Source organism: Actinomycetospora lemnae (assembly GCF_028737315.1).
Classification (GTDB): Bacteria; Actinomycetota; Actinomycetes; order Mycobacteriales; family Pseudonocardiaceae; genus Actinomycetospora; species Actinomycetospora lemnae.
Map to the genome: position 1 here is coordinate 1 of NZ_JAQZAO010000011.1, position 56,217 is coordinate 56,217.

Below are 56,217 nucleotides of genomic sequence, written 5' to 3' on the forward strand. Positions count from 1 at the left end.
GGTGGGGCGTCCCGGTGGGGCGAGGTGGGGCGGGTGGAGCGAACGCGCCGTTCGCTGCTTCTACGCGCGCAAGAGTCCCGTTCGTCCCCGCGGTGGGGCGAGGTGGGGCGTCCCGGTTGGGCGAGGTGGGGCGGCCCGGTGGGGCGAGGTGGGGCGGGTGGAGCGAACGCGCCGTTCGCTGCTTCTACGCGCGCAAGAGTCCCGTTCGTCCCCGCGGTGGGGCGAGGTGGGGCGGCCCGGTGGGGCGAGGTAGGGCGGCCCGGTGGGGCGAGGTGGGGGCGACGTGGGGCGCGCCGGAGATCAAGAGCGCGCTGTGCACCTCGCGAGGCCGGTGGAGGTGCACCGCGTGCTCGTGATCACCACAGCCGGGCGCGCGCGGACGCCTCCGGCGCGAACGACGACGCGCCGCCGACCCGGAGGTCGGCGGCGCGTCGGGCACGTCGGTGGGACGGGAGCTACTCCTGCTCGAAGCGGCGGCGGAAGCGCTCCTCCATGCGGGAGGTGAAGCGGCTGCGATCCTTCTCCGAGGCGCCGGCGGCGGGGGCCTCGCCCTCGGCGGCGGCCTCCTTCTTGCGGGCGCCGAACGAGGTGATCGCGAGGACGGCGCCGCCGAACATCGCGAGGAAGCCGACCACGCTGACGGCGATGCCGATCGTGGACGAGCTGAAGACGACCCCGAGCACCAGCATCACGACGCCGATCACGAAGAGCGCGACGCCCTGGATGCGCCGGCGACGCGACGGGCGTCGGAGCTTGCCTCCCCGAACCGTGGACGCGAACTTCGGGTCCTCGTCGTAGAGAGCGCGCTCGATCTGCTCGAGCAGACGCTGCTCGTGCTCGGAGAGCGGCATGATTCTCCTCCGGCACTGAAGATAACTTGCCCGACCCGTAGGGGTCCGGCGGGCATCGTCCTGATGACCTGTGCACCATCGTACGAGTCCGCCGTCGTCCCCACTACCCGGACCGGCGTGTTGCCGTCTCGATCATCCGTTCGGCTCCCGCGCCGATCCCGCTCGGCACGCGTCCGAATGCTGTCGGTGACGACGACGAGCGGGGTCCCCGGCCTCGGACGGTGATCGAGCTCGCTGCGGGTCGGGGTCGCCCAGCAGGCTCGCCGGCCGGACCGCCGCGACGCCGAAGCGGGAACGCGCCTGGTCAGCGGCGCGCTCCGCGTCCGACCACCCGTGCTCGGGCTCGCCGAGGACGATCTGCTCGGGCGCGCGGTCGGCGTCCACCAGCCCTTCGCCGCGCACGCCGAGCAGCCGGACCGGCGGGACGTCCCCCAGCGCGTCGTGGAGCTCGACGGCGACGGCGTGGAGATCGCGGGCGAGATCGGTCGGCGCCGGGAGGGTCCGCGCGCGTGTGATCGTCGTGAAGTCGTCGAAGCGGACCTTGAGCGCGACCGTCCGCGCGCGCACCCCGCGGCGGCGCAACATCCGCGCCGTGCGGTCGGCGAGGCGCAACAGTTCGCGCCGGCGCAGGGCCGGGTCGACGAGGTCGCGGTCGAACGTCTCCTCGGCGCCGGCGGACTTCTCGCGGCCGTGCGGGTCGACGCGGCGCTCGTCGACGCCGTGCGCGAGCGCGAGCAGGTGCGCGGCGTGCGCCTCCCCCACCGCGCGCCGCAGTGTCGACGGGCCGGCCGCCGCGACGTCGGCGACGGTGCTGATGCCGTGGCGGCCCAGCACCTCCTCGGTCTTCGCGCCGACGCCCCACAGCGCCCCGACGGGCAGCGGGTCGAGGAAGGCGCGGACGCCGTCGGCCGGGACGAGGTGCACGCCGTCGGGCTTCGCGACCCGCGACGCGAGCTTGGCGACGAACATCGTCGAGGCGACGCCGACCGAGCACGTGATGCCCTGCGACGCCGCCACCTCCTCGCGGATCGACGCCGCGACCCCGAGCGGGGTGGTGCCGAGCCGGCGCAGCGCGCCGGAGACGTCGAGGAACGCCTCGTCGAGGCTCAGCGGCTGGACCAGCGGCGTCACCGACCGGAACACGGCCATGACCGCGCGGGAGACCTCGGCGTAGGTGGTGAAGTCCGGGCGCAGGAAAACCGCCTGCGGGCACAGGCGGTGCGCGCGGGCCGACGGCATGGCCGAGCGCACGCCGAACGCCCGCGCCTCGTAGCTGGCCGAGAGCACCACGCCGCGCTCCGGCCCGCCCCCGACGATCACCGGGCGTCCGCGCAGCTCGGGGCGCGAGCGGATCTCCACCGCCGCGTAGAAGGCGTCCATGTCGACGTGCAGGACGCCGCAGCCGGCGTCCGACCCCGCGGGTCGAGGCGTCGTGCGGGAGGCGCTCAGCCCGGCCGCCGGGCGAGGACGTGCAGGCGCGAGGCCATGTCGCGCAGCGGCGGGGTGCCGGCGGCGATGTCCTCGAGCTCGGCGAGCGGGTCGGACGACGCGCCGCCGGGCTCCAGGACGCCGTCGGGCACGAGGTCGGCGAGCACCCGGTGGCCCTGCACCCGCTCGACCGTGAGCTGCCCCCCGGCCTCGACCAGCGTGCGGATCTCCTCGACGTCCATGCGCCGGCGCAGCGGGTCGCCCTCGCCCCAGCGCCCGTGCGGGTCGACGAGCACCTGGCGCGCCTCGGTCAGCCGGCCGGCGACGACGCGCGAGAGCACCGCGGCGAACCGGCCCGCGACCAGCAGCGACACCGCCCCACCCGGAGCCGCCGCGCCCGCCATCGCCCGGCAGGCCTCGGCGGGGTCGTCCACGTACTCGAGCAGGCCGTGGCCGAGCACGAGGTCGGCCTCGGTGTCGACGGCGTCGGCGAGCGCGTCGACGTCACCCTGGATCGCCCGCACCCCGGCGTCCACGCCAGCCTCGCGCGCGCGACTGTGCAGCACGGCCAGGGCGTTGGCGCTCGAGTCGACGACGGTGACCTCGCAGCCCTCGGCGGCCAGGGGCACCGCCCAGGTGCCGCTCCCCCCGCCGACGTCGAGCACGCGGGGCGCCGCGCCGCCTCGGCGGGAGCGGGCGGCGGCCAGCTCGACCCGCAGCGTGCGCGCGACGACGTCGACCGGGGCGAACGACGCGGCTCGGGTCACCGCGACACCGTAGAACGTGTGACGGGCGCGCGGGCCCACCAGTGTCGACCGTCCGGCTCCGGCAGGCTCTTCGTCCGGCCGGTAGGTTCCCCCCGTGCACGTCACGGCGGTGCTGAGCCTCAAGGGCGGTGTCGGCAAGACGACGGTCGTCCTCGGGCTGGCCGGGTCGGCCCTGCGCGCCGGTCTGCGGACGCTCGTCGTCGACCTCGACCCCCAGGGCAACGCGACCACCGCGCTCGAGCCCGAGGCGACCGAGACGACGATCGCGCAGGCGATGGAGCGCCCGTCGGCGGCGCTGCTGGCCTCGTCGATCGCCCCGAGCGCCTGGGGTGAGGACGTCGACGTCCTCGTCGGTTCCGAGGACATCGAGCGCCACAACCACCCCGACCCCGGCTCGCAGCGCCTCGGGCGCCTCGCCCACCTGCTCGCCGGCCTGCCGCGCGACGGCCACGACGACACCGACCTCGGCCTCGCGGCGTACGACCTCGTGCTCATCGACTGCCCGCCCTCGCTGGGCCAGCTGACCCGCTCGGCGCTCGTCGCGGTCGACCGCGCGGTGCTCGTCACCGAGCCGACGATCTTCGCGGTGTCCGGCGTCCAGCGGGCCTTCGAGGCCGTCCAGGCCGAGCGGGAGCACAACCCGGACCTCCAGCCGCTGGGCGTGCTGGTGAACAAGTACCGCTCGCGCTCCTCGGAGCACGAGTTCCGGGTCGCCGAGCTGCGTGAGCTCTTCGGCCCGCTCGTGCTCTCCGGCGTGCTGCCCGACCGCAGCGCGATCCAGCAGGCCCAGGGCGCCGGGGTGCCGATCCAGCGCTGGGACACCCCGGGCGCCCGGGAGATCGCGAGCCAGTTCGACTCCCTCCTCGGCCGCATCGTCCGGTCGCGCTCCGGCCGCTCGCACCGCGCCCGGGCGCGCCAGGCCCCCGACACCTGAGGGCACGCCGCCGTCAGCGGTTCCGGCCCGCCACCGTGCGGGTGACGAGGGCGAGGAACAGGTCCGCCTGGCGCACCATGTCGTCGGCGTCGCGCTGGGACACGCGTCCTCGGACACCCGCCTCGATCGCGGAGCGCGTGGCCGAGTGGGCCGCGAAGAACGCCGCCCACTCGCCGTACTCCGGCGCGACGGACGCGAGCAGCGTCCAGGCGTCGGTGGGCCGGGAGGACCGCTTCGCCCGGGCCCGGAGCGCGAGCACCGCCGCGGCCGCCCGCAGTGCGCCGAGGTGCGCGGAGCGGAACCGCTCGGCCGGGTCGTCCTCGGCCTGCGCGGCCCGCAGCTCGTCCCGGGCGGCCCCGAGCAGCTGCACCACGGTGCGCGAGGGCGGCGGCGACGGTGGCGCGGCCGGGTTCGCCGACCGGGTCGTCGTGCCGCGCACGGTGGAGCGCGCCGGAACCTCGCGCGCGCCCTGGCATGGCACGGGCGGGTCGGTGTCGGCGGGCGTGGTGTCGAACAGTCCGGGCATGGCGAGGGCGCTGGTCACGGTGGTCCTCCTCCGAGCAGGAGCGAGCAGGAGCGGGCGGGAGCGGGCAGGGGTCAGGCGCCGGCCCAGCGCAGGTCCCACACGCCGGGGCCGGAGCGCATGCGCAGGACGAACTCGCCGGGCGGCAGGTGCGGCTCGTCCGACCGGCGGGCGAGCACCCGCCAGCACCGGCACCGGTCGCCCCCGACGGGCATGGCCGACAGGAACGGCCACCGGGACTCCTCGATCCAGCGCTCCTGCACCTCGGTGACCAGGTAGTGGCTGTCGCGCCGGTTGGGCCGGCGATGGAACTCGACGGGGTCGCCGTCCGCGCAGCGGACCTGGACCGGCGAGGGACTGCGAACCACGATGCGTCCTCCACGGCGGCTCGTGCTCGTCGACCCGTGGCTCGGGCCGAGCGGGATGCCTGCCACCGTGGGGAGCCGGCGGCACTCCCGGACGGCGGGGCGCTTCCCCCGCCCCGCCGCCCGAGCGATCGAACATGTGTTCGATGCGGACCAGTGAACCCGTTCGCCCCGACGCCGTCAAGTCGGCCCGACGGGCGCGCGTCACCCCGCGGCGGCGCCCTCCAGGACCTCGGCGGAGACCCCGTCACACCCCCTCCCCACGGCGGAGGGGTGGCCCCGGGGTGCGGTCGTGGTGAGATGACCAGGTGCCCCACCGCGCCTCCGCAGGCCCGGGGGCCGGGCGGTGACCGCCGCACCCGCCCGCGCCTCCGTCGTCGACCTGACCCCCGACGACCTGGCGGCCCGGCTCGACGAGGCGTTGACCGTCTACGTGCGCGCCATGGCCTACCCGCCCGGCACCGTGCGCCAGCGCCGGCCCATGTGGGTGGAGCACTCCCGGCGTCCCGGCTGGCACGCGGTCGGCGCGATCGGCCCCGACCGCTCGCTGTGGGGCATCGCGTACGGCTACCCCGGGGCGCGCGGCCAGTGGTGGTTCGAGGAGGTCCGTCGGGGCCTGCTCGCCGCCGGTCCGCAGGGCCGTGAGCTGGCCGACGCGGTCCTCGACGACTACTTCGAGCTCACCGAGCTGCACGTGCGCCCCGACGTCCAGGGCGGCGGCATCGGCGAGGCGCTGGCCCGCCGCCTGCTCTCCCACCCCGTCGACGGCAACGTCCTGCTCTCCACCCCGGAGGCCGACGACCCCACCCGCGCCTGGTCGCTCTACCGGCGCCTCGGGTTCCGCGACGTGCTGCGCCACCACCGCTTCACCAGCGATCCGCGCCCGTTCGCGGTGCTCGGGCGCACCCTGCCCCTGGACCCGCCCGGCACGCCTCCCTCGGGAGCGGCCGACCCCACGCCCGGTCCGGGCCGCACCTGACCGACGCCGTCGGGACCGCCTGGCACCATGCGCGGGTGCCCGACGCCGCCCCCGCCCCGACCGCGAGCCCCACCCCGAGCACGCGACCGAGCACGCGACCGGGCACCACGCCCGGCACCCGCCGCCGCGGCCTGGTCCTGCTCGCCGTGCTGCTGGCCCTGGTCGGGGTGCTGGGCACCGGCTGCGTCCGGGTCCGCGCCGGGCTGGCGGTCTCCCCCGACGACCGGGTCTCGGGCGTGGTGGACGTCGCGACGCCGGACGGGTCGCCCGCCGGGCAGGGGCCGCCGCTGCAGGTGCCCGACGACCTCAGCGGCGACGTGTCGGTCGAGCGCTACGAGCAGGACGGCTACGTCGGCTCGCGGCTGCGCTTCGACGACCTGACGTTCGACGAGGTCACGCGCGTCCTGCCGGCGATCAGCCCGTCGACCGGCTCGGCGGTCCGGGTGCAGATGCGCCGCGCGGGCGACCGGGTGGTCGTCAACGGGCAGGTCGACCTCACCCGGGTGTCGCCGGAGAGCTCCGACGTGCAGCTCAAGATGGCGTTCCCCGGCACCATCCGCCAGACCGACGGCACCGCCGCCCAGGGCGTGATCAGCTGGACCTTCCAGCCGGGCACCGTCACCGACGTCAACGCGGTGGTCGAGTACCCGGACCCCGACGCGCCGTCGTGGATCCTGTGGGCGCTGCTGCTCTTCGTCGTCGTCGGGGTGGCCGTCGCGATCGTGGTGCTGCTGGCCATGTCCAGCCGCACCCACCTGCGCACGCGCGCCCGCCGCTGACGGTCACGAGGAGGACCGGCGGCGGGCCGCGCCGCGTCAGGCGCCGCCGGGCCGGGCCGCGATCCCGAGGCGCTGCACCACGTCCACGACGGCGGGCGAACGGTTCATGCTGATGTAGTGGATGTTGGTGACGCCCTCGTCGAACATCTTCTGCGAGAGCTCGACGCACAGGTCGATGCCCGCGTCCCGGTACCCGGTCTTGTCCTCGGCCAGCGGCTCGAGGCGCTCGAGCATGGCCGCCGGCAGCGGCGCGCCGGAGAAGTCCGCGCCGCGCTCCGCCGACTTCGGCGTCGTCACCGGCATGAGGCCCGGCATGATCGGGATCTCGCAGCCCGCCGCGGCGATGCGGTCACGCATCCGCAGGAACTGGTCGGCGTCGTAGAACATCTGGGTGATCGCGAACTCGGCGCCCGCCTTCACCTTCTGGATGAAGAAGCGGGTGTCGGAGTCCTCGTCGACCGACCGCGGGTGCAGGTACGGGAACGCGGCGACGCCGACGCAGAAGTCGCCGAGGCGGCGCACCATGTGCACCAGCTCCTCGGTGTAGCTCAGGCCCGCGGGGTGGGGCACCCAGTCGGCGTCCTTGTCCCCGGGCGGGTCGCCACGGATCGCGAGCACGTTGCTGATCCCGGCGGCCGCGTACGACCCGATCACCTGGCGCAGGTCCTCGAGGGACGCGTCGACGGCCGTGAGGTGGGCCATCGCGGTGAGCGTGGTGTCGGTGGCGATCCGTCCGGTGGTGCGGACGGTGCGGTCGCGGCTGGAGCCACCGGCGCCGTAGGTGACCGACACGAAGGCCGGGTCGAGGGGCTCGAGGTCACGGATGGTGCGCCAGAGGGTCGCCTCACCCTCGTCGTCCTTGGGCGGGAAGAACTCCGCCGAGAACGTGGGCACCCCGCGCTGGATGCGCTCCGTCACAGTAGCCATCCGGCGACCCTACGGTGGCGGGGCGTCCGCACGGAGGTGCCTTGTGACCGGGAACGCCCGATCAGCCGGTTCCGCCGTCCGCCCCTACGCTCGGTGCCGGAGGAGGCAACCGTCGGAAGGGAAGAGGGCGCATGACGGCTAGCGGGGCCTCGACGACGGTCGGCACCGGGCCCGCGGAACCGATCGGGACGGCTCCGCTCGACGGCTCCCGCGACGGGGCGCGCGACGGTGTCGCCGCAGGTCGCGGCGACCTCGCGGCCATCGAGGCCGACCTGCCCGCTGCCGTCACCGCGGAGCTCGCCGACTACCTCGCGGGCCGGCGCAAGGGCACCCTCGACGTCGCCGAGGAGTTCGCCGAGGCCACCGACGACCTCGCCCGCTTCGTCCTCGAGGGCGGCAAGCGCCTGCGACCCACGTTCGGGTGGTGGGGCTGGCGCGCCGCGGGCGGGGTCGAGCACCCCGGCCCGGTGCTGCGCGCGCTGAGCGCCCTGGAGCTCATCCAGGGCTGCGCCCTGGTGCACGACGACCTCATCGACGACTCGGCGACCCGCCGCGGGCAACCGACGGTGCACGCGCGCTGGGCCTCGCGCCACATCGAGGCCGCCTGGGCCGGCGACCCGACGCGCTTCGGGGCCGCCGTGGCGATCCTGCTCGGCGACGTGGCCCTGGCCTGGGCCGACGACATGCTCCACGAGTCCGGCCTCGACCCCGCCGTCCTCGCCCGCGGCCGCCCGGTGTGGCAGGCCATGCGCACCGAGGTGCTCGGCGGGCAGTTCCTCGACGTCCGCGGCCACGCCTCGTCGGACTCCTCGCCCGAGGCCGCGCTGCGCATCAGCCGCTACAAGACGGCCGCCTACACGGTGGAGCGCCCGCTGCACCTCGGCGCCGCGCTCGCCGGTGCCGACGAGGCGACGGTGCGGGCGCTGCGCCACTACGGCCGCGACCTCGGCATCGCCTTCCAGCTGCGCGACGACGTGCTGGGCGTCTTCGGCGACCCGGCCGTCACCGGCAAGCCCGCCGGCGACGACCTGCGCGAGGGCAAGCTGACCCTGCTCGTCGCGCTCGCCCGCGCCCACCCCGACCGCGAGACCGCCGCGGTGGTCGAGCGCGCCGTCGGCGACCCCGACCTCGACACCGACGCCGTGGCCGCTGCCCGCGAGGCGCTGGTCGCGCTCGGCGTCGTCGACGATGTCGAGCGGCGCATCACCGAGCTCACCGCGTCGGCCCTCGACGCGGTGCGGGGCAGCGACGGCACGGACGCCCCGGCCCTCGCCCCGCCCGCCCCCGAGCGACTCGCCGACCTCGCCGTCGCGGCCACCCGCCGCGTGCGCTGAGCGCGACCCCAGGAGCCCCGCCCCATGACGAACACCGCATGACCCGCACCGTCCGGTCCCCCACGGACCACGTCGTCGTCGTCGGCGCCGGCCTCGCCGGCCTCGCCACGGCCCTGCACCTGCTCGGCGCGGGCCGGCGGGTGACGGTCGTCGAGCGCGACCCCACCCCCGGCGGTCGCGCCGGACGGCTCGACCTCGCCCACGGGGAGGGCAGCTTCCGCCTCGACACCGGCCCGACCGTCATCACGATGCCCGAGCTGATCGAGGAGGCCCTGGCCGCGGTCGGGGAGAAGATCGGCGACCGCCTCGAGATGGTCGACCTCCACCCGGCCTACCACGCGCGGTTCGCCGACGGCTCCGCGATCGACGTGCACACCGACCCGGGCGCGATGGAGCAGGAGATCCGCGAGAAGGTCTCGGCCGCCGACGCCGAGGGCTACCGGCGGCTGCGCGCCTGGCTCACCGAGCTCTACCGCGTGCAGATGGCGACGTTCATCGACGCCAACTTCGACTCCCCGCTCGACGTCCTGTCCCCCGACCTCGCCCGCCTCGGCGCGCTCGGCGGCTTCGGGCGGCTGGGCCCGCGGATCGGGAAGTACCTGCACGACGAGCGGCTGCGGCGCATCTTCTCCTTCCAGGCGCTCTACGCCGGGGTCCCGCCGGCCCGCGCGCTCGCCGCGTACGCCGTGATCGCCTACATGGACACGATCGCCGGCGTCTCCTTCCCGATGGGCGGGGTGCGGGCGCTGCCCCAGGCGCTCGCGGATGCGGCGGCCGATGCGGGCGCCGAGTTCCGCTACGGCACCACCGTCACGGGCCTCGAGCGCGCGGGCGGGCGGGTGCGGGGCCTGCGGACCGTCGCGACCGACGACCCGACCGCCGACGGCGACCGCCTCGACGCCGACGCGGTCGTCCTGAGCTGCGACCTGCCCGCCGCCTACGCCCTCATCGGGCGCACCCCGCGGCGGGCGGTGCCGACGCGCTGGTCGCCCTCGGCGTACGTCTGGCACGCGGGCGTCCCGGCGGGCACCGGGCTCGGGCACCACACGATCTCGTTCGGCGACGCCTGGGCGAGCACGTTCGACGAGATCATCACCGAGGGCCGGCTGATGAGCGACCCGTCGCTGCTGGTCACGCACCCGACCGCGACCGACCCCTCCCTCGCCCCGGCGGGTCACGAGCTGGTCAGCGTGCTCGCGCCGAGCCCGAACACCGAGGTCGCGCCGATGGACTGGGCGCGCATCGGCCCCCGCTACCGCGACGAGCTGCGGGCGGTGCTCGCCGGGCGCGGCATCGAGCTCGGGGAGCCGGTGGCCGAGCACGTCATCACCCCGGACGACTGGTCCGCGCTCGGGCTCGCGGCGGGCACCCCGTTCTCGGCGGCGCACACGTTCTCCCAGACCGGCCCGTTCCGCGCCGGCAACCTGGTCCGCGGCGAGGGCAACGTCGTGCTCGCCGGGTGCGGCACGACGCCGGGCGTCGGCGTGCCGACGGTGCTGGTGTCGGGGAAGCTCGCGGCCGCGCGGATCACCGGGTGAGCACCGGGTGAGCACCACCGAGCTCGACGCCGCCGGGATCACCGACCCGGCGCTGCGCGAGGCGTACACGCAGTGCCGGGAGCTCAACGCCGCGCACGGCCGGACGTACTTCCTGGCCACGCGGCTGCTCGCCCCCGCCCAGCGCCCCGCGATCCACGCCCTCTACGGCTTCGCGCGGATGGCCGACGACGTCGTCGACGACCCGGACGCCGACGCCTCCCCCGCCGCCGTCGCAGCACGGCTGGAGGAGGTCCGCGTCCGCATGCGCCGCGGGCTCGACGGCACCGACCCGCGCACGCTGGTCGCCGAGGGCGAGCCGGTGGTCGCGGCGCTCGCGGACACGGTGGCGCGCTACGACATCGAGCACCGCCACCTCGAGGACTTCATGGACTCGATGGCCATGGACCTCACGATCACCGACTACGCGACGTTCGACGACCTCGCCCGCTACGTGCACGGCTCGGCCGCGGTGATCGGGCTGCAGGTGCTGCCGGTGCTCGGCACCGTCGGGCCCCGCGAGGAGGCCGCGCCGTACGCCGCCGACCTCGGCGTGGCGTTCCAGGTGACCAACTTCCTGCGCGACGTCGGCGAGGATCTCGACCGCGGGCGCGTCTACCTCCCCCGCGACGAGCTCGCGGCCTTCGGCGTCGACCGCGAGCTGCTCGACCACTGCCGCACCACCGGGCGCACCGAGCCCCGCGTGCGCCGGGCGCTGGCCCACCTCGTCGCCCGCACCCGCGCGGTCTACCGGCGCGCCGAGCGCGGTATCCCGCTGCTCCACCCCGTCTCGCGGCCCTGCGTGCGCACGGCGTACGTGCTCTACGGCGGCATCCTCGACGAGATCGTGGCCGCGGACTACGCCGTCCTCGACCGCCGCGTCGCCGTCGGGAACGCCCGCCGCGCCGCCGTCGCCCTGCCCCACCTCGCCCGCGCCGTCGGCACGCGCCTGGTACGCAGAGCGGCGTGACCGAGCTCGTCCTCGCCTTCGACGCCGCCTGCGCGCGGTGCCGGGCGGTCGCGGCGGCCGTCGCGGGCACGGGCCTCGAGGTGCTGCCGCTGGGCGACTACCGGGTGCGGGCGTGGTGCGCCGAGGCCGGCGTCGCCGGGGACGCGCCGACGCTGGTCGAGATCACGCCGACCGACGACGACGACCGGGTGCGCGCCTGGACCGGGCCGGCGCTCGCCGCCGTACTGCTGCGCCGGCTCGGGCCCCGGCGCACGGCGCAGCTCCTGGGCGCGCTGCGCAGGCAGGGGGTGCTGGGCGACGCGGTACGGGCCGGCCTCAGAACGCCATCGCCTGGGCGCGGCGCTTCACCTCGCGCCCGCGGTCGGAGCGCAGCGCGTCGATCGGCATCCCGGGCAGGGACTCGTCGTCGGTGAACAGCCACCGCAGGATCTCGCCGTCGGCGTAGCCGCCGTCGCGCAGCACCTGGATGGTGCCGGGCAGGCCCTTGACCACGCCGTCCGCGGAGAGGAAGGCGGTGGGCACGAGCCAGCGGTCGTCCTCGCGGACCCCGAGCAGCTGACCCTGCTTGATCATCTGGCTGACCCGCGTGCGCGGCACGCCGAGGCGCTCGGCGACCTCGGCGAGCGTGACGACCTCGATGTCGTGGCCCACGATGGCGGTGACGGCGGACTCGGACACGCGCGTCACTGTGCCAGAGGAGCGCCCCGCCGCGGAGCCCGAAACGCAGGAGACGCAGCGCAGCCGGAGCCCGACCATCGCGACAGCTCAGACGAGCGCCGCGACCAGCCCGTCCGGGTTCGCGAGCGCGAGCAGGTGGCCCCCGGGGACGACCACGGGCTCGACCCCGGCGCGCTCGCGGGCCAGGCGGACCTGGAAGTCGAGCGGGAAGAAGCGGTCGTCGGCGCCGACGATCACCGTCACCGGCACGTCCGGCCACGCCGGCAGCGCCCAGCCGTCGACGAACGGGCCGTCGGTCTGCTCGCGCTGGTGCTCGGCGCCCGCTGCCGCGACGTCGGCCGGCACGTCGTGGAGGAACTCCCAGTGCTCGTCGAAGCCCGCGTCCTCGCGGCCCGCGGCGCGCACGGCGGCCTCCTTGGCCTCCTGGTGCCCTGACGCCGTCCACCAGTCGCCGGGCGACTCGCCCACCGCCGGGATCATGGCGTTGACGAACACGAGCCGCCGCACGGGAACGCGCCGGGCGATCTCGGCCGCGCTCGGCCCGCCCAGCGACTGGCCGACGACCACGACGTCCGACCGGTCCCCCAGCGCCGCGAGCGCGACCTCGACGTAGCGCGGGATGCCCGCCGTCGGGTCGTCGGCCGGCAGGTCCGGCGCGACGACGTCGTCGCCCCGCGCCCGCAGCCGCTCCGCCACCAGGTGCCAGTACCAGCCCGCGCCGCCCGCGCCGGGCAGCAGCAGCCACGTCGTCACCCCGCCGACCCTAGGGCCGTCGTCACTCGTCAGGGGCCGCGCGTCGCGTCCGAGGATCCCCGCAGGTCACCGACGTCCTCGTAGCATCGGCGCATGGCCGCACCCACCGCCCACCCCGAGGGGACGGTGCTCGAGGGGCGGTACCGGGTGGACGGGGTGCTCGCGCGCGGGGGCATGTCGGTGGTCCACCGGGGCGTCGACCTGCGGCTGGAGCGCCCGGTGGCGATCAAGGTCCTGGACGGCGCGCTCGCCGGCGACCCGGCCTTCATCCGGCGCTTCGAGCGCGAGGCCCGGGCCGCCGCACGCCTCGCGCACCCCGGGATCGTCGCGGTCCACGACCAGGGGCGCGACCCCGACGGCACCGTCTTCCTCGTCCTCGAGCTCGTCGAGGGCGGGACGCTGCGCGACGTGCTGCGCGAGCAGGGGCGCCTGCACCCGGCGGCGGCGCTGACGGTCGCCGAGCAGGTGGTCACGGCGCTGCAGGTCGCGCACGACCGCGGCCTCGTGCACCGCGACGTCAAGCCGGAGAACGTGCTGGTCGGGCGGGACGGGGCGGTCAAGGTCGCCGACTTCGGGCTGGTCGCCGCGGCGTGGGAGGCCGGCACCGACGACCCGGACGACCCCGAGGGGTCCGGCGAGGTGGTGCTGGGCACGGTCGCGTACCTCGCGCCGGAGCAGGTCACCGACGGCCGCGCGGACGCCCGCAGCGACCTCTACGCCACCGGCGTGGTGCTCTTCGAGCTGCTCACCGGGGTCCCGCCCCACGGTGGCGACGGGGGCGAGGACGCCGTGGCCGTCGCGCGCCGGCACGTGACCGAGGACGTGCCGCCGCCCTCGACCGTGGTCGGCGGCATCCCGCGCGCCCTCGACCGGCTCGTCCTCGCCGCGACCAGCCGCGACCCCGAGACCCGCATCGCCGACGCCGACGCCTTCCTCGCCGCCGCGCGCGGCGTGCGGATCGACGCGGACCTGCCCTTCCACCCCGTGCCCCCGCCGCGCCGCCGCACGGCCGCCGGCTCCCGCCCGCTGCGCGGCACGCGGCTGCTCGACCTGGACGCCGACCGGCCCGCCCCGCCGCCGGCCGAGGAGGTCGACGACGACGAGGACGCCTGGGACGCGTGGGACGAGACCGAGGACGACGAGCCGGACGACGAGCCCGCCGACGACCCCGGCCCCGCGCGGCGCCGCGGCCCCGACGACCCGGTCGACGACATCGACGTCGCCATCGAGCGGATCGAGCGCCGCCGCGCCCGGGCCCGCTCCCGTCGGCTGCTCGCCGCCTGGCTCGTGCTCGAGGCGATCGCGGTCGTCGCCGCGGGCGCGGCGGGCTGGGGGCTCGGCCTGCCCGGCTGACGCTGCCGGGCCGACTACCCCCGCAGCATCTCCGCCACGAGGAACGCCAGCTCGAGCGACTGCTGGGTGTTCAGCCGCGGGTCACAGGCGGTCTCGTAGCGGCCGGCGAGGTCGGTGTCCGAGATGTCCTGGGCGCCGCCGAGGCACTCGGTGACGTCCTCGCCGGTGAGCTCGACGTGGATGCCGCCGGGGTGGGTGCCGAGGCGCTGGTGGACCTCGAAGAAGCCCTGGACCTCGTCGACGACCTGGTCGAAGTGCCGGGTCTTGTAGCCGGTGGTCGCCTCGACGGTGTTCCCGTGCATCGGGTCGCACTGCCAGATGACCTGGTGCCCCGACGCCGTGACCTTCTCGATGATCCCGGGCAGGACGTCGCGGACCTTGCCCGCACCCATCCGCGAGATCAGCGTCAGGCGGCCCGGCTGGTGGTGCGGGTCGAGGCGCTCGACGTACTCGACGGCCTGCTCCGGCGTCGTCGACGGCCCGATCTTGACCCCGATCGGGTTCGCGAGCAGCTCGGCGAAGGCGATGTGCGCGCCGTCGAGGCTGCGGGTGCGCTCGCCGATCCAGAGGAAGTGCGCACCGAGGGAGAACAGGCGCGCGTCCTCGCGGCTCGTCGCCTCGACGCGGGAGTCGAGCCGCAGCAGGGCCCGCTCGTAGTCGAGGACCAGCGCCTCGTGGCTGGCGAAGATCTCGGTGCCGCGCAGCGAGTGGTCGGTGACCCCGGCCGCGTTCATGAAGCGCAGCGCGCGGTCGATCTCCGCCGCGACGGCCTCGTAGCGCTCACCGGCCGCGGACGTGCGCACGAACTCACGGTTCCACTCGTGGACCTCGTGCAGGTCCGCCATGCCGCCGGAGGTCAGCGCGCGGACCAGGTTCATCGCGGCGCCGGCGTTGGCGTAGGCGCGGATCATGCGGCCGGGGTCGGGCACGCGACGCTCGGCGTGCGCCGCCAGCGAGTTGACCATGTCGCCGCGGTAGCTCGGCAGGCCGAGGGCGTCGGTGGCCGACGAGCGCGGCTTGGCGTACTGCCCCGCGATCCGGCCGATCTTGACGACGGGCATGGACGCGCCGTAGGTGAGCACCACGGCCATCTGCAGCAGCGTGCGGATGTTGCCGCGCAGGTGGGGCTCGGTGTTGTCGGCGAACGTCTCCGCGCAGTCGCCGCCCTGGAGCAGGAACGCCTCACCCCGGGCGACGGCGGCGAGCTGCGACTGCAGCCGGTCGACCTCCGCGGGCACCGTGATCGGCGGCACGTGCTCGAGCACGGTCCGCACGTCGGTCACGGCCTGCGGGTCGGGCCAGTCCGGCTGCTGCGCCGCGGGGCGCGCGAGCGCGTCGTCGAGCCGCTCTCGGAGGTGCGAGGGCAGCGGGGGCAGGCCGGGCAGGGCCTCCACGGGAAGGTCGACGGACCACACGACTCATCAGCCTACTGGTGTGGTCGTCCGCCCCTGACGTGTTCCCCGTGACGTCGCCCGTCAGCCCGGATCGGCCGGCCCGTGGCCGTGGAGACGGCGCCAGTGCTCGTCGATGACGCGCCAGCGGGCGAGGTTGTGCCGGGCGTCGGCGAGGGCGTCGTGGGCGTCGGCCGGCGCCGCGGGCAGCTCGGGGCGCCCGACGTCGTCCCAGCGCTGGCGCAGGTCGCGGGTGAAGCGCGGCAGGGCCCGCGGCAGGTCGGGCATGGCGCCCCACAGCTGGGCGATCGCCACGTGGTCGTAGGCCGCGTACCAGGCCCAGAGCTCGACCGGGCCCTCGCCGGCGGTCACGAACTCGTAGAACTCCTCGCGGATCCGCAGCCGGCTGCGCCACGCCGGGTCGGACATCGACGGCAGCTTGTCGAGGACGTTCCGCCGGACCCACGGCCCGGCGCGCATCGGGTCGAACTGCGTCGAGATCGCGTAGAACTCGCGGCCGTGCTCGTCGACCGCGCCCACCGAGACCAGCTCGATCGTGGTCCCGTCCTCGATGAACTCGCAGTCGTAGAAGTACCGGGCCACCCGTCCATCCTGTCGCGGACGACCCTCAGGCGGCCTGCGGGGTGGCCCGGTCCTTGACCGTGCTCGCGTAGACGTCGACGTACTCCTGCCCCGACAGCACGCGCAGCGCGTCCATGATCTCGTCGGTCATCGCCCGCTCGACCTGCCGGTCGTCGGTGATGCCGTGGTAGCGGGAGAAGTCCAGCGGCTCGCCGATCCGGATGCCGATGCGGCACGGGCGCCAGAACCGGGAGCCGACGGGGTTCGCCCGATCGGTGTCGATCATCGCCACCGGGACGACGGGCACGCGCGCCTCGAGCGCCATCCGGGCGACGCCGGTGCGGCCCTTGTACAGGCGGCCGTCGGGCGAGCGGGTGCCCTCGGGGTAGATGCCGAACAGCCGGCCCTCGCGCAGGATCGCGATGCCGGTGTCGAGCGCCGCCCGCGCGGCCCGCCCGCTGCCCCGCTCGATGGGCACCTGGCCCATGCCGGTGAAGAACCAGCGCTTGAGCGTGCCGACCACCCCGGGCTGGGTGAAGTACTCGGACTTCGCGGGGAACACCATCCGGCGCGGCACCATCAGCGGCAGCACGAACGAGTCGAGCACCGCGAGGTGGTTCGACGCCACGAGCGCCCCGCCGCGGCGCGGCAGGTGGTGCGCCCCCTCGACGCGCGGCCGGAACGCCACGCGCATCAAGGGCCCGAGCAGGACGTACTTCATGATCCAGTACAACACCCGGGGCCTCCCGTCCCTCGTCGCTCGACGCGCGGAGCCTAGGGCCCGGTCCGCGTCGGCGGCACCGTCGCGCGGCCGTGTCACACCCGCTCGGACGCGCGGCCGGGACCGTCCGGCGCGACACGACCCCCACCGCGTGACCCGACCGTGTGGGACGTGCCACGATGGGGTTCCCGAGTCCGCTCTCCCCCGCCTCGTCGAGGCGGGCCTGACGCGGCGCCACCCGCGCCCCGGAGGACCCCGTGCCCGTGCTGCCCGGCGCCGAGCCCTTCGCCTCGGATCCCGAGGAGGGCTCGCGGGAGATCGGCGTCGTGCTCAGCCACGGCCTGACCGGCACGCCCCAGAGCATGCGCGCCTGGGGCGAGCACCTGGCCGCGCAGGGCATCGGCGTCCGCGGGCCCCGACTGCCCGGGCACGGCACGCGCTGGCAGGACCTCAACCGCACCCGCTGGCCCGACTGGTACGGCGAGGTCGAGCGCGCGGTCGACGACCTGCGCCGCGACTACCGCTCGGTGTTCGTCTTCGGTCAGTCGATGGGCGGGACCCTCACGCTGCGCCTCGCCGAGGAGCGCGGCGAGGACCTCGCGGGGATCGCGCTGGTCAACCCGTCGGTGACGACGCTGCGCAAGGACGCCCTGGTCGCGCCGTACATCCAGTGGGTCGTGCCCTGGGTGCCCGGGGTCGCGAACGACATCAAGAAGCCCGGGTCCGTCGAGCTCGCCTACGACCGCCTGCCCACCCGCGCCGCGGTGTCGCTCACGGCGCTGTGGCGGCTCGTGCGCGCCGACCTCGGGCGGGTCCGCTGCCCCGTCCTGCTGTTCCGCTCCCCCACCGACCACGTCGTGGAGCCCGTCAGCAGCGAGATCGTCCTCGACGGCGTCGCGTCCGACGACGTCACCGACGTGGTGCTCCACGAGAGCCACCACGTCGCCACCCTCGACAACGACGCTCCCCGGATCTTCGCCGACAGCACGGCGTTCGTCCGCCGCGTGCACGCCGCGCGCGCCGACCGTCCCGGCGCCGCCCGCTCGACCCCAGGGACCCCCGCATGAGCGCGCCCGACCCGGACTCCGTCGACCCGGCCCGCCCCGACCCCGCGCGGCCCGACACGGCGGGCCCCGCCGGTCCCGCAGGTCGGGGACCCGATGCGTCCCGCCGTCCCGACCTGCCCGACGACGTCGACGCCGCCTTCGCCTCGATCGTCGCTGACTGGGCCGCGACCGGCGCCCCGCGCTGGCCCGACGAGATCTCGGAGGCCCCGGAGGCCCCGGAGGCCCCGGGGACCTCGGAGGCCCCCGAGGCGCGCACGGACGGGCCGTCCTCCGGGCTCGGCACGGCCACCCCGCCGCACGGCGCCCGCCCGCCCGCGCCCGAGCCCCCGAGCCCGGGCGCGCGCCGGCGCCCCGAGCCCCCCGCCGGGCCCGCGCCCGGGCAGCGCCCGACGCCGCCGCGCCCGCCCGAGGACGAGCACTTCGTGCCGCCGGAGCCGCCGCCCCTGCCGCGCCTGGGCCTGAGCAGCCTGCTCGGCCTGGCGCTGCTCGTGGTCGGGGTCGTGCTGCTCGCGGTGCCCGGCCTGCTCGGTGGGCCCGTGGGGCTCGGCATCATCCCGGGTCTGCTGGCGATGACCGCGGGCCTCGGCTGGCTGGTGTTCGGTCTGCGCCGGGGACGCGAGCCCGAGGGTCCGGACGACGGGGCGGTGCTCTAGGGCGTCCTGGCGACGAGGCGTTCCCCGGGAGACCCCTCCCCTAGACGCCGGCCCGCTCCCGCGCGTCGAGTGCGGCGCCGACCATGCCGGCGTGCCCACCGAGCACCGCCGGGCGGATCTCGGCGAGGCGGCGGTGGCCGCCGCCGGTGACCTCCTCGGCGTACCGGCGCCGCGCGCCGTCGAGGTAGAGCGACGCCGAGGCCGAGACCTCCCCGCCGATGACCACCACGTCCGGGTCGAAGACGTCGGCGACCAGCGCGAGCCCCTGGCCCAGCCACTCGGCGAACTCCTCGACGACCCGCCGGGCCAGCCCGTCGCCGGCCTCGGCGGCGTGGGCGACGTCGCGGCCGGTCACCGGCTCCGCCCGCTCCCACGTGGCCCGGAGCAGCGAGAACTCCTCCGACGTCGCGATCAGCTCCTCCGCCGCGCGCCCGAGCGCCGTCCCGCTGCAGTAGCGCTCGAGGCATCCGCGCTTGCCGCAGGGGCAGGGACGCCCGCCCCGGACGACGGTGAGGTGGCCGAGCTCGGGGGCGACGCCGTACGCACCGCGGAACACCGCGCCGTCGACGAGCAGCGCCGCACCGATCCCGGTGCCCAGCGCGACGAGCACCGCCACCGACGCGCCCGCCGCCGCCCCGACGCGGTGCTCGGCGAGTCCCGCGGCGTTGGCGTCGTGCTCGAGGACGACGGGCAGCCCGAGGCGCTCGGTGAGGCGGTCGACGACGTGGTCGTCGCGCCAGGGCACGTGGGCGCCGAAGGCGACGGTGCGCCGGTCGGGGTCGACGAAGCCGGCCACCGCCAGCCCGACGGCCTGCACGGGGTGCCGGGCGGCGAGGCCGTCGACGAGCTCCGCGACGACGTCGTCGAGCGCGGCCGCGCGATCCGGCGTCGGGGCGGCCCGCACCTCCGCCATGATCGAGCCGTCGGGGTCGACGACCGCGGCGCGCACCGAGGTGCCTCCGATGTCGACCCCGATGGTCAGCACGTGGCGTCGCCGCCGGGGGCGCCCGCCTCGGGGCCGCGGGTCCCGCGGGCGGGGCGGCGGATGGCGATGCGCTGGACCGACGGCCGCGCCGCGCCGCCCGTCGTCGCCGCGGGCGTGTCGGTGCCGGGAGGGGCCGTGCTGGGCGGGGCCGTGGTGGGCGGGGCCGTGGTGGGCGGGGCCGTCGCCTCGGGCGCGGGGCGCGGAGTGCTCGCGGACGTGGTCGGCGAGGCGGGGCGGCGCGGGGAGGGCTCGTCATCGGCGCGGGGCGCGGTGGCGGAGCGCGCATGCGCCGACGTCGGTCCCGGACGTCCGGCAGGTGCGGCCGGCCCGGTCGGTCCGGTCGGTGTCGCGGCACCGGGAGCGCCGCCCGTCGCCTCACGGAAGGTCGCCGAGCGCGGTGAGGCGCGGCGGATCGGCACCCGCCGACCTCCGGGTGGGCCGCCGGCGGCGGGTCGGCGGGGTCGGGTCCCGCGGGCACCCGCCGGAGGGCCGGGCTCAGGGGCGGTCGCCGCCGCGCCGCCGGCGGCAGCCGCCGCGGGCTCGTCGGCGGCGGCCGCCGCCACGTCGTCGGCCCCGGCTGCTCCGGCCCGCCCGGCACGGGGCGCGTCGGCCCTCCCGGCACGGGGCGCGTCGGCGCGGGAGGGCTCGGGCCCGTCCGGCGGGAGCCCGCCCCAGCCGTCCCACGGGCCCCACTCCGGGGGCCAGCCGGGAGGCGCCTGGTCGGCCCCCGGCGGCGGAGCCGAGGGATCCGCATGCGTGTGGTGGGCGTGCCCGGGCTCCTGGTGCGCCTGCACCATCAGCCGCAGCAGCATCATCAGCCCCGACGCCTGCTCGGCCAGGCGGGCGGTGAGCTCGGGCTGCTCGCCGCGCAGCGCGGCCACGAGCGCGCAGACCGGGCACCACGAGCACGGTCCGGGGCTCTGCGGCGGGCGCATCCCGAGCCGTGAGCGTCGTGAGCCGCCCACGGACGTCCCCGGGGACGTCGCCCGCGGCGGCGCCTCGACGCGGGTCCCCAGCCAGTCGATCAGCGCCGACGCCGTCGCGCGCGCCTCCTGGGTGAGCCGCTCCTGCGCGGCCCGCCCGGCGTCCCCCGACCCTCCCCCCGGCGTGCTCACCGCATCCACACCGCGGCGTCGGGCCGGAAGACGACGGAGAGCAGGTCGTCGTCGAGGTCGGCGCCGGTCACCTCGCACCGGCGCAGCACGGGCGGCAGGGCGACCGCGCGGCGGCGCCCGTCGACGGTGACGGCGAGCTCGTCGCCGATGCGCGCGAGGTCGACGTCGGCGTCCCCGATGCCCGCGATGTGCAGGTCGAGCACGAACTCGCTGTCGATCGCGGTGCCGACGCCCGCGGTGCGCCGGACCGCCACGAGGGCGCGGCCGACCGGTCCGTCCAGCGGGTCGTCGTCGCCGTAGAGGGTGTCGGCGAGGTCGGCGAGTCCTTCGACGCCCACCGGCTCTCCCGCGCGGTGGGGCACGCGCCGCACCGGTACGTCGCCGCCGGCGCCGGAGAGGTCGTCGAGCACCGCCTCCTGCTCGGCGCGACGGGCCCGCACCCAGGTCGCGGCCTCGCCACGCCCCTTGCCGGCGTCGGGGACGAGCCGGTTGGCGACCATCCCGTCGACGTGCAGCCCGTGCAGTGCCAGCGCGGTGAGGGTCCGCCGGGTCTCGGCCGCGACCATCCGCTCGGGGGTGAGCACGAGGCGGATGGTGGTCGTGCGGTGGTCGGCGAGGAGATCGCGCAGGCCCGCGAGCTGCTCGGCGAGTCGCGACAGCGACGCGGCCGCCGCGTCCCACTTGGCCACGGTGGCGCTGCTGCCCGCGAGGCCCGCGAGCACGCCGCGGACCGCACGGCGGTGGGTGGGGAAGAGCCGCTCGAGGTAGGAGCCGAGGGCCTCGGGCAGGGCGAGCAGGCGCAGGGTCTCGGCGGTCGGCCCGCAGTCGACGACGACGACCTCCCACGGCCCGTCGACGGTGGCGCGGCGCACGTCCTCCAGGGCGAGCAGCTCCTCGACGCCGGGCAGGACGGTCAGCTCGTCGGCGACCATCTCGTCGACGCCGGCGCCCGCGAGCAGCGTGCGGAGCTGGGTGCGCAACGGCTCCCAGGCGTCGTCGACCAGCGCGCGGGTGTCGATGTGCGCGGCGAACAGCCCCGGGTAGGACTCGGGCGCGACCTCGCGCGGGGTGCCGTCGAGGCGGGTGGCGAACGCGTCACCCAGCGAGTGCGCGGGGTCGGCGGACAGGACGAGCACCTTGCGCCCGCCCCGCGCCAGCGCGACGGCGGTCGCTGCCGCCGTCGTCGTCTTCCCGACCCCGCCCTTGCCGGTGAACAGCAGGACCCGCACTCAGCCCTCCACGCGACGCTTCAGCCCGGTCAGCGCCTGGTCCATGATGCGCTTCTCGGCGCGCCGCTTGAGGAGCCCGGGCAGCGGCACGGCGAGATCCACCGAGAGGGTGTAGGTCACTTCGGTGCCGTCGCCGGCCTCGGCCAGGCGGTAGCGGCCCCGCTGCTGACGCTGCATCTGCCCGGACACGAGGTCCCAGGTGACGCCGTCGTCCACCCAGTCGTAGGCCAGCACGTAGTTGTCCTTGATGGGTCCGGCGTCGAGGTTGAACCGGACCTGCTCGGGGCGTCCCTCGTCGTCGTGGGTCAGCACCGTGGCCGCGGTGATCGAGTCCGCCCACTCGGGGTAGGAGTCGAAGTCCGCGATGACCCCCAGGACGTCCGAGGCCGGCGCCGCGATCGTGATGGACTGGGTCGACTCGTCGGCCATGGCGCGGAAGGCTACCGCCGTCCCCGGGGTGGACGGCACGCCCGGTGCGCACCGCAACGACCCGCGGTGACCGGGCCCTCACCGATCGGCACCGACGTGACCGGGCCCTCAGGTCCGGGAGGTCCCCGACCACTGCGCCGGCGGCACCCCGGGCGGCCGGCCCGCCTCGAGCCGGTCCTTGAGCGCGAACGCGACGGCCTTCGCGGCCCGCTGCCGGCGGACGGCCTCCCGGGTCGCCGCCCGGGGCGAGAGGGAGGCATCGACGGGGTCGACCCGCAGGAAGTAGTGCAGCACCGTGCCGTCGCCGACGGCCTCGAGCCAGACCTCCATGCTGCCTCGCCAGGCGTCGCCGACGACGTTCCAGCGCACGCCCTGCACCCCGCGGTCGGTGAACACCCGCAGCGCGAGGTCGGGCCAGAGGCGACGCCACGCCGCCGGGTCGGCGAACTCGGCCGCGAGCCGCTCCGGCGGCACCGCGAGGAAGGTCTCGTCCACCACGTCGACGGTCGCCACGCACCCAGCGTGGCAGGGCGTGCCCCTCACCCCCTCCCGGCCCGCCCGATGGGCGGATTGTCCGGCTACCGGGAGGTAGTCGCCGCGACTATGGTCACAGCCGACGCAGCGAGGCGCGGGCAGGAGTGTGGAACCAGATGCAGCAGTACACGGAGCCGGCGACCGCCAAGGTGGCCGACGACGACAACCTCACCACCGCGCCGTGGGGGAACGCCGAGGCGCACGGCAGCGACGTCGCCTACCGCCGGCTGGTGGGCGACGCGTGGCAGGACGTCACCTTCGCCGGCTTCCGCGACGAGGTCGCCGCGGTCGCCAAGGGCTTCCTCGCCGCGGGGCTCCAGCCGGGTGACCGGGTCGGGCTCATCTCGCAGACCCGCTACGAGTGGACGCTGATCGACTACGCGCTCTGGGCGGCCGGCGCGGTCACGCTGCCGATCTACGAGACGTCCTCGGCCGACCAGGTCGAGTGGTGCCTCTCGGACTCCGGGGCGCGCGGCGTCGTCGTCGAGTCCGACGAGCACCGCGCGATCGTCGAGGGCCTGCGCGAGAAGCTCCCCGACCTCGGCCACGTCTGGCAGATCGACGGGTCGGGCGGGGCGGTCGGTGCCGTCGATGCGCTGCGGGAGGCCGGGGCCGGTGTCGACGACGCGACGCTCGAGCAGCGGCGCACCTCGGTGCACGCCGACGACCTCGCGACGCTGATCTACACGTCGGGCACCACGGGCCGCCCCAAGGGCTGCGAGATCACCCACCGCAACCTCCTGTTCGAGGTGCGCGCGGTGGCGGACACGTTCAGCGACCTCATGCAGCCGGGCAACTCCACGCTGCTATTCCTGCCGCTCGCGCACATCTTCGCCCGCGTCATCCAGTGCGCCGCGATGGAGTACCGCTACGTCATCGGGCACTTCGCGGACACGAAGAAGCTGACCACCGAGCTGCCGCGCTTCCAGCCGGACTTCCTGCTCTCGGTGCCGCGGGTGTTCGAGAAGGTCTACAACGGCGCGAAGGCCAAGGCGCACAACGAGGGCAAGGGCCGCATCTTCGACATCGCCGAGGCGACGGCCGTCGCCTACAGCCGGTCGCTGGACGACGGCGGCCCGGGGATCGCCCTGCGCCTCCGGCACGCCCTGTTCGACAAGCTCGTCTACAGCAAGCTCCGCGCGGCGCTCGGCGGGCGCTGCACGGGCGCGGTGTCGGGCGGGTCGGCGCTCGGGGCCCGGATCGGCCACTTCTTCCGCGGCGTCGGCGTCCCGATCCACGAGGGCTACGGGCTCACCGAGACCAGCGCGGCGATCACCGCCAACCCCAACCGGGCGATCAAGGTCGGCACCGTCGGCAAGCCGATCCCCGGCGTGACGATCGCGGTCGCCGACGACGGCGAGGTGCTCGCCAAGGGCGACGTCGTCTTCCGCGGCTACTGGAACAACCCGGAGGCGACGGCCTCGACGATCGTCGACGGCTGGTTCCACACCGGCGACCTCGGCAGCCTCGACGACGACGGCTACCTCTCGATCACCGGGCGGAAGAAGGAGCTCATCGTCACCGCCGGCGGCAAGAACGTCGCCCCCGCGGTGCTCGAGGACCGGGTGCGCGCCCACCGCCTCGTCAGCCAGGCCCTCGTCGTCGGCGACAACCGCCCCTACGTCGGCGCGCTGATCACCCTCGACCCCGAGGCCCTGCCCGGCTGGAGCTCCGAGCACGGCAAGGACGCCTCCGACCCGGCCTCCCTCGCCGACGACCCGGACATCCAGGCCGAGATCTCCGGGGCCATCGAGGAGGCGAACAAGGCGGTCTCGCGCGCCGAGGCCATCCGTCAGTGGCGGATCCTGTCGAGCGACTTCACCGAGGAGAGCGGCGAGCTCACCCCGACGATGAAGCTCAAGCGCAACGTCATCGCGGAGAAGCGCGCCGACGACATCGAGGCGGTCTACCAGGGCTGAGGTGTGGCGGGTGGATGCAGCGAACGCGCTGTTCGCTGCTTCTACGCGCGCGAACTCCCCGTTGATCACCGCGGCCTCGCGCGCCCTCAGCCGGCGGCGAGGGCGCGCAGGCGGGCGGCGCGGGCGTCCCAGGTCCAGTCCGCGCGCATCCACCGGCGCCCGGCCTCGCCCATGGCGGCGGCGGTGTCGGGGTCGGCGAGGAGGTCCGCGAGGGTGTCGGCGACGTCGGCGGGGTCGCGGCCGTCGACGAGGCGCCCGGTCTCCCCCGGCCGCACGGTCTCGGGCGCGCCGCCGGAGCGCCCGGCGACCACGGGCACGCCGCACGCCTGCGCCTCGAGCAGGACGATGCCCAGGCCCTCGACGTCCAGTCCGCCGCCGAGCGTGCGGCAGGGCAGCGCGGACACGTCGGCGGCGGCGTGGTGGGCCGCCACCTCGTCGGGGGTCATGGGGCCGGTGAAGACGACGTGGTCGGCGACGTCGTGGGTGCGCGCCAGACGCCGGAGGCGGTCGCGGTCGGGGCCGTCACCGGCGACGAGCAGCGCCGCGCCGGGGACCGCCCGGCGCAGCCGCGCCAGGCCCGCGACCAGCACGTCCTGCCCCTTGCGGCGCACCAGCCGGGACACGCAGCCGACGACCGGCCGCTCGCCCAGCCCGTAGCGCCGCCGGACGGCCTCCCGCCCGGCCGGGTCCGGGCGGAAGCGCGCCGTGTCGATGCCCGACGGCAGCGGCTCGAGGGCGACGTCCGGACCGAGCGCCGCGGCGATCCGGCCCCGCGTGTAGCGGCTGACGGTGGTGACGACGTCGCTGTCGCGCCCGATGCGCTGCAGCGCCTGGCGGCTGCCCGGCAGCATCGACCAGCCCACCTCGTGCCCGTGGGTGCTCGCCAGCACCCGGGCCGCGCCCGCGCGCCGCAGCGCCGGCGCCATGAGGCCCAGCGGCGCGGCCGCCCCGAACCAGACCGTGTGCGCGTCGTGCGCGCGCACCAGCTCCGCGGCCCGCCGGGTCGCCCCGGGCGTCGGCAGCATCATCGTGGTCGGCAGGCGGTGGACCTCGAACGGCTGCTCCGCGTCGAAGCGCCGGCACGCCGCGCGCGCCTCCTCGGTGTCCCGCCACGTCGACGCGAGGACGACGAGCTCGCCGGCCGGCAGGTGGGTGGCGAGCGCGTGGAGGTAGGACTGGATGCCCCCGGGCCGGGGCGGGAAGTCGTTGGTGACCAGCAGCGTGCGCGCCACCGCGGGAGCCTCGCACGGGCGGCGCCGGGCACACGCGACCGGCCCGAGGGCGGCCCGCTACCCCCAGCGCCGGACGAACTCCGCGGTCGCGGCGTCGACGACCTCCGGGTGCGAGGCGCTGAGGAAGTGCTGCCCGCCGTCGACGACCTGCAGCTCCGCGTGCGGCGAGCTCGTGAACCGCCCGATCTCGTCCTGCGCGTTGGCCACGGAGTACACGCGGTCCTCGGTGCCGTGCAGCCACAGCACCGGGCAGCGGACCTCGTCGAGGCGACCGTGCAGCCCGTCGCGGTCGCGCAGGTTGATCGAGCTCGTCCGCAGCCGGCGGCGCCCGTCGTCGCCCGTGTAGTTCCGCTGGTGGGTCGCGTGCCAGAACGCGCGGGTCTCCTCGTCCACCTCGTCGCCGAAGCCCTCTGCGAGGACCGCGTCGACGAGGTCGGTCGGGATCACCCAGTCCTCGCCGACCGGCGTGGCGAGCGCGTCGATCGCCGGGGTGCAGAACGTCACGCCGTCCCAGCAGCCCAGCTCGCGGCTGCGCGGGCTCTCGAAGTCCATCGACGTGCCGAGCGGGATGACGCCCTGCACGACGTCCGGCGCCAGGAGGGCCATCCGGACCGCGATCCACCCGCCCTGCGAGGTCCCCAGCACGAACGCCCGCCGGATCCCGAGGGCGTCGAGGACCTGCAGGGCGGCGACCGCGGTGTCCCAGTAGGTGAAGTCCGCCCACCCGGCGCGCGTGCTGCCGTGCCCGTAGGGCTCGATCGCGAGGAGGTCGGCGGCCCGCGCGAGCTCCTCGTCGGCGAACTGCGGCCGGTAGAGCTCGACCGACGTGGTGAACGAGTTGACCATGACGAGCGTCGGGCGGGAGGCGTCGAACGACCCGCTCGTCGCGTAGCCGATGGTCGAGGAACCGAGGTGGGGCACCGTGATCGTCTGCGGGGAGCTCATGCCCGGATCGTGTGACCCGGGCCACGCGGCTGTCAACGGCCGCGCACGCGCCCTCAGAGGACGATCCGGCGGACCCCGCTGATGTTGCTGCGGACCTCCGACACCTTGACGACGTCGCCGGACTGCGGCGCCTCGAGGAACTTGCCGTCGCCGACGTAGAAGCCGACGTGGCTGACCGGGTCGTTGAAGAACAGCAGGTCGCCGGGCCGGGCGTCCGGGAACGCCACCGGGACGCCGACGAGCGCCTGCTGCCGGGAGACCCGCGGCATGCCGACCCCGACCTGTCGGTAGGCCCACTGCACCAGCCCCGAGCAGTCGTAGGTGGACGGGCCGGTGGCGCCCCACAGGTAGGGCTTGCCCTGCTGGGTGAGCGCCACCCGCAGCGCCTCGATCGCGATCCCGGTGCCCGGGATGTTCGTCGGGAAGTCGGTGGTGCCGCCACGGCGCAGCGCGGCCAGCGTCGCCGGCGAGGCGTCGGCGAGAGCCTCCTCGGCCGCGGTGACCTCGCGGTCCGCGTCCGCCTGGCGGCGGGCGGCGTCGTCGGCGGTGCGCTGCGCGTCCGACGCCGCGCGGTCGGCGTCGCGGACGCGGGCGTCGGCGTCGCGCTCGGCGGTCTCGGCGACCGCGGTGGCGTCGAGGAAGCGCTGGACGAACCGCTGGTTCTCGGTGGAGATCGTGTCCAGCAACGAGGTGCGGTCGAGGTAGGCCTGCGGGGACTCGCTGCCCAGCAGCGCGGCCAGCGCGTCGAGCTGTCCGCCCTGGTAGGCCGCGCGGGAGACCTGGTCGACGTCGGCGAACGCCCGGTCGCGCTCGGCGCGTGCCTCGTCGGCGGCCTCGCGGGCGCCCTCGGCCTCGCGTCGGGTGCGGTCGGCCTCGGCGCGCCGGACCCCGAGCTGCTCCTCGGCGTCCAGCGACGCCTCCGTGGCGTCGGCCGCGCGGGCGTTGGCCGCGGCGAGCTCGGCGACGGCGTCGGGGGCTCCGGGCGGGACGATGGGGTCGGCCCGGGCGGACCCGGCGGTCGCGCCCCCGAGGGCCGCGACGCCGGCGAGCAGGGCACCCACCAGCACCGTGACGAGGCTCCTGACGAGCCACGCCGTCCGCCGGGGACCGGGACGCCGATCAGCGACTCGGGGCGACACCACGTCCTCGTCGGGTCCTCTCTGCGCAGCCCGGCCCAGCCGCGCCCCCGGACCCGCGGGCGGGCCTCGGGCGCCGCCCCCGCGCCGGACGCGTCGGCCCCCGACGGCCTCCATCCGGTGCCCGCGACGGTCTCGTCGTCGGGGCGAGCGAACCCTACTGCGCCGTAACGCACGGCCCCGACCGACCCGGTCCACCTGGTCGGCGCCCGGGCGGAGCAGGGCCCGGCGCGCGGCGAGGGGCGCGGCCTCACCCGACGTCCCGGGCCCGGCGCGGCCGCCCGGTCCGCCCGGCCCGCTCCCGGGGCGGCGCCTCGGGCGCGGTGGGCGGCACGAGCCGCAGCCGCGGGATGAGCCCGTGGTCCGCCAGCACCTCGAGCGCCCGCTGCTCGACCGGCCCGAACTCCAGCGGCAGCGGGCCGCCGGGCGCGGCGTCCGAGGGGCGCACCCCGGCACCGGAGCCGGCCGGGACGGAAGGCGTGCCGAGGAGCACCCCGACGACGCAGTCGTGGCAGGCGACGTCGCGGACGGCGCAGGTGTCGCAGTCGATGAGCACGGGGGCCTCCGGGGCCTCGCTCCCCGGCCGGTCCGGGGTCGTGGAACGCACGCTAGGAGCGACCCCCGACAACGCCGGTCGACGACGACGACCGTGCAGGTCAGATGCGGGACAACCGCGTCAGCAGGACGCTCGACGGGACGGGGTGCGCCCCCGCGCGGCGCACCGACTCCACGACCGCGCGGTCCGAGGTCACCACCACCAGCGGCCGGCCCTCCGGCTCGGCGCCCACCAGCGAGCGGATGAGGTCGTCGGCGAGCACCCCGGGGTCGCTGAACAGCACCCGCACCCCGCGCAGCGAGTGCGTCGGCACCCCCGTGACCCCGGCGCCGTCGAACACGAGCGTCGTCTCGGCCCCCGTCCGCGCGGTCAGGGGCGCGAGGGCCGCGACGAGGCGTTCGCGCTGGGTGGCGAGCGGGAGCTCCGGCCAGCCGGTCTTCGTGACGTTGTAGCCGTCGACGACCAGGTGCACCTCGGGCAGCGCGAGCAGCCGGTCGAGGGCGGCGGGGTCGGTGACCCTGGCCTTCGGCGACGCCGCGGACCCGGCGCCGACCAGCTCGGCGGGGCGGACGCCGGCGTCGACCCGGCGCAGCCCGAGCTCCTGGCGTAGGCCCTCGGCGGCGCCCGCGACGGTGTCGACGAGCAGCGCGAGCCGGGCGTCGTCGGCGCGCCGGGCCTCCACCGACGCCCGACGGGCGCTCGCGAGGTCGTCGGCGGCGCGCCGGGCCCGGTCGTCGGCGGCCGCGGCGAGCTCGCGCTGGCGGTCGCGGTCGCGCCGCAGCTCCTCGAGCTCGGCGCGCAGCCCGCCGTCGCCGGCCTCCGCGGCGGCGCGCAGCGCGGCGGCCTCGTCCTCGGCCCGGCGGACCCGCACGCCCTGGTCGCGCAGGCGCGCCCGCAGCTTGGCGACCTCCTCGCGACCCTCCTCGGCCGCCGCGTCGACGGCGGCACGCGCCGCGTCCCGCTCGGCGGTGAGCCGGTCGACCTCGGCCTCGAGCCGCTCGGCACGCGCGACCGCCGCGTCCCGCTCCGCCCGGGCCCGACCGGCGTCGGCGCGCTCGCCCACGTCGCGGACCAGCCCCGATCCCTCCTCCCGGCCCTCGAGCACGGCGACGGCGGCCGCGTGCACCGGGTCGGGCACCGGCGGCTGCCAATCCCCCGGACGCTCCTCGGCCCACCACCCGACGACCTGGGCGGCGAACCCCCCGGACGTGCCCAGCGCCCCGAGCAGCGGCCCGGCGCCCACGCGGGCGCGCTTGGCCGGCGCGAAGCGGGCGACCGGCCGCACCGGCGGCGGCAGCTCGGTGACCGGCAGGTTCCCGACGGCCACCGCCACCAGCTCGGCCACCCTCGCCCGCACGGCCTCGGGCGCGGCCTCGAGCAGCCGGACCCGCACCGCGGCCCGGACGGCGTCGTCGCCGGGGTCCGGCTCGGGGTCCGTCCCGCCCGGAGTCCCGCCCGAAGTCCCGCCCGAAGTCTCGCCCGAAGGCTCCCCCGACCCGTCCAGGGCAGCGGGCGGCACGACCTCCCCGTCGCCGCCGCCCTCGCTCATGACCGGTGAGGCTAGACCCGCGGCGCCCGGCGGACCGGGTCGCGAGCGCGCGCGGACGGGGGCTGTCGGGGGTGGGTCCTAGCGTCCGCCGGCGATGGACGTCCCCGCCCGTCCGGTCACCGGCCCGGACCCCCAGCTCTCGTTCGGCGAGCTCGGCACGCCGCTGTCGGCGGTGACGTTCGTGGTGCTCGACCTCGAGACCACGGGCGGCCCGCCGGACTCGGACGCGATCACCGAGATCGGGGCGGTCAAGGTGCGCGGCGGGGAGGTGGTCGGCGAGTTCGCGACGCTCGTCGATCCGGGCGTGGCGGTGCCCCCGCAGATCGTCCAGCTGACCGGCATCACCACGGCGATGGTGCGCGACGCCCCCCGCCTGCCCGCCGTGCTCGGCGCGTTCCTGGAGTTCTGCGCGGGCGCGGTGCTCGTCGCCCACAACGCCCCGTTCGACATCGGCCACCTGCGCGCCGCCTGCCGGCGCCACGGCCCGCCGTGGGCGCGCCCCGCGGTCGTCTGCACCGCGCGGCTGGGCCGGCGGGTGCTCACCCGCGAGGAGGCCCCGTCGTGCCGCCTCTCCGCGCTCGCGACCCTCTTCCGCGCGCGGACCCGCCCGATCCACCGCGCCCTCGACGACGCGAAGGCCACCGTCGACGTCCTGCACGGGCTGCTCGAACGCGTCGGTGGGCGCGGGGTCTCGACGCTCGAGGACCTCCTGGCGCTCCAGGTCGAGGTCAGCCCGGCGCAGCGCGCCAAGCGCCACCTCGCCGACGCCGTGCCCGAGGAGCCCGGGGTGTACCTCTTCCGCGGCCCCGGCGACGAGGTGCTCTACGTCGGCACCAGCGGCGACCTGCGCCGACGGGTGCGGTCCTACTTCACCGGCGGCGACAAGCGGGCGCGCATGAAGGAGATGATCGGCCTCGTCGAGCGCGTCGACTGGGTCGTCTGCTCGAACGCGCTGGAGGCCGAGGTCCGCGAGCTGCGCCTGCTCGCCGGGCACGCGCCGCGCTACAACCGCCGCTCGCGCTTCCCCCACCGCGGCTGGTGGGTCGCGCTCACCGACGAGCCGTTCCCGCGCCTGTCGGTGGTGCGCACACCCCGCGCCGACGCCGTGGGACCGTTCGGGCGTCGGCCGGACGCCGTCCGCGCGGTCGAGGCACTGCAGGACGCGCTGCCGCTGCGCCCGTGCACCCAGCGAATCCCGGCGCGGGGGGCGGCGGGCACGCCGTGCGCGCTGCACGAGATGGGCCGCTGCGCCGCGCCGTGCGCCGGCCACCTCGACGTCGAGGCCTACCGGCCGGTGGTCGCGGACGCCCGGGCGCTGGTCCGGGGCGCCGACGACGCCGGGCTGCGCCGCCTGTCGACGACGGTCGGCGAGCTCGCGGCGGCCGAGCGCTTCGAGGACGCCGCCGCGCACCGCGACCGCCTCGCCGACCTGGCCGCCGCGCTCGGCCGGGTCCAGCGGCTGTCCGCGGTCGCCGCGGCGCCGGAGATGATCGCGGCGCGGCCGGACGGGGCGCGCGGGTGGGATCTCGCCGTCGTGCGTCACGGCCGCCTCGCCAACGCCGGGCGCGCGCGGCGGGGGACGCCGCCGATGCCCGTGGTCGAGGCGCTGGTCGCCTCGGCCGAGACCGTGCTGCCCGGCGAGGGGCCGCTGCGGGGTGCGCCGCCCGAGGAGGTCGCCGTCGTCACCCGGTGGCTCGAGCGTCCGGGCACGCGCATGGTCCGTACGACGACGCCGTGGGCGATGCCCGCCGCCGGTGCCGGGGCGTGGGCCGACTGGGTCGGGCGCGCCCGGGAGGCGCGCCGCGGCGCGGGCGAGGCGGTGAGCGCGCCGGGCGAGCCGCCCTAGACTCCCCCGCACCCGGGGACCGCCGGTCCCGTCGAACGACCCACCGACGCGACGAGGAGCACCCGTGATCACGGCCTTCGTGCTGGTCCACGCCGACGCCGACCGCATCCCCGAGACCGCCCAGGCCATCGCCGACCTCCCCGGCGTCGCCGAGGTCTACTCCTGTGCGGGCGACGTCGACCTCGTGGCGGTGGTCCGGGTGCCCGAGCACGAGCAGCTCGCCGACGCCATCGCCGGCGGGCTGTCGAAGGTGGACGGCGTGCAGAGCACCACCACCCACATCGCGTTCCGCAGCTACTCGTCGCAGGACGAGGCCTCGGCCTTCTCCGTGGGCCTCGACTAGGGCGAGCTCAGCCCCGCACCCGGCGGGCGACCTCGGACCAGCGCTCGAGCAGCGTCGTCGCGGCCCCGGAGTCGACCGCCTCGGCGGCCCGGCGCCGGCCCTCGGCCACGCCGGCGTGCAGATCGGTCATCGCGGTGCCGGTGACGGCCTCGTCGTAGGCGGCGAGCGCCGCGCCCGCGTTGAGCAGCACCGCGTCCCGGACGGGCCCGGGCTCGCCGGCGAACACCGCGCGGGCCACCGACGCGTTGTGCGCGGCGTCGCCGCCGCGCAGGTCGCCCGGCCCGGACACGGGCACGTCGAGCGTGGTCGGGTCGAGCGTCTCCACCCGCACCCCGCCCGGGCCGGCGTGCCAGACGGTGGTGGTGGTGGCCGTGGTGACCTCGTCGAGCCCGTCGTCACCCCGGACGACCACGGCCCGGTCGCCCCGCGCGGCGAGCACCTCGGCGAGGATCGGCGCGAACCGCACGTCGGCGCACCCGACGAGCGCGGCGCCGGGCCGCGCCGGGTTGGTCAGCGGCCCGAGCAGGTTGAACGCCGTCGGGACGCCGAGCTGGCCGCGGACCGGGCCGGCGTGGCGCATGGCGGGGTGGAACACCTGGGCGAAGCAGAACCCGATCCCGACCTCGTCCACGCAGCGCGCGACCGCCTCCGGCCCGAGGTCCACGGGCACGCCGAGCGCCTCGAGCACGTCCACCGACCCGCTCTGCGACGACGCCGCGCGCCCGCCGTGCTTGACCACCCGCGCCCCGGCCGCCGCCATGACCACCGCGGCCATGGTCGAGATGTTGACCGTGTGCGCCCCGTCGCCGCCGGTGCCGACGATGTCGACGACCGGCCCCGGGACCTCGACCCGCCGGGCGTGGGCGAGCATCGCCGTCGCCAGGCCCGCGACCTCGGGGGCCGTCTCCCCCTTGGCGCGCAGCGCGACGACGAACCCGGCGACCTGCGCGGGCGACGCCTCGCCGGACATCACCTGGTCCATGGCCCACTCGGTCTCGTCCGCGGCAAGGTCCTGCCCCGCGAGCAGGCGCCCGAGCAGCCCGGGCCAGCTCGGTGCGGTCACCCGCGGACGGCGGGACGAGCGCGCTCGCGCAGCACGGTGGCGACCGTCTCGGCCGCGGTCAAAGGGTCGAGCGGCTGGACCAGCACGGCGTCGGCCTGCGACCACGTCGCGAGCCAGTGGTCGTCCCGGCGGCGGACGACGACGATCACCGGCGGCGGGTCGTCGCTCTCGTTCTTGAGCTGGCGGCACACGCCCATCCCGCCGGTGGGCTGCGCCTCGCCGTCGAGCACGGCGAGGTCGATCTCGCCCGCGTCGGCGGCGCCGAGCACCTCCGCCACGCTGCTCGCCTCGACGAACCGCAGCCGCGGCAGGTCCGGGGCGGGGCGGCGGCCGACGGCGCCGGCGATCGCCTCGCGGACCTCCGGGCGATGGCTCATGACCACGACGGTGAGCGTGGTCGCCGGGGCGGTCATCGGGGGGCTCCCCCGGTCTGCCTGCCGGTCTCGCGCGTCCCGGCTCCGCTGCGCTCCCTGTCCCACATGCGCCGGATGCTAGCGGTCGGCACGCACGGTCACGACCACGAGCCGGGCACCGGCACGGCCGTCCCGCAGACGGTTCACCGACCGGTACGACGACCCGACGTACGACGGCGGGTAGGAGAACCCGCAGGTGAGGGGCGGTGCAGGTCGGCGCGGGTCCGCACCCCGCCGCGGCGGCGGTCGCCGACCGACACGACCACGCCTCGCCCCAGCGGGCTGGTGTCGGCCGGAGGTGTCATCATGACGCCCGTGACGACCGCCCAGGGTGCGCCGGCGCCTTCCTTCAGCGCGAGGATTCACTCCCTCAACCGGCCCAACGTCGTGAGCGTGGGGACCATCATCTGGCTCTCCAGCGAGCTGATGTTCTTCGCCGGGCTGTTCGCCATGTACTTCGTCGCGCGGGCGAACGCCGAGGAGTGGCCGCCGCCGCCCACCGAGCTCGACGTCCCGTACGCGCTGGTGAACACCATCATCCTGGTGGCCTCGTCGTTCACCTGTCAGTACGGCGTGTTCGCCGCCGAGCGCGGCGACGTCTTCGGTCTGCGGCGCTGGTACGCCATCACGTTCGTGATGGGCCTGATCTTCGTGCTCGGCCAGGTCGTCGAGTACCACACGCTGGTCACCGAGCACGCGACGACGATCTCGAGCAGCTCCTACGGCTCGGTCTTCTACATCACGACCGGTTTCCACGCCCTCCATGTCACGGGCGGCCTCATCGCCTTCGTCCTGTTGGTGGCGAGGACGTTCCTCAGTCGGTTCACCCCGGCGCAGGCGACCGCCGCCATCGTCGTCTCGTACTACTGGCACTTCGTGGACGTCGTCTGGATCGGCCTGTTCGCCGTCATCTACTTCATCCGCTGATGGCCAGCACGGACGACACCCCGCACGACCGCCAGGACCACCACCCACGGCGAGGAGAGCTCGAGGTTGGGCACCCGATGACTGACGAGAAGCCCCGCCCCGCCCGTACCCGGGCACGGCGCGGGTCGAAGATGCGCCGGCGCCTGTCCGGGCTGCTCGCGCTGGGCGTGGCGCTGGTGGCCGTCGGCGGCCTCTACACGGTGTTCACCCCGCAGCCCGACCAGGCCGTCGCCGCCGACCCCGCGATCGTCCGCGAGGGTCAGCAGATCTACGACAACTCCTGCATCACCTGCCACGGCACCAACCTGCAGGGCGTGCAGGGGCGCGGTCCCAGCCTCATCGGCGTCGGCGAGGCCTCGGTCTACTACCAGGTCTCGACGGGCCGCATGCCGCTCGCGGCCCAGGGTGCGGCGGCGGAGCGCAAGCCCCCGCGCTTCAACGAGGCCCAGATCGACGCCCTCGGGGCGTTCATCCAGGCCAACGGCGGCGGACCGCAGACGCCGGTGGTCGCCAGCGGCGAGGAGCTGCGCGGCGAGGACATCGGGCGCGGTGGCGAGCTCTTCCGGCTCAACTGCGCCTCCTGCCACAACTTCACCGGCCGCGGCGGCGCGCTGTCCTCCGGCAAGTTCGCCCCGGTGCTCGACCCGGCGAGCGAGGAGCAGATCTACGCCGCGATGCTGTCGGGCCCGGCGAACATGCCGACGTTCGCCGACTCCCAGCTCTCCCCCGAGGAGAAGCGGGACATCATCGGCTACATCAAGTCGGTGTCCAGCGAGAACACCGGCGTCAACCCGGGCGGCAACGGTCTCGGCGGCTTCGGCCCGGTGCCCGAGGGCATCGTGGCGTTCTTCGTCGGCCTCGCGGCCCTCATCGGTATCTCCCTCTGGATCGGATCCCGCCAGTGAGCACGCGCCCTGCCGACCGCGGCGCCAACGCGCCCAGCGAGCCCCACCCGACGGACGCGACGCCGCGCATCCCGTCGGACGAGGAGCTCGCCCGCATGAGCACCGACGACCTCGTCCGTCTGGGCAACCAGATCGACGACATCGAGGTCGTCTCGTCCCGTGACCGCTTCCCGGTGCCCGGCACGCGCGCCGAGAAGCGCGCCGAGCGCCAGGTCGCGGGCTGGTTCATCCTCGCGCTGATCTCGGGGATCGCGTTCCTCATCGCCTTCATCTGGTGGCCGTGGGAGTACCGGTCGGCCACGGAGGAGGGCGCGTGGGTGTACGCGCTCTACACGCCGATCATCGGGGTCACCTTCGGCCTCTCCGTCTTCGCCGTGGGCATGGGCGTCATCGCCTACTCGAAGAAGCTGCTGCCCGAGGACCTGACGATCCAGCAGCGCCACGACGGGCGCTCGTCGGAGGTCGACCGGCGCACGGCGGCCGCGCGTCTCGTGCAGACCGGCCAGCAGTCGGGCCTCTCGCGGCGCAAGCTGATCTACCGCTCCATGGGTGCCGCGGGTGGTGTCCTGGGCCTCGGGGTGCTCGTGGCCGCGTTCGGCGGCCTGGTGAAGAACCCGTGGAAGGAGGGGCCGGACTCCGCGCTGCTCGTCACCGAGTGGAAGTCGAAGCACGGTGAGCGGGTCTACCTGCGGAAGAACTCCGGTGTCCCCAGCGACGTCGTCCTCGTCAAGGCCGGCGACCTCGAGCCCGGCTCGATGGAGACGGTCTTCCCGTTCCGCGAGGAGGAGCGCTCCGACCCCGAGCACCTCGCCGAGGTCCTGCGGTCCGCCGACTCACCGGTCATGCTCATCCGCCTGCGCCCGAACGTGCCGGTGATCAAGCGCGAGGGCCAGCAGGACTTCAACTACGGCACGCTGTTCGCCTACTCGAAGATCTGCAGCCACATGGGGTGCCCCACGTCGCTGTACGAGGACCAGACGAACCGCATCCTCTGCCCCTGCCACCAGTCGCAGTTCCAGGCCAACGAGTACGCCAAGCCGGTCTTCGGCCCGGCTGCCCGTCCACTGGCGCAACTGCCGATCACGGTGGACGATCAGGGTTACCTGTACGCACGCAGTGACTTCATCGAACCGGTGGGTCCGGCGTTCTGGGAGCGGAATTCATGAGTGCGATCACCACACCCACCCGCAAGGGCGGCGGCCTGGCGATGAAGCTCGCCGGCACGGCCGCCGATGAGATCGACAGCCGCATCCACCCTGCCGGTCCGATCCGTCGCCAGATCAACAAGGTCTTCCCGACGCACTGGTCCTTCATGCTCGGCGAGATCGCGATGTACAGCTTCATCGTGCTCCTGCTGTCGGGCACGTGGCTGGCGGTCTTCTACGACCCGTCGATGGCCGAGACCACCTACGAGGGCGTCTACCCCGGCCTGCGCGGCGTCACGGTCTCCATGGCCTACGAGTCGACCGTGAACATCTCGATGGACGTCCGCGGCGGCCTGTTCGTGCGCCAGGTGCACCACTGGTCCGCGCTGCTCTTCGTCGCCGCGATGATCGCGCACATGATGCGGACGTTCTTCACCGGAGCCTTCCGCCGCCCGCGTGAGACGAACTGGGTGCTCGGCGTCGTCCTGCTGCTCACCGGCATGATCGAGGGCTTCATCGGCTACTCGCTGCCCGACGACCTGCTGTCCGGAACCGGCATCCGCACCGGCCTGTCGGCGATCGTCCTGTCCATCCCGGTGATCGGCACCTGGCTGCACTGGGCGATCCTCGGGGGCGAGTACCCGGGCGACATCATCATCCCGCGCCTGTACATCGTCCACGTGTTCCTGCTGCCCGGGATCATCACCGCGGTCATCGCGGTCCACGTGGCGCTGGTGTGGTTCCAGAAGCACACCCAGTTCCCCGGGCCCGGCCGCACCGAGCGCAACGTCGTCGGCGTCCGCATCCTGCCGACGTTCGCGGCGAAGGCCGGCGGCTTCATGGTCGTCTCGGTCGGCGCGATGGCGATCATGTCCGGCCTGTTCCAGATCAACCCGATCTGGAAGCTCGGCCCCTACGACCCGACACAGGTCTCCGCAGGCTCCCAGCCCGACTGGTACATGGGCATCTTCGACGGTGCGGTCCGCCTGTGGCCGGCGTGGGAGATGTACCTGTTCGGCCGGTACACCATCTCGGCGATCTTCTTCCCCGCCGTGATCGGCATGGGCATCCTCACCACGCTGCTCGCGCTCTATCCGTACATCGAGCGCAAGCTGACCGGCGACGAGGCCCACCACAACCTGCTGCAGCGCCCGCGCGACGTCCCCGTCCGCACCGCCACCGGCATGATGGCCATGTTCTTCTACTTCTGGCTCCTGCTGGCCTGCGGGAACGACATCTTCGCCTACACGTTCGACATCTCCCTGAACGTGATGACGTGGATCGGGCGCATCGGTCTGCTCGTCGGTCCGCCGATCGTGTACTTCGCGACCTACCGGATCTGCCTGGGCCTCCAGCGCAGCGACCGCGAGGTGCTCGAGCACGGCATCGAGACGGGCCACATCAAGCGCCTGCCGCACGGCGAGTTCGTCGAGGTGCACCAGCCCCTCGGCGGCGTCGACGACCACGGCCACGCGGTCCCGCTCGCCTACCAGGGCGCCAAGGTGCCGAAGCGCATGAACGACCTGGGCTCGGCCGGCTCGCCCCTCAAGGGCGGCTGGTTCCGTCCCGACCCGCCCGAGGAGCAGGACGCCCTCACCAGCGGATCGCACGGCGGTGACCCGCTCCAGGTCGAGCCGGGCGAGACCCGCGAGCTCGCGGGCCGTCCGGACGCGGGACGCCCCCGCGACATCCAGGAGTAGGAACCAGCACGACCCTCGACGGGCCGGGAGCGTCAGCGCGACGCTCCCGGCCCGTCGTCGTTCCGGGCCCTGGGTCTGCTGGTCGGCGTCGTCCGGACGTTCTGCGGGCGCTGTACGGGCGCTCTGGTGAGGGCGCCTGGCGCACGGGGTGTGCCAGCGGTGCGTCCACGCTGGCGTTCAACGCCAGGATCGCCACATCCTCGATCGCGCGACACGCCGTGTGCGCCGTACCCGGCGCCGTCGCCTCCGCTCGGCTCCCGCTGAGGAGGCGACTCCTCGAGTCAGCCGGCGGCGCTCGGACCCGGCCCGGGCTCTGTGCCGGCCCCGGCTCTGTGTCGGCCCCGGGCTCTGTGGTCGGCCCCGGGCTCGGTGTGGGCCGGACCCGAGCCCTTGCGGCCCGCTCGACGCCTGCGGGCACGACGAGCACGACGACGTGGACCGAGGGCGTCACCGCCTGCTCGGGACGCAGCCAAGGCGTCCCTCGCTCCCCCACCACCCGCCACTGAGCGACTCCACAGGCCGGCGACCCGAGATCACGGGCGACACCAGGCACCTCGACCCGCGTCCCGAGGTGCGTCAGGTACTCCTGATCACGGCGACGCCTCCAAGTCGCGGCGCAAGCCCCCGCCTCCAGCCGCGCCACGAGCCCCCGCGGCCCGACGACCCGGTGCTGCTCACCTCGCACAGCGCCCAGCAGCCGCCCGGACACCCTCACGGACGTCACGAACGCGCCGTTCGCTCGCATAGAAGCAGCGAACAGCGCGTTCGCTCCAAAAAGCCGCCCACAGAACGCACCACGGCCCCGCCCCCGATGAACCGGGAGCGGGGCCGTGGAAAGGCCGTAGAGAGGCGTCTAGTGCGCCTCGGGACCCGCGTGGTACTCGAACACGAGGCCGCAGATCGCGATCAGCAGCCCGATGCCGGCGAGGACGATCAGCCACCACTGCCACAGGGCGACGCCGAGGCCGGTGAGGGCGGTGCCGCCCGCGACGGCGAGGGGCCAGTAGCTCCCGGGGCTGAAGAAGCCCACGTCGCCGGCGCCGTCGGACACCTCGGCCTCGGGGTTGTCCTCGGGGCGCTCCTCGAGGCGGCGGGCCACGAAACGGAAGTACGTCCCGACGATGAGGGTCAGGCCGCCGGTCAGCGTCAGGGCGACGATGCCGACCACCTCGCCCGAGAGCAGGCCGTACACGATGGCGCAGACGAAGCAGAAGACCGTGAGGATCTCGAAGATGCGGGATTCGACTCTCATCGGGTCCTCGCTGACGTCGGGGCGGTGCGGGCGAGCAGGGTCATCGGATGCCGAGCTGGGCCGTCGGGTCCGGGTTGATCACACGGGTGGTGATCGACTCGGGGTTGCAGAGCTCGCCGCAGTTCATGGCGGCGAGGGCCTCGTTGGTGGTGAAGCCCTGGCCCGTCTGCGGGTTGATCTGCGTGCGCAGCTGGAGGAACTGGTCGAACTGCGCCGGCGGCAGCGCGCGCACCTCGAAGTTCATCATCGAGTGGTACGCCCCGCAGAACTCGGCGCAGCGGCCGACGAACGCGCCGGGCCGTTCGATGCGGTCGATCACCCACGTGTTCTTCTGGTTGTTCGCCGCGGGGTCGGGGATCACGTCCCGCTTGAACAGGAACTCCGGCACCCAGAAGGAGTGGATGACGTCCTTCGACTCCTGGGTGAACTGGATCGGCCGGTCGACCGGCAGCACGAGGATCGGCACCGACTGCGTCGTGCCCACCACGGAGGCGGGCAGGCCGTTCGGTCCCGGCGTCTGGGGGTAGGTGAACTCCCAGTTCCACTGGAACCCGGTGATGTCGACCTGCAGCTCGTTGCCCTGCGGGTTCCGGTCGACGACGTTCTGCACGACGACCGTGAAGTAGAAGAGCACCGCGACGATGATCAGCGGGATCACCGTGAGCACGAGCTCGAGCGGCAGGTTGTACTGGAACTGGCGCGGCAGGTCCGACGCGCCGGCGCGGCGGCGGTGGAACGCCACGGTCCAGGCCGTCGCACCCCACACCAGGACGCCGACGATGAGCGCGGCCACCGCGGCCCAGGTCCAGAGGGTGCGCATCTGGGTGGCCTCGGGCGTCACGCCCACCGGCCACCCGAAGCGGAGGACCTCGTCGACCGAGCAGCCGGAGGTGGTCACGGCCACGGCGACGGCCGCCACGGCCAGGCCCACGGCCCGGCGCGCACGACCGGTGCGGCTGCGGACCGGCGTCCCATCTCGGCGCACTGCTGGCTGCCTTCCTCCTCGGGCGGTGCTCGCCGGTGTCCGCCCAGGTCATCCGACCCCGCGGGGACGTGGCGAGCGGCCCGGCGGACCCGGGCCCCGACGTCGCAGCGGAGACTATCCGAGCAAGCCACTACGCGCTGTCGGAGGGGCGCGGCGGGTCGTCCGGGAGCAGCAGGCGGCCCTGCTCCGGGGCGTCCCCGGAGTGATCCCGCCCGGTCGTCATACTGGGCTCGCCCGTCCCCGGAACCGGAGGTGTCAGCGGACGCGTGTGCGGCCTGATGGGATTGATCACGTCCGACGGTGCGGGCGCGGCCCGTGCCGGCGCGGTGCAGGAGAGCCTGACCTGCATGCGCCACCGCGGCCCGGACGAGTCCGGTGAGTGGCACGACGACGACGTGGTGCTCGGGTTCAACCGGCTCTCGATCATCGACGTCGAGGGCTCGCACCAGCCGCTGACGTACGCGAGCGACCGCTACCGCATCGTCTTCAACGGCGAGATCTACAACTACCTCGAGCTGCGCGAGCAGCTCGCGCGCGACCACGGCGTGCAGTTCGTGACCGAGGGCGACACCGAGGCGATCGTCGCCGCCTACGCCGTCTGGGGCGCCGACGCGGTGCGCCGGCTGCGCGGCATGTTCGCGTTCCTCATCTGGGACACCCAGGAGAAGGTGCTCTTCGGCGCGCGCGACCCGTTCGGCATCAAGCCGCTCTTCGTCGCCGCGGGCCCGCACGGCGTCGCGTTCGCCAGCGAGAAGAAGAGCCTGCTCCAGCTCGCGAAGGCCCTCGAGGAGCCGACCACCGCGCCCGACCCCACGGCGCTCCAGCACTACCTGCAGCTGCAGTACGTGCCCGAGCCGCTGACGCTGCACCGCGCGATCCGCCGCGTCGAGTCCGGGACCAGCTTCACCGTCTCCCCCGGCGAGACGGTGTTCGCCGAGCGGTACTTCGAGCCGCAGTTCGACGCCAAGCCCGTCGACGACGAGACGCGCCTGCACGCCGAGATCGCCGAGGTGCTGCGCGACTCGGTGGCCAAGCACATGCGCGCCGACGTCACCGTGGGCTCGTTCCTGTCCGGCGGCATCGACTCGACGGTCATCGCGGCGCTCGCCCGCGAGCACAACCCCGACCTCATGACCTTCACCAGCGAGTTCGCCCGCGAGGGCTACTCCGAGGCCGACGTGGCCCGGGAGTCGGCCGAGGCGATCGGGGTGCGGCACATCGTCCGCACCGTCAGCGCGCAGGAGATGATGGACGCGCTGCCGCTCATCGTCTGGTACCTGGACGACCCGGTGGCCGACCCGGCCCTCGTGCCGCTGTGGTTCGTGGCCCGCGAGGCGCGCAAGCACGTCAAGGTCGTGCTCTCCGGCGAGGGCGCCGACGAGCTCTTCGGCGGCTACACGATCTACAAGGAGCCGCTGTCCCTCGCGCCGTTCGAGAAGCTGCCCGGCGCCGTCCGCAAGCTGGCCGGGGCCCTGTCGACGCGCCTGCCCGACGGCATGCGCGGCAAGGACCTGCTGCGCCGCGGCGCGCTCCCCCTCGAGGAGCGCTACTACGGCAACGCGCGGATCTTCCGCAACGACCAGCTCGCCGCGGTGCTGCGGGGCCACGACCCCGAGCTGTCGTACACCGACGTCACCGCGCCGATCTACGCCGACTCGGGCAGCTGGGACCCGGTGGCGCGCATGCAGCACGTCGACCTGTTCACGTGGCTGCGCGGCGACATCCTCGTCAAGGCCGACAAGATGACGATGGCGAACTCGCTCGAGCTGCGCGTGCCGTTCCTCGACCGCGAGGTGTTCGAGGTCGCGTCGCACCTGCCCACGGAGCAGAAGGTCGCGCACGGCACGACGAAGTACGCGCTGCGCCGGGCCATCGACGGCATCGTGCCGCCGCACGTGCTCAACCGGCGCAAGCTCGGCTTCCCCGTGCCGATCCGCTACTGGCTCGCCCACGACATGCTCGACTGGGCGCGGCAGATCGTCCGGGAGTCCCAGACCGACGCCATCCTCGACAAGGCGGCGGTCCTGCGGCTCATCGACGAGCACCGCGTCGGCCCCGTCGACCACTCGCGGCGCATCTGGACACTGCTCGTGTTCATGCTCTGGCACGGCATCTTCGTCGAGGAGCGCGTCCGTCCGGAGATCCCCGAGCCCGACTACCCGGTGTATGCGTGAACGTGCGCCACGCAACGGTCCGGTCCCGGTGACGCCCCGTTTCACCTAGTCTCGACCGCTGGTCCGAAGGACGTAGCGCGATTCGAGAGGTATCCATGGACGTACTGGGGATCGGCAACGCCATCGTCGACGTGCTGTTCCGCACGGACGACGACACCATCCGCGCGCACGAGCTGCCCAAGGGCGGCATGACGCTCATCGACGAGGCCCAGGCGGAGAAGCTCTACACCGAGGCCGGCGACACGACGGAGCGCTCGGGCGGCAGCGTCGCCAACGCGATCGCCATCGCCGCGGCCCTCGGCGCCGACGCCGGCTACGTCGGCAAGGTCTCCGACGACCGGCTGGGCACCTCGTTCACCGAGTCGATCCGCTCGCACGGCGTGCACTTCACGACGCCGGCGCTCTCGGGCAGCCCCGCCACGGCGCGGTGCCTGGTGATGGTGACGCCCGACGGCGAGCGCACGATGTCGACGTTCCTGGGCGCCTGCACGGCGCTCGGCCCCGACGACATCGACCAGGACGACGTGGCGGGCTCGAAGGTCAGCCTCGTCGAGGGCTACCTCGCCGACACCGAGCACGCCCGCGCGACCATCGGCAAGATCGTCGACGCGGCGGCGAAGAGCGAGGCCCGCGTGGGCATGACGCTCTCCGACGCCGGGTGCGTCGAGCGCCACCGCGAGTACTTCCGCGAGCTGGCCCGCGAGAACGTCGAGATCATCATCGCCGACGAGGACGAGGTCGCGGCCCTGGTCGGCGACGACCCCGTCACCTCGCTCCTGCGCGGCCAGGGCGGCAACTGCGAGGTCGTCGTCGTCACCCACGGGCCCAAGGGCTCGACGGTGTACGACGCGGACGGCACTGTCGAGGAGGTCGGGGTCCGCGACGCCGACGAGCTCGTCGACACCACCGGCGCCGGCGACGCCTACGCGGGCGGCTTCCTCTACGGCTGGACCCGCGGGCTCGACCACGCGACGTCCGGGCGCATCGGCGCCGTGGCCGCGTCGCACGTCGTGGCGCAGCTCGGCGCGCAGCCGCCGGAGGACCTGCGCGCGAAGGTCGCGGCCGAGGTGCCCGGCATGTAGGTGCGCTCCGTGCTCACGAGCCGCAGGCACACGAAGGGCCCCGGACCAGCAGGTCCGGGGCCCTTTCCGCGTGTCAGCTCAGTTGAAGCTGTCGCCGCAGGCGCACGAGCCGCCCGCGTTCGGGTTGTCGATCGTGAAGCCCTGCTTCTCGATGGTGTCGACGAAGTCGATGACCGCGCCCTGCAGGTACGGCGCGCTCATGCGGTCGACCGCGACGGTGAGGCCGTTGAAGTCGCGCTCGAGGTCGCCGTCGAGGCTGCGGTCGTCGAAGAACAGCTGGTAGCGCAGACCCGCACAGCCACCGGGCTGCACGGCGATGCGCAGGGACATGTCGGCGCGGCCCTCCTGGTCGAGGAGGGCCTTCGCCTTGCCGGCCGCGGACTCGGTCAGCTCGACACCGTGCGGCTTCGCGGACGGAGCCTCAACGTCGGTCGGCGCGGCAGGGTTCTCGACGGTCATGGTTCTCCCTTGAGCTCCCGGGACGCTGTGCACTCACTCGGCACAACTGGTCGCGGTGCCGTGTATTCCCGTGGGACCGGTGTACCCGCTCCCGCGGTGTCTTTCCATGCTCGCACACCGCGGCCGGTGCCTCACGCGTGCGCGATCTCACGGGTCGAGCTCCCATCGGCGTCCTCCCCGGAGCTGCGTCTGCCGATCACCGCCGCCGGCGGGTCGCTCTCACGCCGGTCGGGCGCCCCACCGTCGGGCGACGCCCTCGGCGAGGTCGGCCAGGCGCGCCCCGGGCTCGGCGAGCGCCGCCTCCACCGACCCGGCGTCGGCCGCCACCGAGTACGTGCCCTCGAGCCCGGCCTCGAGGGCCTCGCCGGAGGACATGTCGACCTGCCCGGCCAGCGCGATGCACGGCACCCCGTGCTCCCGGGCGCGCGCGGCCACCACCGAGACGAGCTTGCCGTGCAGCGACTGCCCGTCGAGGCGCCCCTCGCCGGTGACCACCAGGTCCGCCCGGTCCAGCGCCGCGTCCAGCCCGGCGACGTCACGGACGAGCTCGCCGCCGGGGACCCGCCGCGCCCCGAGGGCCAGCAGCGCCGCCCCGAGGCCGCCCGCCGCCCCGGCGCCGTGCTGGCCGGCGAGGTCCGGGCGTCCGCAGGCCTCCCCCAGCACGGCGCCCCACGTCGTCAGCGCGGCGTCGAGGGCGGCGACGGTGTCCGCGTCGGCACCTTTCTGGGGCCCGAACACCGCGGCGGCGCCCTCCGGGCCGGTGAGGACGTGGTCGACGTCGGCGGCGACGACGAGGTCGACGCCCGCGAGGCGCTCGCGCACCGGGCCCAGGCCGTCGAGTGCGGCGACCGTCGCCAGCGCGCCTCCGCCGTCGGCCAGCGCGGTGCCCGCACCGTCACGCGGCACGGCCCCGAGCGCGGCCAGCATCCCGGCGCCACCGTCGGTGCACGCCGAGCCGCCGAGCCCGACCACCAGGCCCCTCGGGCCGGTCGCGATCGCCGCGGCGACCAGCTCGCCCACCCCGCGGCTCGTCGCGGCCGCCGCCGTCGCGGGCGTGCGCTCGCCCACCAGGTGCAGCCCGCACGCCGAGGCCGACTCGACGTACGCGGTGGTGGTGGTCGAGCTCCGCTCCGCTCCGTCTCCCGGCTCGTCCAGCTCCAGCCAGGTCGCGGTCGTCCGCCCCCCGAGCGGGCCGGTGACCTCGAGGTCGTGTCGGGTGCCGCCGCGCGCGGTGTGCAGGACCTCCACGAAGCCGGTCCCGCCGTCGGCGAGCGGGAGCAGCACCGTGGTGTCGCCGGGGACCGCGCGCGCCCAGCCCTCCGCCATCGCCGTCGCGGCCTCGGCCGCGGTGAGGCTGCCACCGAAGGAGTCGGGAGCGAACAGGACGCGCATGGCGAGCACGGTAGGGGGTGTTGCGGGTGTCCTATCCTGGTCGGCGTGAAGTTCCTGCGCCGCGGTTCCGCCACCCCCGAGCCCGTCGACGGCACGTCGGACGAGGCGGAGGAGCGCGAGGCCGTGGTGGTCGGCGAGCGCAACCGGTCGCAGACGGTCGGCAAGGGCCGTCCGACTCCGTCGCGCCGCGACGCCGAGGGCCGGCGCCGCGGGCCGGTGGCGCCGGCGCCGAAGACGCAGCGCGAGGCCATCAAGCGCGCGCGGGCGCTGCGTGGCACCAAGGAGGACCGCCGCAAGTCCTCGACCGACCGCAAGCAGGCCGCCGCGGAGCGTCGCAAGCGGATGATGGCCGGCGACGACGCCGTGCTCCTCCCCCGCGATCGGGGGCCCGCCCGCGCCTACGCGCGCGACCTCGTCGACGCCCGCCGCAACCTCATGGGCCTGTTCATGCCGCTGGCGGTGGTCATCTTCGTGACGGTGATCGTCCCGGTGCCCGCGGTGCAGACGGCCGGCAGCCTGATCTGCCTCGTCATGCTGGTGATGATGGCGCTCGAGGGCGTCCTGCTCGGGCGGTACGTGGTGACGAAGGTGCGGGCGAGGTTCCCGAAGGAGCAGATCGGCGGCCTGTCCTACGGCTGGTACGCGTTCACCCGCGCCACCCAGCTGCGGCGCCTGCGGATGCCCGGCCCGCGCGTCGCGCGCGGCACCGTGATCGACTGAGGCGCGCGATCCCCCGCACCCTCGTCCTCGGCGGCACGCGCTCGGGCAAGTCCGCGTACGCCGAGGCCCTGCTCGACGCCGACGCGCCCGCGCTCTACGTGGCGACGGCCCGCGGCGTCGACCCGGAGACCGACCCGGAGTGGGCCGATCGCGTCGCCACCCACCGCGCGCGGCGTCCCGCGACCTGGCGCACGCTCGAGGCCGCCGACCTCCCCGCGGTGCTCGCCGGCGCGCCCGCCGAGCCGGTGCTCGTCGACGACCTCGCCACCTGGGTGACCGGCCTGCTCGACGACGCCGGGTGGGCACGCGACGCCCCGTCCGTGGCGGCGGCGCGGCGCGACCTCGTGGCCGCGGTGGCGGGGTACGGCGGGACGCTCGTGCTCGTGTCCGCCGAGGTGGGGCTGGGCGTCGTGCCGTCGACGAGCGCGGGGCGGCGGTTCCGCGACGAGCTCGGCGCGCTCAACCAGGAGCTCGCGGCCGTGTGCGACGAGGTGTGGCTGCTCGTGGCCGGGCTGCCCCTGCGCCTGCGGTGAGCTCCACCGGATACCGTCACCGCGACCCCGTCGAGCCCGTCTCTGGAGGACAGCGCGTGCACCCCGTCGCCTCCGCGTCCGGTGTCGCACCGCCCGACGAGACGGCCCGCCGTGAGGCCCTCGCGGCCCTGCCGGGCGGGACCTACGGACGGCTCGAGGAGCTCGCCGCCTGGCTCGCGTCCTGCCAGGGCCGCGCCCCGGCACGTGCGCCGCGTCGGGTGCGGGCGGTCCTCTTCGCCGCCGACCACGGCATCGCCGCCGCGGGCGTCTCCGCGCACGCCCCCGGCGAGACCGCGATGCGGGTCGCGGCCGTCCGGGACGGGTCCGCGCCGGTCTGCCGGTTCGCCGAGACCGCGGGCGCCGGGCTGCGGGTGGTCGACGTCGGGCTCGGCGCGCCGGTCGAGGGCGACGCGCGCGACGACCGCGCCGCGCTCCGGGGCGGCGGGCGGCTCGACGTCGAGGACGTCATGACCGCCGAGCAGGCCGCTGCGGCGGTCCGCGCAGGCCGCGAGGTGGCCGACGAGGAGGTCGACGAGGGCGCCGACCTGCTGGTGGCCGGCGAGCTCGCCGTCGGCGTCAGCACCCCGACCGCGGTGCTCGCCGCCGCCATGACCGGCCGCGAGCCGGTGGCCGTCGTGGGTCGCGGGAGCGGGATCGACGACCGGGTGTGGATGGTCAAGGCGGCGGCGGTGCGCGACGGGATGTGGCGGGCCCGGTCGCTGGGCCGCGACCCGATGGGCCTGCTGCGCGTGGCGGGCGGAGCCGACCTGGCCGCGCTCGTGGGCTTCCTGGCGCAGGCCGCGCGGCGGCGGACCCCGGTCGTGCTCGACGGTGCCGCGACCGCCGTCGCCGCGCTGCTCGCCGACACCGACGCGCCCGGCGCCCGCGCCTGGTGGGTGGCCGGGTCGCGGTGCACCGAGCCCGCGCAGTCCGTCGCCCTCGACGTCCTCGGCCTGGACCCGCTGCTCGACCTGCAGATGCGCGCCGGTCAGGGCACCGGCGCGCTCACGGCCGTCGGGCTGGTGCGGGCGGCCGTGAACGCCGTCGGGTGAGGGCCGGCCTGGCGCTCGCGATCGCCATGTTCACCGTCGTGCCGGTGCGCGCGTCGCGGATCGACCGCCCGGCCGCGCGGGTGGCGCTCGCGGTGGTGCCGCTGGTCGGGGTGGTGCTGGGCGCGATGCTCGGGGCCGTCGCGGCCGGGCTGGTCGCGGCCGGGGCGCCGGGGCTGCTCGGGGGCCTCGTGGCCGTGGGGCTCGGCGCGGCGGCGACCCGGGGCCTGCACCTCGACGGGCTGGCGGACCTCGCCGACGGCCTCGGCAGCCACGGCGACGCCGCCCGGACGCTCGCGATCATGAAGGACCCCGGGGTGGGCGCGTTCGCGGTGGTCTGGCTCGTCGTCGTGCTCGGGGTGCAGGCCGCGGCGTTCGGGGCCCTGGCCGAGCGGGGCCTCCTCGTCGCCGTCGTGGGTGGCGCGCTCGCCCTGGGCCTCGGGCGGGCGGCGTTCGCGTGGGTGGCGCGGCGCGGGGTGCCCGCGGCGTCGCCGGACGGCCTCGGCGCGCTGGTCGCGGGCACCCAGCCGGCGTGGGTGGCGCCGGTGTGGGCGGTGGTGCTCGGGGCGTCCGCGTTCCCGGTGCTGGGCCGGCGCGTCGCCGTCGCCGCGGTCCTCGCCGCCGTGGTCGTCGTGCTCGTCGCCGCCCACGCACGCCGGCGCCTGGGCGGGGTGTCGGGCGACGTGTTCGGCGCGTGCGCCGAGCTCGCCGTCACCGCCGGGCTGGTCGTGCTCGCGACGGCGTAGTCGCAGCGAACGTGGCGTTCGCTGCTTCTACGCGCACGAACGCCGCGCTCGCAGCAGGCGTCGCCAGCGCGCCGTCGTGATCAACGGGGACTTCGCGCGCCTAGAAGCAGCGAACAGCGCGTTCGCTGCACCCGGCCCGCCGGGCCACCACGACGTCAGGCCAGCCGCCACATCCAGCCGCGCGGGTCGGGCGCCGCGCCGCGCTGGATGGCGGTGAGGCGCTCGCGCAGCCGGTGGGTCATCGGGCCCGGGGTGCCGTCGCCGATGTCGTAGCCGCCGCCCTCGTGCTTGACGGTGCCGACGGGCGTGATCACCGCGGCGGTGCCGCAGGCGAACACCTCGGTGAGGTGCCCGGACGCGACCTCCTTCTCCACCTCGTCGGTGGAGATCCGGCGCTCGGTGACCGTCGCCCCCTCCTCGGCGGCGAGCTCGAGCAGCGAGCGGCGGGTGACGCCGGGCAGCAACGAGCCGGTGAGCTCCGGGGTGACGACCTCGGTCGCGCCCGAGGAGTCCGTGAACACGAAGAAGAGGTTCATGCCCCCCATCTCCTCGATCCACCGGTGCTCGAGCGCGTCGAGCCACACGACCTGGTCGCAGCCCTGGGCCGACGCCTGGGCCTGGGCCGCCAGCGACGCCGCGTAGTTGCCGCCGCACTTCGCCTCGCCGGTGCCGCCGGGGACGGCGCGCACGTAGTCGGTCGACAGCCAGACCGTCACCGGGGCGAGCCCGCGCGGGAAGTACGCGCCGGCCGGGGACGCGATGAGCAGGTAGAGGTACTCCTCGCTGGGCCGCACGCCCAGCCCCGACGACGACCCGAACATGAACGGCCGCAGGTACAGCGAGTCCTCCCCGCCGGCGGCCGGCACCCAGCGCTTGTCCACCGCGACGAGCTCGCGCAGCGAGTCGACGAACAGCTCCTCGGGCAGCGGCGGCATCGCGAGGCGCTCGGCCGAGCGCTGCATGCGCGCCGCGTTGGCCTGCGGGCGGAAGGCGTGCACCGAGTCGTCGGCCCAGCGGTACGCCTTGAGTCCCTCGAAGATCGTCTGGCTGTAGTGCAGCACGACGGCGGCGGGGTCCATGGCCAGCGGCTGGTACGGGCCGACCTGGGCGTCGTGCCACCCGTGGGCGGCGTCCCAGGAGATGGTGACCATGTGGTCGGTGAAGAACTTCCCGAACCCGGGCGCGGCGAGTACCTCCGCCACACGCTCCGCGGTCGCCGGGGCGGGGTGCGGGGTGTGGGCGAAGGTCGTACTCATGCGGCCAGCCTAGTCCGCCGAGGCAAGGCTCTCCGGCGAACCCAGCGCCGCCCGCGTCACCAGCCCCGCCACCCGCCCGTCGCGCACCAGCCACGCCGCGGCGGCGTCCCCCAGCGCCGCGCGGGCGTCCCCGAGGCCCTCCCCCGCCCCGACGCTCGGCGGCACCGGGCGGGCGTGGGTGACGACGAGGTCGTCGTCGGGGAGGCCGTCGAGGTCGTCGGCGCTCAGCGCCCCCAGGATTTCCGACGGCGCGGCGGGGCCCGACTCGCGGTCGCGCGCCACCGGCGCGGGTCCCGGTACGCCGTCGAGCGCCGCCCGGGCCCGCGCGACGGTCCACGACGCGCGGAGCACCGGGACGTCGACGACGTCCAGCTCGCCGACGGACCCGGCCTCCTCCAGGAAGCCGAGCCGGCGCAGCCAGCCGTCGTCGTGGTACTTCGTCAGGCAGGCCCGGCCCGAGTCCGGCGCGACCACCACGACGACGTCGTCGGGCCCGAGGTCGGCCGCGACGCGCAGCGCCCCGGCGATCGCGGTCGCCGACGACCCGCCCAGCAGCAGGCCCTCCTCGCGGGCCAGGCGGCGGGCGGTCGCCATCGTCGTGCGGTCGTCGACGCGCACGACCTCGTCGGCCACCGTCCGGTCCCAGTTGGCGGGCCAGGGGTCGTCGACGGTGTCGGGGTGGCGGTAGTGCCCGATCGCCTCGACGTAGTACGGGCTGCCGTCCCCGCCGCCGTAGGCCGAGGTCATCGGGTCGACGCCGACGACGCGCACCGGCCCGCGCTCCTTGAGCGCCGCGCCCGTGCCGGACAGCGTGCCCCCGGTCCCGATGCCGGCGACGAAGCAGGTGACCGTCCCGCCGGTCTGCTCCCAGATCTCCGGCGCGGTGGTGTCGCGGTGGGCCTGCGGGTTGGCGGGGTTGCCGTACTGGTCGGCGAGCCAGCCACCCGGCGTCTCCTCGGCGATCCGCGCGGCGAGGACGTTGACGTGCCGCGGGTCCTCGCGGGTCAGACCACCCGGGGTCAGCACCACCTCGGCGCCGTACGCGCGCAGCGCCGCGACCTTCTCGGCGGCCGTCGTGTCGGGGACGACGATGACGGTGCGGTAGCCCAGCACGCCGCCGACGAGCGCGAGCCCGATGCCGGTGTTGCCCGACGTGCCCTCGACGATCACCCCGCCCGGGCCCAGCGCCCCGGAGCGCTCGGCGGCGCGCACCATCGCCAGCGCGGCGCGGTCCTTGACGCTGCCGCCGGCGTTCTGCCACTCGGCCTTGACGTAGACGCGCGGCGCCAATCCCTCGGTGACCCGGCGCAGCCGGATCAGGGGCGTGGCACCGATGGCGTCGAGCACGGACTCGTGCACCGCTCCGGACACGGGTCCTCTCTACACGTCAGGATGGCGCCGTGACGTTCCCGGGCTTCGGCGACGCGGTCGTCGACTTCTACGAGGGTCTCGAGGCCGACAACACGAAGGCGTACTGGACCGACAACAAGGCGGTCTACGAGGAGCAGGTGCGGGCGCCGATGCTCGCGCTGCTCGCCGACCTGTCCGCCGAGTTCGGCGCGGGCAAGGTCTTCCGCCCCTACCGCGACGTGCGGTTCTCCGCGGACAAGACGCCGTACAAGGTCCAGTGCGGCGCCACCGCGGGCGGGCGGTACGTGCAGGTCTCGGCCGACGGGCTGATGGCCGCCGGCGGCTACTACCGGATGACCTCGGCGCAGGTGGCGCGCTACCGGGCGGCGGTCGGCGACGACCGTCTCGGGCCCGAGCTCGTGGCGATCGTCGACGACCTGCGCGCCGACGGCTTCACCATCGCCGGCGAGCAGCTGAAGTCGCGGCCCCGCGGCGTCGACCCCGACCACCCGCGCCTCGAGCTGCTGCGCCACAAGAGCCTGTTCGCCTGGCGCTCCTGGCCGCCGTCCGACGAGCTGCACGACCCGGCCCTGACCGACCGGGTCGCGACGACCTGGCGCCGCCTCGATCCGCTCAACCACTGGCTCGACGACCACGTCGGCGTCGACCTCGACGACGCCGCCGAACGTCCCGGCCGCCGCCGCTGATTCACCGCTGACTCACGGTCACCACGCGTCGCCAGCCGTAACGTGAGCACCGTGCGGACGGGGACGCGGGCCGCCCTCACGGTGGGGGTGCTGCTGGTGCTCGCCCTGCTCGGGGGCCTGCTCTGGTACGCGGCGGCGGAGCGGGTGCCCCGCGCGTTCTGGGAGGTCGTCGACCCGCCGCCCCCGGAGCCGTGCAGCGTGCAGGACCCGACGACGTCCGGCTGTCTGACGCCGACCGCGCTGCGGCTGCACGACGCGGCGGTCGCCCGGTTCGGGGACCCGGGCCGCAGGGCCCCGATCCGCTCGATCACCTGCTGGTCGGAGCACGCCTGGAACCCGTCCAGCGACCACCCCGACGGCCGGGCCTGCGACTTCTTCCCCGCCGCCTACGGCGCGTTCGCCGAGGGTGAGGACCTCGCCGACGGCTGGGCCGTGGCGCAGTGGACCCGCGAGAACGCCGACGAGATGGGCGTCCGGTACGTCATCTGGCAGGGCCGCATCTGGTACCGCGGGAGCTCCGACGCCGCCGACGGCTGGGGCCGGCCCTACGGCGGCGGGGGCGTCTACGACCCCGACGACGCCACCGGTGGGCACTTCGACCACGTCCACGTCAGCGTCGGGTCCCGCTGAGGAGTCCCTCGTGAGCGGACTTTCGAGCTATCGCTGGAAAGTTCGCTCACGTGGGGATCGGGTCGTGGGACCAGTCGCGGAGGTTGACCTGGTCGCAGGTGAGGGCGAAGGCGTCGATCTCCTCGGGCGGGGCGCCGCGGGCGAAGAGCTCGGCGAGGCCGCGGAAGTAGTGCTCCCGCGGCGCGCCCGGCACGAAGAGGATGAGGAACCGCGCGGGCTCGTCGCCGAGGGCGTGGAACCCGTGCACGCCGTTCACCGGCACGTGCGCGAAGTCGCCCTCGCCCAGCACGCCCCACTCCCGCCCGCTCATCACCGCGAGCCGCCCGGAGATCACCCAGAACGCCTCGGTGAAGCCCGTGTGGTAGTGCGGGATGGCGCCCCAGCGGCCGGGCTGGGCGGACGTCTCGAACAGGCCGTAGCCACCGCCGACGACGTGGCCGGGGGCGGTGAAGATCGCCGGACCCGCCTGCTCGGTGTCGGCGCGGTGGCGGAAGACGCCGGGGTCGGCGTCGGGGACCTCGGTCGGGAAGCTCACCGGGTCACCGCACCCTCGACGCCACGAACGGCGGGGTGACGACCTCGCACTCCAGCATCCGGCCGCGCACGTCGACCGCGACGGTGTCGCCCTCGTCGAGCCCGGCGGCGGTGTCGAGCAGCGCGAGGGCGATGCCCGTCTTCAGGGTCGGCGAGAACGTCCCGGACGTCGTCTCCCCGACGGCCTCGTCCCCGCGGCGCACCGTCATGTGCCCACGCGGCACGCCGCGCCCGGTCGCCCGCAGCCCCCACGACCGTCGCCGCGGGCCGGCCTCGCGCTCGGCCAGCAGCGCCTCGCGGCCCCAGAATTCGTCCTTCTTCCAGCCCACCGCGAACCCGCACCGCGCCTGCAGCGGCGTGATGTCCGGCCCCAGGTCCTGGCCGTGCAGCGGCAGCCCGGCCTCGGTGCGCAGCGTGTCGCGGGCGCCGAGGCCGGCGGGCAGGCCGCCCTTCTCGGTGACGACGGCGGCCAGCGCGTCCCACAGCTCGCCCGCCCCGTCGACCGGCGCGATGAGCTCGTAGCCGCGCTCGCCGGTGTAGCCCGTGCGGCACACGCGCACGAAGCCGCCCTGCCAGTCGGCGTCGACGAAGGCCATGTAGTCCAGCGCTGTCCCGGATGTGTCCTCCGCGAGCAGCCCCACCTCGGCGAGCACCGCGGGCGACGCCGGCCCCTGCACCGCGAGCACCACGTGCGCGTCGTGCTCGTCGTCGACGGCGATCCCGTCCGGCGCGACCTCGGCCAGCCGCCGGCCCACCCCCGCGGAGTTCGCGGCGTTGGGGACGGCGAACACCTCGTCGGGCCCGACGAGGTAGAGGATGAGGTCGTCGACGACGCCGCCGTCCTCGGCGCAGCACAGCGTGTACTGCGCCTTCCCGGGGACGATGCGCTCGAGGGAATTCGTCAGGCACCGGTCGACGAACGCCGCCGCCCCGGGCCCGTGGATGCGGACCTTGCCGAGGTGGCTGACGTCGAAGAGCCCGACGGCCTCCCGGGTGGCGGTGTGCTCGGCCACCGTGCCCGAGTACTGGACGGGCATCTCCCAGCCGCCGAAGGGGGCGAACGAGGCCCCGAGGGCGACGTGGTGATCGTGCAGCGGGCTGCGTCTGGTCTCGCTCACCGTGTCCGACACCCGCGGCACGGTAGTGGAGGGCCGCCGGTCCTAGCATGTGATCGACACCGTTGACAGGGAGAGACGCGACGTGAGCAGCACCCCCCACCTCGAGATCCTCGGCGCCCGGCCCGGCGCCGACGCCCTCGCCGACGCGGACGCCCTCGTCGTCGGCGTCCGTCCCGGCGACGGTGGTGGGGACCCGGTCCTCGCCTGCGACACGGCCGTCCTCGGCGACCTCGCGGGCGAGCTCCCGGGCCTGGTCACCCTGCTGGGCGGCACCGGGAAGGCCGAGGAGGTCACCCGGGTGCCGACGCGCGGGGCGATCGGGGTGCCGCTGGTCGTCGCGGTGGGGCTCGGCGCGGAGCCGGCCGACGCCGCCGCCTCCGCGGGCGAGGCGCCCGACCTCGCCGAGCAGGTCCGGCGGGCGTCCGGCGCGGCGTCGCGCGCGCTGCACGGGCACGCCGCGCACGTCGTCACCACGCTCGCGTCGATCGACCTCGCGGCCACGGTCGAGGGCACGCTGCTCGGCGACTACGCCTTCACGGCCTACAAGAAGACCCCGGAGACCGCCCCGACCGAGCTCGCGCGGGTCGGGCTCGTCGGCGACGGCGACGCGGAGGTCGTCACCCGCGCGACCGCCGTCGCGCGCTGGGTCGCCGCGGCGCGCGACCTCGTCAACACCCCGCCCAACGACCTCTACCCCGACGCCTTCGCCCAGCGGGCGCAGAGCCTCGCCGAGGGCGCCGGCGTCACGGTGGAGATCCTCGACGAGTCCCAGCTCGCCGAGGGTGGGTACGGCGGCGTGCTGGGCGTCGGTGGCGGGTCGTCGCGCCCGCCGCGCCTGGTCCGCCTGACCTACTCGCCGGCGAACCCGGTCAAGAAGGTCGCGCTCATCGGCAAGGGCATCACGTTCGACACCGGCGGCATCTCGATCAAGCCCGCCGCGAACATGGACCACATGACCTCGGACATGTCCGGGGCCGCCGGCGTCGTCGCCGCGACCTGCCTGGCCGCGGAGCTGGGGCTGGACGTCGAGGTCGTCGCCACCGTGCCGATGGCCGAGAACATGCCCTCGGGCACGGCCTACCGCCCCGGCGACGTGCTGACGATGTACGGCGGGACGACGGTCGAGGTCCTCAACACCGACGCCGAGGGCCGCCTGATCCTCGGCGACGCGATCGCCCGGGCCTGCGAGGACTCCCCCGACTACCTGCTCGAGACCTCCACGCTGACCGGCGCCCAGCTCGTCGCGCTCGGCTCGCGCACCCCGGGCGTCATGGGCACCGACGACTTCCGCGACCGCGTCGCCGGCCGGGCCCAGGCCGCGGGCGACGGCGGCTGGGCGATGCCGCTGCCCGAGGAGTTGCGCGCCGACCTCGACTCGCGCGTCGCCGACCTCGCCAACGTCACCAACCACCGCTTCGGCGGGATGCTCGTCGCCGGGATCTTCCTGCGCGAGTTCGTCGCCGACCGCGTGCCGTGGGTGCACCTGGACATCGCCGGGCCCGCCTTCAACACGGGCGGCCCGTTCGGGTACACGCCCAAGGGCGGTACCGGGGTGCCCGTGCGGACCATCGCCGCCGTGCTCGACGACATCGCGCGTCACGGATAGGACACAGGTGGTGACACGGGTGGAAGGATGAACCCGGACATCGCCTCCCCGGGGTCACCGAGC

The 56,217-nt window shown here is 75.4% G+C and carries 57 protein-coding genes; 25 read left to right on the plus strand and 32 right to left on the minus strand.

Annotated elements, in window-relative coordinates; translation table 11 throughout:
• Positions 1-455: 455 nt before the first annotated feature.
• The 3 genes from PGB27_RS22550 to PGB27_RS22560 all read right to left on the minus strand — a co-directional run bounded on the left by PGB27_RS22550 (position 456) and on the right by PGB27_RS22560 (position 3,046).
• Positions 456-851 (minus strand): DUF3040 domain-containing protein, encoded by a 396-nt coding sequence (locus tag PGB27_RS22550; protein WP_274202671.1) that lies wholly within the window; start codon positions 849-851, stop codon positions 456-458.
• A gap of 132 nt (positions 852-983) precedes the next feature.
• A complete protein-coding gene (gene dinB, locus PGB27_RS22555) occupies positions 984-2,300 on the minus strand; it encodes a DNA polymerase IV (RefSeq protein WP_274202826.1) in 1,317 nt (438 codons plus the stop codon).
• Complete coding sequence (locus tag PGB27_RS22560; protein ID WP_274202672.1) at positions 2,297-3,046, minus strand: class I SAM-dependent methyltransferase; 750 nt, start codon at positions 3,044-3,046, stop codon at positions 2,297-2,299. The genes dinB and PGB27_RS22560 overlap by 4 nt, the downstream gene beginning before the upstream one ends.
• Positions 3,047-3,140: 94 nt before the next feature.
• Here PGB27_RS22560 and PGB27_RS22565 point away from each other — a divergent pair, with 94 nt between their 5' ends.
• Positions 3,141-3,980 carry a ParA family protein gene (locus PGB27_RS22565; RefSeq protein ID WP_274202673.1) on the plus strand — a complete coding sequence of 280 codons (840 nt, stop codon included), beginning with the start codon at positions 3,141-3,143 and terminating at the stop codon, positions 3,978-3,980.
• 13 nt (positions 3,981-3,993) lie between these two features.
• Here PGB27_RS22565 and PGB27_RS22570 read toward each other — a convergent pair whose 3' ends face one another.
• Together PGB27_RS22570 and PGB27_RS22575 are read right to left on the minus strand one after the other, a co-directional pair.
• The gene (locus PGB27_RS22570; RefSeq protein ID WP_274202674.1) at positions 3,994-4,524 is read right to left on the minus strand and encodes an SAV_6107 family HEPN domain-containing protein; all 531 of its coding nucleotides are present in this window, start codon (positions 4,522-4,524) and stop codon (positions 3,994-3,996) included.
• 53 nt (positions 4,525-4,577) lie between these two features.
• A complete protein-coding gene (locus tag PGB27_RS22575) occupies positions 4,578-4,871 on the minus strand; it encodes a hypothetical protein (RefSeq protein WP_274202675.1) in 294 nt (97 codons plus the stop codon).
• 343 nt (positions 4,872-5,214) lie between these two features.
• Here PGB27_RS22575 and PGB27_RS22580 point away from each other — a divergent pair, with 343 nt between their 5' ends.
• Both PGB27_RS22580 and PGB27_RS22585 read left to right on the plus strand, forming a co-directional pair.
• Positions 5,215-5,847, plus strand: coding sequence for a GNAT family N-acetyltransferase (locus tag PGB27_RS22580; protein WP_274202676.1), 633 nt, complete (start codon positions 5,215-5,217; stop codon positions 5,845-5,847).
• A 35-nt stretch (positions 5,848-5,882) separates the two neighbouring features.
• Complete coding sequence (locus PGB27_RS22585; protein WP_274202677.1) at positions 5,883-6,626, plus strand: LppM family (lipo)protein; 744 nt, start codon at positions 5,883-5,885, stop codon at positions 6,624-6,626.
• 36 nt (positions 6,627-6,662) lie between these two features.
• Here PGB27_RS22585 and PGB27_RS22590 read toward each other — a convergent pair whose 3' ends face one another.
• Positions 6,663-7,553 carry a methylenetetrahydrofolate reductase gene (locus PGB27_RS22590; RefSeq protein WP_274202678.1) on the minus strand — a complete coding sequence of 297 codons (891 nt, stop codon included), beginning with the start codon at positions 7,551-7,553 and terminating at the stop codon, positions 6,663-6,665.
• A 131-nt stretch (positions 7,554-7,684) separates the two neighbouring features.
• Between PGB27_RS22590 and PGB27_RS22595 the strand changes: the two genes are divergently transcribed.
• From PGB27_RS22595 to PGB27_RS22605, 3 genes are read left to right on the plus strand one after another with little or no spacing between them, the layout of a single operon-like run.
• On the plus strand, positions 7,685-8,887 hold the full coding sequence (locus PGB27_RS22595) for a polyprenyl synthetase family protein (protein ID WP_274202679.1): 1,203 nt from the start codon (positions 7,685-7,687) through the stop codon (positions 8,885-8,887).
• A 38-nt stretch (positions 8,888-8,925) separates the two neighbouring features.
• Entirely contained in the window at positions 8,926-10,425 is a 1,500-nt protein-coding gene (crtI, locus tag PGB27_RS22600; RefSeq protein ID WP_274202680.1) for a phytoene desaturase family protein, read from the plus strand.
• Between the two features lie 7 nt (positions 10,426-10,432).
• Complete coding sequence (locus PGB27_RS22605) at positions 10,433-11,392, plus strand: phytoene/squalene synthase family protein (protein WP_274202681.1); 960 nt, start codon at positions 10,433-10,435, stop codon at positions 11,390-11,392.
• 97 nt (positions 11,393-11,489) lie between these two features.
• Here PGB27_RS22605 and PGB27_RS22610 read toward each other — a convergent pair whose 3' ends face one another.
• The 3 genes from PGB27_RS22610 to PGB27_RS22620 all read right to left on the minus strand — a co-directional run bounded on the left by PGB27_RS22610 (position 11,490) and on the right by PGB27_RS22620 (position 12,823).
• Positions 11,490-11,645, minus strand: a complete 156-nt coding sequence (locus PGB27_RS22610) for a hypothetical protein (protein WP_274202682.1) — start codon at positions 11,643-11,645, stop codon at positions 11,490-11,492.
• A 62-nt stretch (positions 11,646-11,707) separates the two neighbouring features.
• On the minus strand, positions 11,708-12,070 hold the full coding sequence (locus PGB27_RS22615; protein WP_274202683.1) for an Rv2175c family DNA-binding protein: 363 nt from the start codon (positions 12,068-12,070) through the stop codon (positions 11,708-11,710).
• Between the two features lie 87 nt (positions 12,071-12,157).
• Positions 12,158-12,823 (minus strand): alpha/beta fold hydrolase, encoded by a 666-nt coding sequence (locus PGB27_RS22620; RefSeq protein ID WP_274202684.1) that lies wholly within the window; start codon positions 12,821-12,823, stop codon positions 12,158-12,160.
• A gap of 93 nt (positions 12,824-12,916) precedes the next feature.
• Here PGB27_RS22620 and PGB27_RS22625 point away from each other — a divergent pair, with 93 nt between their 5' ends.
• Positions 12,917-14,176 carry a protein kinase domain-containing protein gene (locus PGB27_RS22625; protein ID WP_332843864.1) on the plus strand — a complete coding sequence of 420 codons (1,260 nt, stop codon included), beginning with the start codon at positions 12,917-12,919 and terminating at the stop codon, positions 14,174-14,176.
• A gap of 14 nt (positions 14,177-14,190) precedes the next feature.
• Here the strand turns inward: PGB27_RS22625 and PGB27_RS22630 are convergent, their stop codons facing one another.
• From PGB27_RS22630 to PGB27_RS22640, 3 genes are read right to left on the minus strand one after another with little or no spacing between them, the layout of a single operon-like run.
• Complete coding sequence (locus PGB27_RS22630) at positions 14,191-15,591, minus strand: class II 3-deoxy-7-phosphoheptulonate synthase (RefSeq protein ID WP_274202685.1); 1,401 nt, start codon at positions 15,589-15,591, stop codon at positions 14,191-14,193.
• A gap of 60 nt (positions 15,592-15,651) precedes the next feature.
• Positions 15,652-16,170, minus strand: a complete 519-nt coding sequence (locus tag PGB27_RS22635) for a polyadenylate-specific 3'-exoribonuclease AS (protein ID WP_274202686.1) — start codon at positions 16,168-16,170, stop codon at positions 15,652-15,654.
• A gap of 25 nt (positions 16,171-16,195) precedes the next feature.
• Positions 16,196-16,885, minus strand: a complete 690-nt coding sequence (locus tag PGB27_RS22640) for a lysophospholipid acyltransferase family protein (protein ID WP_274202687.1) — start codon at positions 16,883-16,885, stop codon at positions 16,196-16,198.
• 242 nt (positions 16,886-17,127) lie between these two features.
• Between PGB27_RS22640 and PGB27_RS22645 the strand changes: the two genes are divergently transcribed.
• On the plus strand, positions 17,128-17,937 hold the full coding sequence (locus PGB27_RS22645) for an alpha/beta hydrolase (RefSeq protein ID WP_274202688.1): 810 nt from the start codon (positions 17,128-17,130) through the stop codon (positions 17,935-17,937).
• Entirely contained in the window at positions 17,934-18,590 is a 657-nt protein-coding gene (locus tag PGB27_RS22650; RefSeq protein WP_274202689.1) for a hypothetical protein, read from the plus strand. The genes PGB27_RS22645 and PGB27_RS22650 overlap by 4 nt, the downstream gene beginning before the upstream one ends.
• 40 nt (positions 18,591-18,630) lie before the next feature.
• On the opposite strand, the gene PGB27_RS22655 is transcribed toward PGB27_RS22650, so the two are convergent.
• The 5 genes from PGB27_RS22655 to PGB27_RS22675 all read right to left on the minus strand — a co-directional run bounded on the left by PGB27_RS22655 (position 18,631) and on the right by PGB27_RS22675 (position 22,861).
• Positions 18,631-19,575, minus strand: a complete 945-nt coding sequence (locus PGB27_RS22655; protein ID WP_274202690.1) for an ROK family protein — start codon at positions 19,573-19,575, stop codon at positions 18,631-18,633.
• Positions 19,569-20,690, minus strand: a complete 1,122-nt coding sequence (locus PGB27_RS22660; protein ID WP_274202691.1) for a hypothetical protein — start codon at positions 20,688-20,690, stop codon at positions 19,569-19,571. The genes PGB27_RS22655 and PGB27_RS22660 overlap by 7 nt, the downstream gene beginning before the upstream one ends.
• Positions 20,687-21,919 (minus strand): ArsA family ATPase, encoded by a 1,233-nt coding sequence (locus tag PGB27_RS22665; RefSeq protein WP_274202692.1) that lies wholly within the window; start codon positions 21,917-21,919, stop codon positions 20,687-20,689. Before PGB27_RS22665 ends, PGB27_RS22660 begins: the two co-directional genes overlap by 4 nt.
• The gene (locus PGB27_RS22670) at positions 21,920-22,348 is read right to left on the minus strand and encodes an SRPBCC family protein (RefSeq protein WP_274202693.1); all 429 of its coding nucleotides are present in this window, start codon (positions 22,346-22,348) and stop codon (positions 21,920-21,922) included.
• A gap of 108 nt (positions 22,349-22,456) precedes the next feature.
• Positions 22,457-22,861, minus strand: coding sequence for a polyketide cyclase / dehydrase and lipid transport (locus tag PGB27_RS22675; RefSeq protein ID WP_274202694.1), 405 nt, complete (start codon positions 22,859-22,861; stop codon positions 22,457-22,459).
• Between the two features lie 137 nt (positions 22,862-22,998).
• Between PGB27_RS22675 and PGB27_RS22680 the strand changes: the two genes are divergently transcribed.
• Positions 22,999-24,801 carry an AMP-dependent synthetase/ligase gene (locus tag PGB27_RS22680; protein ID WP_274202695.1) on the plus strand — a complete coding sequence of 601 codons (1,803 nt, stop codon included), beginning with the start codon at positions 22,999-23,001 and terminating at the stop codon, positions 24,799-24,801.
• A gap of 86 nt (positions 24,802-24,887) precedes the next feature.
• On the opposite strand, the gene PGB27_RS22685 is transcribed toward PGB27_RS22680, so the two are convergent.
• The 5 genes from PGB27_RS22685 to PGB27_RS22705 all read right to left on the minus strand — a co-directional run bounded on the left by PGB27_RS22685 (position 24,888) and on the right by PGB27_RS22705 (position 30,219).
• Positions 24,888-26,033, minus strand: coding sequence for a glycosyltransferase family 4 protein (locus PGB27_RS22685; RefSeq protein WP_274202696.1), 1,146 nt, complete (start codon positions 26,031-26,033; stop codon positions 24,888-24,890).
• Positions 26,034-26,090: 57 nt separating this feature from the next.
• Positions 26,091-26,978, minus strand: a complete 888-nt coding sequence (locus PGB27_RS22690; RefSeq protein WP_274202697.1) for an alpha/beta fold hydrolase — start codon at positions 26,976-26,978, stop codon at positions 26,091-26,093.
• Positions 26,979-27,031: 53 nt separating this feature from the next.
• Positions 27,032-28,045 carry a C40 family peptidase gene (locus tag PGB27_RS22695; protein WP_274202698.1) on the minus strand — a complete coding sequence of 338 codons (1,014 nt, stop codon included), beginning with the start codon at positions 28,043-28,045 and terminating at the stop codon, positions 27,032-27,034.
• Between the two features lie 319 nt (positions 28,046-28,364).
• Positions 28,365-28,721, minus strand: coding sequence for a hypothetical protein (locus tag PGB27_RS22700; protein WP_332843866.1), 357 nt, complete (start codon positions 28,719-28,721; stop codon positions 28,365-28,367).
• A 49-nt stretch (positions 28,722-28,770) separates the two neighbouring features.
• Complete coding sequence (locus PGB27_RS22705; RefSeq protein ID WP_274202699.1) at positions 28,771-30,219, minus strand: NYN domain-containing protein; 1,449 nt, start codon at positions 30,217-30,219, stop codon at positions 28,771-28,773.
• Between the two features lie 94 nt (positions 30,220-30,313).
• Between PGB27_RS22705 and PGB27_RS22710 the strand changes: the two genes are divergently transcribed.
• Together PGB27_RS22710 and PGB27_RS22715 are read left to right on the plus strand one after the other, a co-directional pair.
• Positions 30,314-32,065 carry a DEDD exonuclease domain-containing protein gene (locus PGB27_RS22710; RefSeq protein ID WP_274202700.1) on the plus strand — a complete coding sequence of 584 codons (1,752 nt, stop codon included), beginning with the start codon at positions 30,314-30,316 and terminating at the stop codon, positions 32,063-32,065.
• Positions 32,066-32,129: 64 nt separating this feature from the next.
• Positions 32,130-32,408: an Lrp/AsnC family transcriptional regulator gene (locus tag PGB27_RS22715; RefSeq protein WP_274202701.1), complete on the plus strand. Its 279-nt coding sequence runs from the start codon at positions 32,130-32,132 to the stop codon at positions 32,406-32,408.
• A gap of 7 nt (positions 32,409-32,415) precedes the next feature.
• Here the strand turns inward: PGB27_RS22715 and trpD are convergent, their stop codons facing one another.
• Positions 32,416-33,471 (minus strand): anthranilate phosphoribosyltransferase, encoded by a 1,056-nt coding sequence (gene trpD, locus PGB27_RS22720; RefSeq protein ID WP_274202702.1) that lies wholly within the window; start codon positions 33,469-33,471, stop codon positions 32,416-32,418.
• Entirely contained in the window at positions 33,468-33,884 is a 417-nt protein-coding gene (locus tag PGB27_RS22725) for a response regulator (RefSeq protein ID WP_274202703.1), read from the minus strand. The genes trpD and PGB27_RS22725 overlap by 4 nt, the downstream gene beginning before the upstream one ends.
• Before the next feature lie 306 nt (positions 33,885-34,190).
• Here PGB27_RS22725 and ctaE point away from each other — a divergent pair, with 306 nt between their 5' ends.
• From ctaE to qcrB, 4 genes are all read left to right on the plus strand, one after another.
• A complete protein-coding gene (gene ctaE / locus PGB27_RS22730) occupies positions 34,191-34,811 on the plus strand; it encodes an aa3-type cytochrome oxidase subunit III (RefSeq protein WP_274202704.1) in 621 nt (206 codons plus the stop codon).
• A gap of 77 nt (positions 34,812-34,888) precedes the next feature.
• Entirely contained in the window at positions 34,889-35,716 is an 828-nt protein-coding gene (gene qcrC / locus PGB27_RS22735) for a cytochrome bc1 complex diheme cytochrome c subunit (RefSeq protein WP_274202705.1), read from the plus strand.
• A gap of 68 nt (positions 35,717-35,784) precedes the next feature.
• Positions 35,785-36,882 carry a cytochrome bc1 complex Rieske iron-sulfur subunit gene (qcrA, locus tag PGB27_RS22740; protein WP_274202828.1) on the plus strand — a complete coding sequence of 366 codons (1,098 nt, stop codon included), beginning with the start codon at positions 35,785-35,787 and terminating at the stop codon, positions 36,880-36,882.
• Positions 36,879-38,561, plus strand: coding sequence for a cytochrome bc1 complex cytochrome b subunit (qcrB, locus tag PGB27_RS22745; protein WP_274202706.1), 1,683 nt, complete (start codon positions 36,879-36,881; stop codon positions 38,559-38,561). Before qcrA ends, qcrB begins: the two co-directional genes overlap by 4 nt.
• Before the next feature lie 853 nt (positions 38,562-39,414).
• Here the strand turns inward: qcrB and PGB27_RS22750 are convergent.
• Positions 39,415-39,813: a cytochrome c oxidase subunit 4 gene (locus tag PGB27_RS22750; protein WP_274202707.1), complete on the minus strand. Its 399-nt coding sequence runs from the start codon at positions 39,811-39,813 to the stop codon at positions 39,415-39,417.
• 40 nt (positions 39,814-39,853) lie between these two features.
• Complete coding sequence (gene ctaC, locus PGB27_RS22755; protein WP_274202708.1) at positions 39,854-40,744, minus strand: aa3-type cytochrome oxidase subunit II; 891 nt, start codon at positions 40,742-40,744, stop codon at positions 39,854-39,856.
• 320 nt (positions 40,745-41,064) lie between these two features.
• On the opposite strand from ctaC, the gene asnB reads away from it, so the two are divergent.
• Positions 41,065-42,972, plus strand: coding sequence for an asparagine synthase (glutamine-hydrolyzing) (gene asnB / locus PGB27_RS22760; protein ID WP_274202709.1), 1,908 nt, complete (start codon positions 41,065-41,067; stop codon positions 42,970-42,972).
• Between the two features lie 95 nt (positions 42,973-43,067).
• Positions 43,068-44,054, plus strand: a complete 987-nt coding sequence (locus tag PGB27_RS22765; protein WP_274202710.1) for an adenosine kinase — start codon at positions 43,068-43,070, stop codon at positions 44,052-44,054.
• Between the two features lie 78 nt (positions 44,055-44,132).
• On the opposite strand, the gene PGB27_RS22770 is transcribed toward PGB27_RS22765, so the two are convergent.
• Positions 44,133-44,513 carry a HesB/IscA family protein gene (locus tag PGB27_RS22770; RefSeq protein ID WP_274202711.1) on the minus strand — a complete coding sequence of 127 codons (381 nt, stop codon included), beginning with the start codon at positions 44,511-44,513 and terminating at the stop codon, positions 44,133-44,135.
• Positions 44,514-44,732: 219 nt separating this feature from the next.
• A complete protein-coding gene (locus tag PGB27_RS22775; RefSeq protein WP_274202712.1) occupies positions 44,733-45,905 on the minus strand; it encodes a glycerate kinase family protein in 1,173 nt (390 codons plus the stop codon).
• A gap of 45 nt (positions 45,906-45,950) precedes the next feature.
• On the opposite strand from PGB27_RS22775, the gene PGB27_RS22780 reads away from it, so the two are divergent.
• The 4 genes from PGB27_RS22780 to PGB27_RS22795 are packed head-to-tail and all read left to right on the plus strand — an operon-like array spanning position 45,951 to position 48,953.
• A complete protein-coding gene (locus PGB27_RS22780; RefSeq protein WP_274202713.1) occupies positions 45,951-46,625 on the plus strand; it encodes a DUF3043 domain-containing protein in 675 nt (224 codons plus the stop codon).
• 8 nt (positions 46,626-46,633) lie between these two features.
• The gene (gene cobU / locus PGB27_RS22785; RefSeq protein ID WP_274202829.1) at positions 46,634-47,158 is read left to right on the plus strand and encodes a bifunctional adenosylcobinamide kinase/adenosylcobinamide-phosphate guanylyltransferase; all 525 of its coding nucleotides are present in this window, start codon (positions 46,634-46,636) and stop codon (positions 47,156-47,158) included.
• Positions 47,159-47,214: 56 nt separating this feature from the next.
• Entirely contained in the window at positions 47,215-48,210 is a 996-nt protein-coding gene (locus PGB27_RS22790; protein ID WP_274202714.1) for a nicotinate-nucleotide--dimethylbenzimidazole phosphoribosyltransferase, read from the plus strand.
• Positions 48,207-48,953 (plus strand): adenosylcobinamide-GDP ribazoletransferase, encoded by a 747-nt coding sequence (locus PGB27_RS22795; RefSeq protein WP_274202715.1) that lies wholly within the window; start codon positions 48,207-48,209, stop codon positions 48,951-48,953. The genes PGB27_RS22790 and PGB27_RS22795 overlap by 4 nt, the downstream gene beginning before the upstream one ends.
• Positions 48,954-49,108: 155 nt before the next feature.
• Here PGB27_RS22795 and PGB27_RS22800 read toward each other — a convergent pair whose 3' ends face one another.
• Both PGB27_RS22800 and PGB27_RS22805 read right to left on the minus strand, forming a co-directional pair.
• The gene (locus PGB27_RS22800) at positions 49,109-50,209 is read right to left on the minus strand and encodes a branched-chain amino acid aminotransferase (protein WP_274202716.1); all 1,101 of its coding nucleotides are present in this window, start codon (positions 50,207-50,209) and stop codon (positions 49,109-49,111) included.
• Between the two features lie 9 nt (positions 50,210-50,218).
• The gene (locus PGB27_RS22805; RefSeq protein WP_274202717.1) at positions 50,219-51,580 is read right to left on the minus strand and encodes a PLP-dependent cysteine synthase family protein; all 1,362 of its coding nucleotides are present in this window, start codon (positions 51,578-51,580) and stop codon (positions 50,219-50,221) included.
• A 29-nt stretch (positions 51,581-51,609) separates the two neighbouring features.
• Between PGB27_RS22805 and PGB27_RS22810 the strand changes: the two genes are divergently transcribed.
• Positions 51,610-52,266, plus strand: coding sequence for a DUF2461 domain-containing protein (locus PGB27_RS22810; protein ID WP_274202718.1), 657 nt, complete (start codon positions 51,610-51,612; stop codon positions 52,264-52,266).
• Positions 52,267-52,317: 51 nt separating this feature from the next.
• Entirely contained in the window at positions 52,318-52,896 is a 579-nt protein-coding gene (locus tag PGB27_RS22815) for a hypothetical protein (RefSeq protein ID WP_274202719.1), read from the plus strand.
• A 46-nt stretch (positions 52,897-52,942) separates the two neighbouring features.
• Here PGB27_RS22815 and PGB27_RS22820 read toward each other — a convergent pair whose 3' ends face one another.
• Together PGB27_RS22820 and gcvT are read right to left on the minus strand one after the other, a co-directional pair.
• Entirely contained in the window at positions 52,943-53,431 is a 489-nt protein-coding gene (locus PGB27_RS22820) for a cupin domain-containing protein (protein ID WP_274202720.1), read from the minus strand.
• Positions 53,432-53,435: 4 nt separating this feature from the next.
• Positions 53,436-54,548 carry a glycine cleavage system aminomethyltransferase GcvT gene (gcvT, locus tag PGB27_RS22825; protein ID WP_274202721.1) on the minus strand — a complete coding sequence of 371 codons (1,113 nt, stop codon included), beginning with the start codon at positions 54,546-54,548 and terminating at the stop codon, positions 53,436-53,438.
• Between the two features lie 106 nt (positions 54,549-54,654).
• On the opposite strand from gcvT, the gene PGB27_RS22830 reads away from it, so the two are divergent.
• Positions 54,655-56,154: a leucyl aminopeptidase gene (locus tag PGB27_RS22830; protein WP_408630111.1), complete on the plus strand. Its 1,500-nt coding sequence runs from the start codon at positions 54,655-54,657 to the stop codon at positions 56,152-56,154.
• Positions 56,155-56,217: the final 63 nt, after the last annotated feature.

Excerpts from the sequence above, each read along its gene's own strand:
- PGB27_RS22550 (WP_274202671.1), bottom strand. The coding sequence starts at position 851 with ATGCCGCTCTCCGAGCACGAGCAGCGTCTGCTCGAGCAGATCGAGCGC.
- qcrC (WP_274202705.1), top strand. The coding sequence starts at position 34,889 with ATGACTGACGAGAAGCCCCGCCCCGCCCGTACCCGGGCACGGCGCGGG.
- PGB27_RS22765 (WP_274202710.1), top strand. The coding sequence starts at position 43,068 with ATGGACGTACTGGGGATCGGCAACGCCATCGTCGACGTGCTGTTCCGC.
- ctaE (WP_274202704.1), top strand. The coding sequence starts at position 34,191 with ATGACGCCCGTGACGACCGCCCAGGGTGCGCCGGCGCCTTCCTTCAGC.
- PGB27_RS22595 (WP_274202679.1), top strand. The coding sequence starts at position 7,685 with ATGACGGCTAGCGGGGCCTCGACGACGGTCGGCACCGGGCCCGCGGAA.
- PGB27_RS22590 (WP_274202678.1), bottom strand. The coding sequence starts at position 7,553 with ATGGCTACTGTGACGGAGCGCATCCAGCGCGGGGTGCCCACGTTCTCG.
- PGB27_RS22775 (WP_274202712.1), bottom strand. The coding sequence starts at position 45,905 with ATGCGCGTCCTGTTCGCTCCCGACTCCTTCGGTGGCAGCCTCACCGCG.
- PGB27_RS22725 (WP_274202703.1), bottom strand. The coding sequence starts at position 33,884 with ATGACCGCCCCGGCGACCACGCTCACCGTCGTGGTCATGAGCCATCGC.
- PGB27_RS22650 (WP_274202689.1), top strand. The coding sequence starts at position 17,934 with ATGAGCGCGCCCGACCCGGACTCCGTCGACCCGGCCCGCCCCGACCCC.
- PGB27_RS22670 (WP_274202693.1), bottom strand. The coding sequence starts at position 22,348 with ATGGCCGACGAGTCGACCCAGTCCATCACGATCGCGGCGCCGGCCTCG.
- PGB27_RS22680 (WP_274202695.1), top strand. The coding sequence starts at position 22,999 with ATGCAGCAGTACACGGAGCCGGCGACCGCCAAGGTGGCCGACGACGAC.
- PGB27_RS22770 (WP_274202711.1), bottom strand. The coding sequence starts at position 44,513 with ATGACCGTCGAGAACCCTGCCGCGCCGACCGACGTTGAGGCTCCGTCC.
- PGB27_RS22750 (WP_274202707.1), bottom strand. The coding sequence starts at position 39,813 with ATGAGAGTCGAATCCCGCATCTTCGAGATCCTCACGGTCTTCTGCTTC.
- PGB27_RS22800 (WP_274202716.1), bottom strand. The coding sequence starts at position 50,209 with ATGAGTACGACCTTCGCCCACACCCCGCACCCCGCCCCGGCGACCGCG.
- crtI (WP_274202680.1), top strand. The coding sequence starts at position 8,926 with ATGACCCGCACCGTCCGGTCCCCCACGGACCACGTCGTCGTCGTCGGC.
- PGB27_RS22690 (WP_274202697.1), bottom strand. The coding sequence starts at position 26,978 with ATGAGCTCCCCGCAGACGATCACGGTGCCCCACCTCGGTTCCTCGACC.
- qcrB (WP_274202706.1), top strand. The coding sequence starts at position 36,879 with ATGAGTGCGATCACCACACCCACCCGCAAGGGCGGCGGCCTGGCGATG.
- PGB27_RS22625 (WP_332843864.1), top strand. The coding sequence starts at position 12,917 with ATGGCCGCACCCACCGCCCACCCCGAGGGGACGGTGCTCGAGGGGCGG.
- PGB27_RS22705 (WP_274202699.1), bottom strand. The coding sequence starts at position 30,219 with ATGAGCGAGGGCGGCGGCGACGGGGAGGTCGTGCCGCCCGCTGCCCTG.
- PGB27_RS22710 (WP_274202700.1), top strand. The coding sequence starts at position 30,314 with ATGGACGTCCCCGCCCGTCCGGTCACCGGCCCGGACCCCCAGCTCTCG.